At 50.0% G+C, this 57671-nt stretch carries 55 protein-coding genes and 1 riboswitch (2 of these 56 running past the window's edge); of the genes, 34 read left to right on the top strand and 21 right to left on the bottom strand.

Translation table 11 applies throughout. From position 1 onward, the window contains the following. From Q0577_RS09185 to Q0577_RS09175, 3 genes are all read left to right on the top strand, one after another. Window positions 1–1722: the 3' portion of a xanthine dehydrogenase family protein molybdopterin-binding subunit gene (locus Q0577_RS09185; RefSeq protein WP_298735169.1), read on the top strand. 459 nt of this gene lie to the left of the window's left edge; 1722 of the gene's 2181 nt are visible here — the last part of the coding sequence; the start codon falls outside the window, past its left edge; its stop codon occupies window positions 1720–1722. 6 nt (window positions 1723–1728) lie between these two features. Further along, on the top strand, window positions 1729–2352 hold the full coding sequence (locus Q0577_RS09180; RefSeq protein WP_298735166.1) for a hypothetical protein: 624 nt from the start codon (window positions 1729–1731) through the stop codon (window positions 2350–2352). 121 nt (window positions 2353–2473) lie between these two features. Next, on the top strand, window positions 2474–2839 hold the full coding sequence (locus Q0577_RS09175) for a winged helix-turn-helix domain-containing protein (RefSeq protein ID WP_298735164.1): 366 nt from the start codon (window positions 2474–2476) through the stop codon (window positions 2837–2839). 332 nt (window positions 2840–3171) lie between these two features. Here Q0577_RS09175 and Q0577_RS09170 read toward each other — a convergent pair whose 3' ends face one another. Beyond that, window positions 3172–3945, bottom strand: coding sequence for a hypothetical protein (locus tag Q0577_RS09170; RefSeq protein WP_298735161.1), 774 nt, complete (start codon window positions 3943–3945; stop codon window positions 3172–3174). Between the two features lie 289 nt (window positions 3946–4234). Here Q0577_RS09170 and Q0577_RS09165 point away from each other — a divergent pair, with 289 nt between their 5' ends. Further along, window positions 4235–4735 (top strand): SRPBCC domain-containing protein, encoded by a 501-nt coding sequence (locus Q0577_RS09165; RefSeq protein WP_298735158.1) that lies wholly within the window; start codon window positions 4235–4237, stop codon window positions 4733–4735. Here the strand turns inward: Q0577_RS09165 and Q0577_RS09160 are convergent. After that, window positions 4725–5348 carry a DNA-3-methyladenine glycosylase gene (locus tag Q0577_RS09160; RefSeq protein WP_298735156.1) on the bottom strand — a complete coding sequence of 208 codons (624 nt, stop codon included), beginning with the start codon at window positions 5346–5348 and terminating at the stop codon, window positions 4725–4727. The genes Q0577_RS09165 and Q0577_RS09160 overlap by 11 nt on opposite strands. A gap of 153 nt (window positions 5349–5501) precedes the next feature. On the opposite strand from Q0577_RS09160, the gene Q0577_RS09155 reads away from it, so the two are divergent. The 8 genes from Q0577_RS09155 to Q0577_RS09120 all read left to right on the top strand — a co-directional run bounded on the left by Q0577_RS09155 (window position 5502) and on the right by Q0577_RS09120 (window position 13025). Next, entirely contained in the window at window positions 5502–5744 is a 243-nt protein-coding gene (locus tag Q0577_RS09155) for a hypothetical protein (protein ID WP_298735154.1), read from the top strand. A gap of 76 nt (window positions 5745–5820) precedes the next feature. Beyond that, on the top strand, window positions 5821–6174 hold the full coding sequence (locus Q0577_RS09150) for a DUF6152 family protein (protein ID WP_298735151.1): 354 nt from the start codon (window positions 5821–5823) through the stop codon (window positions 6172–6174). Continuing rightward, on the top strand, window positions 6171–6629 hold the full coding sequence (locus tag Q0577_RS09145) for a DUF6644 family protein (protein WP_298735148.1): 459 nt from the start codon (window positions 6171–6173) through the stop codon (window positions 6627–6629). Before Q0577_RS09150 ends, Q0577_RS09145 begins: the two co-directional genes overlap by 4 nt. Window positions 6630–6666: 37 nt before the next feature. Further along, on the top strand, window positions 6667–7800 hold the full coding sequence (locus tag Q0577_RS09140) for a P1 family peptidase (protein WP_298735145.1): 1134 nt from the start codon (window positions 6667–6669) through the stop codon (window positions 7798–7800). Between the two features lie 163 nt (window positions 7801–7963). Then, on the top strand, window positions 7964–10123 hold the full coding sequence (locus Q0577_RS09135) for a xanthine dehydrogenase family protein molybdopterin-binding subunit (RefSeq protein WP_298735143.1): 2160 nt from the start codon (window positions 7964–7966) through the stop codon (window positions 10121–10123). Between the two features lie 21 nt (window positions 10124–10144). Continuing rightward, on the top strand, window positions 10145–10630 hold the full coding sequence (locus Q0577_RS09130) for a (2Fe-2S)-binding protein (RefSeq protein WP_298735141.1): 486 nt from the start codon (window positions 10145–10147) through the stop codon (window positions 10628–10630). A 219-nt stretch (window positions 10631–10849) separates the two neighbouring features. Further along, window positions 10850–12124 (top strand): nodulation protein NfeD, encoded by a 1275-nt coding sequence (locus tag Q0577_RS09125; RefSeq protein WP_298735138.1) that lies wholly within the window; start codon window positions 10850–10852, stop codon window positions 12122–12124. 127 nt (window positions 12125–12251) lie between these two features. Further along, window positions 12252–13025: a slipin family protein gene (locus Q0577_RS09120; RefSeq protein WP_298735135.1), complete on the top strand. Its 774-nt coding sequence runs from the start codon at window positions 12252–12254 to the stop codon at window positions 13023–13025. Window positions 13026–13028: 3 nt separating this feature from the next. On the opposite strand, the gene Q0577_RS09115 is transcribed toward Q0577_RS09120, so the two are convergent. Continuing rightward, on the bottom strand, window positions 13029–14042 hold the full coding sequence (locus Q0577_RS09115) for a hypothetical protein (RefSeq protein WP_298735133.1): 1014 nt from the start codon (window positions 14040–14042) through the stop codon (window positions 13029–13031). Between the two features lie 117 nt (window positions 14043–14159). On the opposite strand from Q0577_RS09115, the gene Q0577_RS09110 reads away from it, so the two are divergent. After that, window positions 14160–15587 carry an arylsulfatase gene (locus Q0577_RS09110; protein ID WP_298735131.1) on the top strand — a complete coding sequence of 476 codons (1428 nt, stop codon included), beginning with the start codon at window positions 14160–14162 and terminating at the stop codon, window positions 15585–15587. Between the two features lie 80 nt (window positions 15588–15667). On the opposite strand, the gene Q0577_RS09105 is transcribed toward Q0577_RS09110, so the two are convergent. Genes Q0577_RS09105 through Q0577_RS09095 form a run of 3 tightly spaced genes read right to left on the bottom strand, consistent with a single transcriptional unit; the run spans window position 15668 to window position 18373 of the window. Continuing rightward, complete coding sequence (locus tag Q0577_RS09105; RefSeq protein ID WP_298735128.1) at window positions 15668–16837, bottom strand: hypothetical protein; 1170 nt, start codon at window positions 16835–16837, stop codon at window positions 15668–15670. A 9-nt stretch (window positions 16838–16846) separates the two neighbouring features. Further along, window positions 16847–17125, bottom strand: coding sequence for a SelT/SelW/SelH family protein (locus Q0577_RS09100; RefSeq protein ID WP_298735125.1), 279 nt, complete (start codon window positions 17123–17125; stop codon window positions 16847–16849). A 24-nt stretch (window positions 17126–17149) separates the two neighbouring features. Next, a complete protein-coding gene (locus tag Q0577_RS09095; RefSeq protein WP_298735122.1) occupies window positions 17150–18373 on the bottom strand; it encodes a TCR/Tet family MFS transporter in 1224 nt (407 codons plus the stop codon). A gap of 135 nt (window positions 18374–18508) precedes the next feature. On the opposite strand from Q0577_RS09095, the gene Q0577_RS09090 reads away from it, so the two are divergent. Both Q0577_RS09090 and Q0577_RS09085 read left to right on the top strand, forming a co-directional pair. Next, complete coding sequence (locus Q0577_RS09090) at window positions 18509–18946, top strand: VOC family protein (protein ID WP_298735120.1); 438 nt, start codon at window positions 18509–18511, stop codon at window positions 18944–18946. A gap of 184 nt (window positions 18947–19130) precedes the next feature. Beyond that, window positions 19131–21053, top strand: a complete 1923-nt coding sequence (locus Q0577_RS09085; RefSeq protein WP_298735117.1) for a tetratricopeptide repeat-containing sensor histidine kinase — start codon at window positions 19131–19133, stop codon at window positions 21051–21053. Here Q0577_RS09085 and Q0577_RS09080 read toward each other — a convergent pair. Then, the gene (locus tag Q0577_RS09080; RefSeq protein ID WP_298735114.1) at window positions 21050–21901 is read right to left on the bottom strand and encodes a neutral zinc metallopeptidase; all 852 of its coding nucleotides are present in this window, start codon (window positions 21899–21901) and stop codon (window positions 21050–21052) included. The two genes, Q0577_RS09085 and Q0577_RS09080, sit on opposite strands and share 4 nt — an antisense overlap. 124 nt (window positions 21902–22025) lie before the next feature. Here Q0577_RS09080 and fdhD point away from each other — a divergent pair, with 124 nt between their 5' ends. Together fdhD and Q0577_RS09070 are read left to right on the top strand one after the other, a co-directional pair. Continuing rightward, the gene (fdhD, locus tag Q0577_RS09075; RefSeq protein WP_298735113.1) at window positions 22026–22862 is read left to right on the top strand and encodes a formate dehydrogenase accessory sulfurtransferase FdhD; all 837 of its coding nucleotides are present in this window, start codon (window positions 22026–22028) and stop codon (window positions 22860–22862) included. Window positions 22863–22919: 57 nt separating this feature from the next. Continuing rightward, complete coding sequence (locus Q0577_RS09070) at window positions 22920–25214, top strand: FdhF/YdeP family oxidoreductase (protein WP_298735111.1); 2295 nt, start codon at window positions 22920–22922, stop codon at window positions 25212–25214. A 4-nt stretch (window positions 25215–25218) separates the two neighbouring features. Here Q0577_RS09070 and Q0577_RS09065 read toward each other — a convergent pair whose 3' ends face one another. From Q0577_RS09065 to Q0577_RS09055, 3 genes are all read right to left on the bottom strand, one after another. After that, window positions 25219–27063, bottom strand: coding sequence for a hypothetical protein (locus Q0577_RS09065; RefSeq protein ID WP_298735109.1), 1845 nt, complete (start codon window positions 27061–27063; stop codon window positions 25219–25221). Between the two features lie 256 nt (window positions 27064–27319). Further along, entirely contained in the window at window positions 27320–27481 is a 162-nt protein-coding gene (locus Q0577_RS09060) for a DUF1328 family protein (protein ID WP_298735107.1), read from the bottom strand. A gap of 59 nt (window positions 27482–27540) precedes the next feature. Next, on the bottom strand, window positions 27541–28302 hold the full coding sequence (locus tag Q0577_RS09055; protein WP_298735106.1) for a DUF695 domain-containing protein: 762 nt from the start codon (window positions 28300–28302) through the stop codon (window positions 27541–27543). A gap of 158 nt (window positions 28303–28460) precedes the next feature. On the opposite strand from Q0577_RS09055, the gene Q0577_RS09050 reads away from it, so the two are divergent. Both Q0577_RS09050 and Q0577_RS09045 read left to right on the top strand, forming a co-directional pair. Then, a complete protein-coding gene (locus tag Q0577_RS09050) occupies window positions 28461–30938 on the top strand; it encodes an outer membrane beta-barrel family protein (RefSeq protein WP_298735103.1) in 2478 nt (825 codons plus the stop codon). Between the two features lie 120 nt (window positions 30939–31058). Beyond that, window positions 31059–31538 carry an acyl-CoA thioesterase gene (locus Q0577_RS09045; RefSeq protein ID WP_298735101.1) on the top strand — a complete coding sequence of 160 codons (480 nt, stop codon included), beginning with the start codon at window positions 31059–31061 and terminating at the stop codon, window positions 31536–31538. Between the two features lie 90 nt (window positions 31539–31628). Here Q0577_RS09045 and Q0577_RS09040 read toward each other — a convergent pair whose 3' ends face one another. Both Q0577_RS09040 and Q0577_RS09035 read right to left on the bottom strand, forming a co-directional pair. Beyond that, window positions 31629–33419, bottom strand: coding sequence for an ABC transporter transmembrane domain-containing protein (locus tag Q0577_RS09040; RefSeq protein WP_298735099.1), 1791 nt, complete (start codon window positions 33417–33419; stop codon window positions 31629–31631). Between the two features lie 270 nt (window positions 33420–33689). Further along, the gene (locus Q0577_RS09035; protein ID WP_298735096.1) at window positions 33690–33953 is read right to left on the bottom strand and encodes a hypothetical protein; all 264 of its coding nucleotides are present in this window, start codon (window positions 33951–33953) and stop codon (window positions 33690–33692) included. Window positions 33954–34315: 362 nt separating this feature from the next. Here Q0577_RS09035 and Q0577_RS09030 point away from each other — a divergent pair, with 362 nt between their 5' ends. From Q0577_RS09030 to Q0577_RS09015, 4 genes are all read left to right on the top strand, one after another. Further along, on the top strand, window positions 34316–35527 hold the full coding sequence (locus Q0577_RS09030) for a DUF763 domain-containing protein (protein WP_298735094.1): 1212 nt from the start codon (window positions 34316–34318) through the stop codon (window positions 35525–35527). Between the two features lie 108 nt (window positions 35528–35635). Further along, window positions 35636–35733, bottom strand: a riboswitch (TPP riboswitch). Between the two features lie 89 nt (window positions 35734–35822). Continuing rightward, a complete protein-coding gene (locus tag Q0577_RS09025) occupies window positions 35823–36224 on the top strand; it encodes a DUF6496 domain-containing protein (protein ID WP_298735091.1) in 402 nt (133 codons plus the stop codon). 156 nt (window positions 36225–36380) lie between these two features. Then, window positions 36381–37451 (top strand): ParM/StbA family protein, encoded by a 1071-nt coding sequence (locus Q0577_RS09020; protein ID WP_298735088.1) that lies wholly within the window; start codon window positions 36381–36383, stop codon window positions 37449–37451. After that, window positions 37451–37903 (top strand): polymer-forming cytoskeletal protein, encoded by a 453-nt coding sequence (locus tag Q0577_RS09015; protein WP_298735087.1) that lies wholly within the window; start codon window positions 37451–37453, stop codon window positions 37901–37903. The genes Q0577_RS09020 and Q0577_RS09015 overlap by 1 nt, the downstream gene beginning before the upstream one ends. Here Q0577_RS09015 and Q0577_RS09010 read toward each other — a convergent pair whose 3' ends face one another. Both Q0577_RS09010 and Q0577_RS09005 read right to left on the bottom strand, forming a co-directional pair. Continuing rightward, window positions 37904–38977, bottom strand: coding sequence for a glycosyl hydrolase (locus Q0577_RS09010; protein ID WP_298735086.1), 1074 nt, complete (start codon window positions 38975–38977; stop codon window positions 37904–37906). Window positions 38978–39045: 68 nt separating this feature from the next. Continuing rightward, complete coding sequence (locus tag Q0577_RS09005) at window positions 39046–39999, bottom strand: hypothetical protein (RefSeq protein WP_298735084.1); 954 nt, start codon at window positions 39997–39999, stop codon at window positions 39046–39048. Window positions 40000–40144: 145 nt separating this feature from the next. Between Q0577_RS09005 and Q0577_RS09000 the strand changes: the two genes are divergently transcribed. The 7 genes from Q0577_RS09000 (at window position 40145) to Q0577_RS08970 (ending at window position 47481) form a co-directional block, all read left to right on the top strand. Continuing rightward, a complete protein-coding gene (locus Q0577_RS09000) occupies window positions 40145–40669 on the top strand; it encodes a hypothetical protein (protein ID WP_298735082.1) in 525 nt (174 codons plus the stop codon). Window positions 40670–40906: 237 nt separating this feature from the next. Then, window positions 40907–41881 carry a histidine kinase gene (locus Q0577_RS08995; RefSeq protein WP_298735079.1) on the top strand — a complete coding sequence of 325 codons (975 nt, stop codon included), beginning with the start codon at window positions 40907–40909 and terminating at the stop codon, window positions 41879–41881. Beyond that, the gene (locus Q0577_RS08990) at window positions 41878–42603 is read left to right on the top strand and encodes a LytTR family DNA-binding domain-containing protein (RefSeq protein ID WP_298735076.1); all 726 of its coding nucleotides are present in this window, start codon (window positions 41878–41880) and stop codon (window positions 42601–42603) included. Before Q0577_RS08995 ends, Q0577_RS08990 begins: the two co-directional genes overlap by 4 nt. Before the next feature lie 204 nt (window positions 42604–42807). Further along, window positions 42808–43317, top strand: a complete 510-nt coding sequence (locus Q0577_RS08985; RefSeq protein ID WP_298735073.1) for a YdcF family protein — start codon at window positions 42808–42810, stop codon at window positions 43315–43317. A 149-nt stretch (window positions 43318–43466) separates the two neighbouring features. Next, a complete protein-coding gene (locus Q0577_RS08980) occupies window positions 43467–44048 on the top strand; it encodes a carboxypeptidase-like regulatory domain-containing protein (RefSeq protein WP_366884152.1) in 582 nt (193 codons plus the stop codon). Between the two features lie 43 nt (window positions 44049–44091). Continuing rightward, window positions 44092–44790 carry a hypothetical protein gene (locus Q0577_RS08975; RefSeq protein ID WP_298735070.1) on the top strand — a complete coding sequence of 233 codons (699 nt, stop codon included), beginning with the start codon at window positions 44092–44094 and terminating at the stop codon, window positions 44788–44790. Window positions 44791–44814: 24 nt separating this feature from the next. Beyond that, a complete protein-coding gene (locus Q0577_RS08970; RefSeq protein ID WP_298735068.1) occupies window positions 44815–47481 on the top strand; it encodes a cation-transporting P-type ATPase in 2667 nt (888 codons plus the stop codon). Between the two features lie 69 nt (window positions 47482–47550). On the opposite strand, the gene Q0577_RS08965 is transcribed toward Q0577_RS08970, so the two are convergent. Both Q0577_RS08965 and Q0577_RS08960 read right to left on the bottom strand, forming a co-directional pair. After that, window positions 47551–47754 carry a cold-shock protein gene (locus tag Q0577_RS08965; protein ID WP_145716217.1) on the bottom strand — a complete coding sequence of 68 codons (204 nt, stop codon included), beginning with the start codon at window positions 47752–47754 and terminating at the stop codon, window positions 47551–47553. Window positions 47755–47816: 62 nt separating this feature from the next. Next, on the bottom strand, window positions 47817–48365 hold the full coding sequence (locus tag Q0577_RS08960; protein WP_298735054.1) for a hypothetical protein: 549 nt from the start codon (window positions 48363–48365) through the stop codon (window positions 47817–47819). A gap of 63 nt (window positions 48366–48428) precedes the next feature. On the opposite strand from Q0577_RS08960, the gene Q0577_RS08955 reads away from it, so the two are divergent. Next, on the top strand, window positions 48429–49127 hold the full coding sequence (locus Q0577_RS08955) for a uracil-DNA glycosylase family protein (RefSeq protein WP_298735051.1): 699 nt from the start codon (window positions 48429–48431) through the stop codon (window positions 49125–49127). Here Q0577_RS08955 and Q0577_RS08950 read toward each other — a convergent pair whose 3' ends face one another. Continuing rightward, a complete protein-coding gene (locus Q0577_RS08950) occupies window positions 49128–49385 on the bottom strand; it encodes a hypothetical protein (protein ID WP_298735048.1) in 258 nt (85 codons plus the stop codon). Window positions 49386–49506: 121 nt separating this feature from the next. On the opposite strand from Q0577_RS08950, the gene Q0577_RS08945 reads away from it, so the two are divergent. The 3 genes from Q0577_RS08945 to Q0577_RS08935 are packed head-to-tail and all read left to right on the top strand — an operon-like array spanning window position 49507 to window position 51491. Further along, complete coding sequence (locus Q0577_RS08945; RefSeq protein ID WP_298735045.1) at window positions 49507–50457, top strand: ABC transporter ATP-binding protein; 951 nt, start codon at window positions 49507–49509, stop codon at window positions 50455–50457. Window positions 50458–50517: 60 nt separating this feature from the next. Further along, window positions 50518–51231: a 2OG-Fe(II) oxygenase gene (locus Q0577_RS08940; protein ID WP_298735042.1), complete on the top strand. Its 714-nt coding sequence runs from the start codon at window positions 50518–50520 to the stop codon at window positions 51229–51231. After that, complete coding sequence (locus tag Q0577_RS08935) at window positions 51231–51491, top strand: Ada metal-binding domain-containing protein (protein WP_298735041.1); 261 nt, start codon at window positions 51231–51233, stop codon at window positions 51489–51491. Before Q0577_RS08940 ends, Q0577_RS08935 begins: the two co-directional genes overlap by 1 nt. A gap of 71 nt (window positions 51492–51562) precedes the next feature. On the opposite strand, the gene Q0577_RS08930 is transcribed toward Q0577_RS08935, so the two are convergent. The 4 genes in view from Q0577_RS08930 to Q0577_RS08915 are tightly spaced (at most 18 nt apart) and all read right to left on the bottom strand, a layout consistent with a single transcriptional unit that may run on beyond the window. Further along, a complete protein-coding gene (locus Q0577_RS08930; RefSeq protein WP_298735038.1) occupies window positions 51563–53305 on the bottom strand; it encodes an alpha-L-arabinofuranosidase in 1743 nt (580 codons plus the stop codon). A 16-nt stretch (window positions 53306–53321) separates the two neighbouring features. Further along, a complete protein-coding gene (locus Q0577_RS08925; RefSeq protein ID WP_298735036.1) occupies window positions 53322–54539 on the bottom strand; it encodes a glycan-binding surface protein in 1218 nt (405 codons plus the stop codon). Between the two features lie 18 nt (window positions 54540–54557). Beyond that, entirely contained in the window at window positions 54558–56207 is a 1650-nt protein-coding gene (locus Q0577_RS08920; protein WP_298735034.1) for a RagB/SusD family nutrient uptake outer membrane protein, read from the bottom strand. A gap of 18 nt (window positions 56208–56225) precedes the next feature. Next, window positions 56226–57671, bottom strand: the 3' end of a protein-coding gene (locus Q0577_RS08915) for a TonB-dependent receptor (RefSeq protein WP_298735032.1). It continues 1761 nt past the right edge of the window; the window shows 1446 of its 3207 coding nt (coding positions 1762–3207); its start codon lies off the right edge, out of view; the stop codon is at window positions 56226–56228.

Here is a 57671-nt window from a genome sequence, read left to right as displayed (position 1 = left end):
TCTGAATGCCGTACCGAAAACGGGGTGGTGATTGCCGGCGATAAACGCATCAGTTACGGACAGGTAGCTGCCCTGGCTGCCACTTTGCCGCCGCGTACCGAACCGGTACCCTTACGCCCACCGGGTGAATGGAGGTATATCGGCAAAGGGGTAAAGCGACTGGACGCGCCGGGGAAAGTGAATGGCGGCGCAAAATTCGGAATGGATGTACATTTCCCGGACATGCTTACGGCAGTGGTAGCGCATCCGCCCGTGTATGGCAGCAAGGTAAAATCCTTTGACGACAGCCGGACCCGCAAGGTACCCGGCGTACGCAATGTTGTGAAGATACCTACCGGCGTTGCGGTGATTGCGGATAATTTCTGGGCCGCCAAAAAAGGGAGGGCGGCATTAAAAGTGGAATGGGACCAGGAAGGCAATGAAGGCGTTGATACCCCCACCCAGCTGGAAGCGTACAGGAAGCTGGTTGCCAGTAAGGGCCTGCCCGCTGCGGAAAAGGGTAATGCAGCCGATGCCCTTTCCAAAGCAGCGAAGGTGCTGGAAGCAGAATATACGTTCCCTTACCTGGCGCATACGCCTATGGAGCCGGAGAACGCTACGGTACGGCTGACGAAAGACCATTGCGAGATATGGACCGGTACCCAGATGCCGATGGCGGAACAAGCGGCCGCCGCAAAGATATTAGGCTTTAAGCCTGAACAGGTTAGTGTGCATACGGTGTTCCTGGGTGGTGGTTTTGGCAGAAGGGGAACCCCTGCCTGTGATTTTGTTTCGGAGGCGGTACATATTGCAAAGGCCAGCGGACAATTCATCAAAATGGTATGGACCCGCGAAGATGATATACATGGCGCTTACTTCCGTCCCGCTTTTGTGCATAAAGTACGTGTAGGCCTGGGTGATAATGGTTACCCGGTGGCCTGGGAGCATAACATGGCCGGGCAATCCATCATGGCTGGCTCTCCTTTTGAAGCAACGATGAAGAACGGGATAGACCCTTCATCGGTGGAAGGGGTGGCAGACTCGCCTTACCTCAGCGAGGTACCTGACCATTATGTAGGCCTGCATTCTCCCAAATACCAGCTGCCGGTGCTGTGGTATCGTTCGGTAGGCCATACCCATACCGCTACCGTAATGGAATGTATGATAGACGAGCTGGCAACAGCGGCCGGCAAGGATCCGCTGGAGTATCGCCGGGCTTTGCTGAAGAACCATCCGCGTCACCTGGCGGCGCTTAACCTGGCTGCAGAAAAAGCCGGCTGGGGAAGCCCGCTTCCGGCAGGAAGGTTCCGGGGTATTGCCGTGCATGAATCTTTTCTCAGCTATGTAGCCCAGGTAGCCGAAATATCGGTGAGTGATGATGGCCAGATCAAGGTACACAAAGTGGTCTGCGCCGTTGATTGCGGCCTGGCGGTGAACCCGGATGGTGTACGTGCACAGATGGAAAGTGGTATTAACTTCGGGGTATCTTCCTGCCTGTACGGTGAGATCACGCTGGCAAAAGGGAAAGTGCAGCAAAGTAATTTCCACAATTATCGAATTGCCAGGATGAATGATACTCCGCCAGACATTGAAGTGCACATTGTGAACAGTACTGAAAAAATGGGCGGGGCAGGAGAGCCGGGCGTACCGCCGGTGGCCCCCGCTATTGCTAACGCCGTTTTCGCAGCTACGGGTAAACGTCTCCGGAATTTGCCCTACTGTAATATTAACCTCAAAGCTTAAATTATTATGGCCAACATCAGAAATTACAGACCAGGAAAGATTGTCTACCTGCTGTTTATGGTCAGCGCCGTATCAGCGATAGCATTGTCTTTCAATACAACAGGCAGCGGCCTGTTGAACGACGGACCACCGAAGAAAGACAGCGTGGCGTCCAAAAAGGCGTTCCTTGCCGCGTACAGTGTGCTGATGCACCCGCGTTGCATGAACTGTCATCCGGCCGGCGATGCGCCCTTACAGGGGGAAGACAGCCACATCCATACCATGAACGTACAGCGTGGCCCTGATGGTAAGGGACTATACGCTATGAAATGCTCCAATTGCCACCAGCCGGAAAATACGCCCGGACTGCATATGCCGCCCGGCAATCCCAACTGGCACCTGCCGCCTGCAGATATGAAAATGGTGTTTGAAGGTAAATCTCCCAGGGAACTGGCCGCGCAGCTGCTGGATCCTTCCCTGAACGGCCATAAAACAAAAGAGCAGCTCATAGAACACGTTTCCTTTGACAAGCTGGTGGTGGGATGCTGGAACCCCGGTGAAGGCCGTGCGCTGCCCCCCATGGCGCATGAAGAGTTTGCCAGGCAGTTCAGGACCTGGATAGAAACCGGCGCCTACCTGCCTGATAAATAATTAAAATTTGTACTTTCATTCTGCGACAAGCTAATACTTGACGGTTGCCGGTTTTGCGTGACGGGCGCGAAGATACTGACTGCTGTTACTGATAACCGGCAATTTTATCGCAGCATGATTTATGGAAAAAATGATCAGGGAAATACTGAAGCAGGGTGACTTCAGGGTGAACGGAAGCCTCTGGATCGAAAACAAGGGCACCCGTTTTTTTGGGCCAGGTCCGGTAGAGTTACTGGAGCATATTGCCGAGACAGGGTCTATCAAACAGGCGGCCCATCGGATGGGTATGTCTTACAAAAAAGCCTGGGACCTGGTCAATAATATGAACACCATGGCCGCCCGGCCCTTTGTACTTACCAGCACGGGAGGAGAAAAGGGAGGTGGTTCCGTTATTTCAGAAGAAGCCAGGCAAATGATCCAATACCACCGCCAGCTGCGCGAAAGATTCCGCCAGTTCCTGGAACAGGAAACCGCCCGTTTGAAATAGTTCCGTTTTTTAACGAGTAAAATTTAAAAGGGTATTAGCGTTTCGTTGTAAAGCTACACGCAGTACTGTTACTTATTTAGAAGATTGCATCGTCGCCCCACGCGCAGGACTGTGAGCTTCTCGCAATGACGCGCGAATGAAGACCTGTTTGCCGTTTGAAAGGATTGCTTCGTCGCCCCACGCGCAGGGCTGCGCTGCGTGTCGCAATGACGTGCGAATGAAGACCGGGTCTGCAATCCCGTGATTGCGAAGCCCGGAGGGCATTAGCGGGGAGCCGGCCGAAGCAATCCTATAAAAAACAAACGTTGTTAACCTGAGCATAACGCCCCAGTCTAGCGGCAACTATAGCTGACTTCCAGCTGGTGATAAGCGATGCCAAGAAAATATTTATCGAATTTTGTAGGATCGCTTTCGACCTTCAGCGGTAATCCCCGTTTATTATAAGTTATTGCCTGGAAAGGATTATTAACGCTGAAATCCCGGTCAATAAACTGCCAAACGGGATGCGTGCGGTGGAGGTTGACCTTGTTGTCGTAGGTATAGGTAAAAATAACGCTGTTGCCATTGTATACCTTTTCAAGATTGCCTTCCTCGTTATAGACATAGCGCATTATATATCTGCCGCCGGTGCGTGGATGCTGATCATCCTGGCGGATAATCCTGTTCCGGGCATCATAGGTGTAGGTTGTAATAAGCTCCACGTACCACTGCTGCGGCGGGTCTGTTAATGCGCCAAAGGTGAAGAGGGTATCCTGCACGATCCTGTTCTTGCTGTCGTAGCCGTAACGGCGCCTGAACTCAAAATGCACACCGTCGCTATACACGCCTATGTAGTCTGTTAACCTGCGATGAGCATCATAATAAAACAGGTAATTAGGATGTCCGGTGGTAGGAATAGTCCTTGTAATGCTCACAGGGTCTCCTTTGGCATTATAGACAAAAACAGCGCTGTCACTTAATGCAAATCCAAGATCTCCTTTTAGCTGCTGGATACTGCATTGTGGGTGCCCATCCGGATGGTGGTCTTCTTTCTTACAGGCGGGTGATAGCAGCGAACTGATAGTAATCAGAACAAGCGGTACTGAGGGAATTAAAGTGCGTTTCATGTAAAATGATTTAGGGGTGAAAAAGGGGCGGGGTGTATTGGGTTAAAGAAGGAGATATAAATGTAAGGGAAATTGAAATACACTTCATTTTCGTCAACTGGTGTTTTTTATATACTAATAACGAATAATCTTATCCGAATGGTAATATTTTATTGAAAAATAATTTTTCGGTATAACTTAGTTGTGTGACGGCTAAAACGCAAGCATCTTACAACCTTGTTCAGGACGCGGAGGCAGCAGCGGCCCTGTTCAGCCCCATGCGTAGTTCAATCCCTGAAAAACATATGTTATGCAAAAGAAAGACTGGAGTCAGTTTACATTAAGGATCCCTGTCAATGCGTCCATACAGGAGATCTACGACCGCTGGACCAGCTCCGGGGGACTTGAAAGTTTCTTCCTCCGGCAGGCATTGTTCACCAGCCGGGAAGGGGCGGTAAAGGAAAAAGAGCAAAGGATTGCACCGGGCGATACTTATGAGTGGCGATGGTTTGGCTTCCCGGACAGTGTAACGGAAACCGGGAATGTACTGGCTGCCAACGGGAAGGATTTCCTTCAATTTATCTTTGGAAAAGCAGGCACGGTAAGCGTTCGTATCAAAACAATGGAAGGCGTTACTGTTGTTGAATTAACGCAGGAAAACATTCCAACTGATGAAGACGCAAAATTCAACTACCACATTGGCTGCCAGGGCGGCTGGCTCTTTTACCTGGTGAACCTCAAATCACTCATGGAAGGCGGTATAGATCTGCGGAACCGCAACGAAAAACTTACCGCCGTAATCAACTCATAAGCCTGTTATTGATCCGCTTACCGCTTACATATGGGTTATCCTTCAGGATGAACCGGTAGGGCAGCAATGCATCTGCTCCGGCATAATCTACACCTATGCGTGGCGTAGCTATTATGGCGTCTGCGGGAGGGGTAAAACCATCTGCAGCAATGTAGATGTCATTGCCAGTGAGGTCCCAGCCTGTATAAGCGGTAGTGATGCCCAGGGCTTTTGACACATTGCCGGGGCCTTTACCCAGGGTATAATCCCAGCGGTCCTTACCAGCACGTTTTAGCATGTGCTCAATGCCCGAAAGCGGCTCTATAGCCCTTATCAGCACGGCATGCGGCACATCTTTCCTGTTGGTCACCACATTGAGCAGATGGTGGATGCCGTAGATCAGGTATACGTAAGCGGCACCGCCTTTGCCGAACATTACTTCCGTACGGGCGGTACGCCTTCCGCCATAGGCGTGAGAGGCGCGGTCAGTTACACCTGCATAGGCCTCTGTTTCAACGATGCGCCCGGTGGTGGTGAAACCATTGAGCCTTGTTACCAGCACCTTGCCCAGCAATTCCCTGGCAATAAGCAGTACATCTGGACGGTTGTAAAAGGAGTACCTCAGTTTTTCCATTGCAGCAGCCAATTTAGCGATTCTTTATTTATACAGAATTCGCCGTTTTGTATCTACATTTCCTGCCCTGATCTATTCTGCACCGGGAGGCCTGTAGCAGTGCCGTAGCTTTGTTTCAGCAATTGATTTTAAGAACTTTAAAAACTAATGGTTATGATCTTCGCATTCATTTTCTTCAGGATACTGTTCATTGCCTGCATGGTGTTTATCATCGGGTATGTTTTCGGACCATTTGCCAGGAACCGCACGCTGACCGTCATTTCACGAGTTGCGGCCATACTGGCTATCGTGCTTTTCCTGTCTGCCAATATGCTGTTCTTCCGCTTTGGCGGCTGGCGGACCGCCCATCACCCCGGCTGGGGCAGGGAGTGTGTGCATGAGGCGCCGCAACAATAAGCAGGGCAGGAGCGTAAGGGTAAATGGCGTATCTTTAAAATGTTTTTTATTAGTAAACCGCTAAATAATACCCGCTATGGTCTTACTAAAGAACACCTTCGCCCTGCTCCTCATTTTCTTATGCATGTCTTTCTCCCCGCTGCATCACGGCTGGGCTAACTATGACCAGAAAAAGGTGCTTGATTACACCGGCGTTATCCAGGAGTCTGCTTACGAGAACCCGCACGCCACTATAAAGGTCACGGATAATAAGAAAGAATGGACGGTGGTATTGGCGCCCGTCAGCCGCATGCAAACCCGTGGAGTTACCGCCGATATGGTTAAGAAAGGCGCCTCCCTGCGCGTAGTGGGGTACCCGCACAAGAAGATCAAGAACGAAATGCGTGCGGAAAGGATCTTTATCAATAACCAGAAATATGAACTGCGTTGATTGCGGCCTACCTGGAAAACAGCCCGCTGGCGGGTGCTATCCGCGATTCAACCTGGGCATATCCTATCCTTGAGATCATCCATATTACAGGCATTGTTATGCTGGCAGGCGCAGCCTTCATGTTCGATCTGCGCCTGCTGGGCTTTTCAAAAGAGCTTCCGGTAGCAGGTCTGGCCCGTCATTTATTGCCCTGGTCAAAAAGAGGGCTCTTACTGATCGTTCCTTCGGGCCTCCTGCTTTTCATTACCAATGCGATAACGCTTACCAGCAACCCGGTGTTCTGGCTGAAAATGCTGTTGCTGGTTACCGCCGGACTAAACGCCTTGCTATTCCATCGCCTCATTGATCGCATACCGGAAAAGCAGCGAACCCCTACCAGGGCTAAGCTCATGGCCCTGCTGTCCATAGTTCTCTGGATTGCTGTGATAACCTGCGGCCGCCTGTTGGCTTACTGATACCAGCCAGTCATTATTTTTTATTATTTTCATTCCTATGCGCATCACCCTCATTGTTTTCGTTTTACTTGCTTTATTACAGACAACGAATGGCCAGACAACCCAGCGCGCCCGCGATCTGGGTCTGCGTATCGGCGTAATGCCCACCGGGCAGTGGAACGCTATAACTGACGTACCTGGTGTGAAAGTTGGACATACTACCATTATAAAAGGCGGTGATGTTCGTACGGGCGTTACCGCAATACTGCCCTATGAAGGCAATATCTTTCAGCAGAAAGTGCCGGCTGCCGTCTTTGCCGGCAATGGTTTCGGTAAACTGGCCGGCAGCACGCAGGTGGCTGAGCTGGGTAACCTTGAAACACCGGTTGTGCTCACCAATACGTTGAACGTGCCCACCGCCATGGATGCGCTGATTGAATATACGCTGCAGCAAAAAGGCAATGAGAACGTGCGCTCTGTAAATGCTGTGGTGGGAGAAACGAACGACAGCTGGCTGAATGATATCCGCAGCCGACCGGTAACCAGGCAGGATGTGCTGCAGGCGTTGCAGCATGCCCAGACAGGCCCTGTGCAGGAAGGCAGCGTGGGCGCGGGCACCGGCACCATCTGTTTCGGTTTCAAGGGTGGCATCGGTACTGCATCCCGTAAATTGCCGCAACAGCTGGGTGGATACACTGTTGGGGTGCTGGTGCAAACCAATTTCGGCGGTATGCTGCAGATCGATGGTGTGCCGGTGGGCGAGGAGCTGGGAAAGTTCGAATTCAGCGAACAGCTGAACAATAAGGTAGACGGCTCCTGTATGATCGTTGTCGCCACCGATGCACCGGTAGACAGCCGTAACCTGGAACGGCTGGCCAAAAGAGCTTTTATGGGCCTTGCAAAAACAGGCGGAATTGCCTCCAATGGCAGTGGCGACTATGTGATCGCTTTTTCCACTGCGGATGCTGTTCGTATACCTTACGCGCCGACGGGCCCGGTACAATCCGTTCCAGTGCTGCATAATGAATACGTTACACCTTTGTTCATGGCGGCAATAGAGGCAACGGAAGAAGCGATCATTAACTCGCTCTTTGCCGCCACCGGTATGCAAGGAAGAGATGGTCATATGGTAGAAGCGCTTCCCATGGAAAAGGTAATGAACATGCTCAGGAAATATAACCGGATCAGATAACCCCAGTTACAGCTACCCGTACTAACAGTTTTAAGCGGTATCAAAAAACCATAAAAAGTTTTGCAGGAATTTTTTTAAATTTATTGAGTGCTTGCAGATCAGTGTAGTCTCACAATCCCCCTGTTACTATCCTTACTTTATTGAGCCGTTTAAAACCAAAATTATGTCAACACCCCAATTGCTCGATCGCCGGCAGTTCATCAGAACAGCTGCACTGGCCACAGGAGGGCTGGTTATTGCATTCAATGTTCCCGCACGCCTTGTGAAAAAATTACAGGCAGCCGGAGAAACGGTATTTACGCCCAATGCATACCTCCGTATCGGATCGGATGACACGGTTACCGTTATTCTCTCACACTGTGAAATGGGCCAGGGCATCTGGACATCCCTCAGCATGCTGATAGCAGAAGAGCTGGATGCCAGCTGGCAAACCATCCAGGCGGAACACGCTCCCGCCGCTGCCGCCTTTTACCACACTATATATGCTACACAGCGTACCGGCGGCTCTACCAGTCTCTTATCTGAATATGACCGTTACCGCAAGGCCGGCGCCACCGCCCGCCAATTACTGGTGCAGGCGGCGGCCAGCCGTTATCATGTGGCTGTAAAGGATTGCCGCACAGCAGATGGCCACGTGATCATCGGCGATAAAAAAATACGTTACGGTGAGCTGGTAGAAGATGCTGCCGCACTGCCACTTCCTGCCGATGTTCCGTTAAAGGACCCGGCGGAGTGGAAATTTATAGGCAAGAAAGTAAAACGGCTTGACACCCCCGTCAAGATCAACGGGAAGGCGATCTTCGGAATGGATGTGCAGTTTCCCGGGTTACTTACCGCGCTGATCGCACGGGCGCCTTTTCCCGGCGCCAAAGTAAAGGAGTATGATGCCGCTGCATCCATGGCTGTTCCCGGCGTTCGCCAGGTAGTGCCCATCCCTGGTGGTGTGGCTGTATTAGGCGATGATTTCTGGGCGGCAAAAAAAGGCCGCGATGCGCTCAGGGTGGAATGGGACTTTGGTGAAGCGGCAGGTATAAACAGCGATGCCTTGCTGGCAGAGCTGAAAGAACGTGCCGTTAAAGGCGGATTGCCAGCCACCAGCTCCGGTAACCCGGACGAAGCGCTCAGCCGGGCAGCGCATGTTGTGGAAGCAGAATACTATCAGCCTTTTCTGGCACATGCGCCAATGGAGCCGCTGAACTGTACGGTGAAGTTAAGTGCAGATAAATGTGAGATCTGGACAGGCACACAAACACACACGAACGACCAGCAGGCGGCGGCTGAGATCACAGGTCTGCCAATAGACAAGGTGTTCATCAACACCGTTTTCCTGGGCGGTTCTTTTGGAAGAAGGAACATCACCCGTTCCGACTTTGTACGGGAAGCAGTTGAAGTGGCCAAAGCTTCAGGCAAACTGATAAAAACAGTATGGACGCGTGAAGACGATATACAGGGTGGTATGTACCGCCCGGCTTTCCTTCACCGCTTTAAAGTTGGTCTTGATGAAAACGGAACACCAGTTGCCTGGAAACAGATAAGTGTGGGTCAGTCTGTGATGACAGGCGGACCTTTTGAAAAAGTGGCCGTTATCAATGGCGTGGATATGTTCTCTATTGAAGGCATGCAAACGGCACCGCATGTCAAAAGCATACCTGATCAACGTATAGAGCTGAATACTCCTGTATGGCCGGTATCTGTGGATAACTGGCGCGCTGTAGGCCTTAGCCATACCATTTTTGCTATGGAAAGTCTGTCAGACGAATTGGCACACGCCGCAGGAAAAGATCCTGTAGCATACCGCCGTATGTTGTACAAAGATGAGCCCCGCCTTGTGAACGTACTGAACCTGGCGGCAGAAAAAAGCGGATGGGGATCGCCCTTGCCTCCAGGTTATGGGAGAGGAGTTGCCGTGTTTGAAGGAGTAGGCAGTTTTTCTGCGGTGGTGGCGGAAGTAGCCGTTTCAAAAGGAATGCCTCCAAGAGTAACGAAAGTTACCTGTGCCATAGACTGCGGCCTTGCCATCAACCCCGATGGCGTGGCAGCACAGATGGAAAGTAACCTGGCATTTGGCCTGTCTGCAGCCCTGTACAGTGAGATCACTTTTAAAGACAGCAAGGTGCAGCAGCGAAATTTCTATGACTACAAAACCTTACGGATCAATGAGATGCCGGAGATTTCCACTTTTATTGTGCCAAGCAATGAAAAGCCCGGCGGTGTGGGAGAAGCCACCGTCGGCCATATGATGCCGGCGCTCACAAATGCAATTTTTGCTGCAACGGGTAAGCGTATACGGCATTTGCCGGTGATGAACCAGGACTTAAGTTAATAACCGCCACAATCATCCCTTATGATAAAGTTGACTGTAAACGGAAAAACACACCAGCTGGATGTGCCTGCTGATATGCCGCTGCTTTGGGTTATTCGTGACCGCCTGGGACTTACAGGTACAAAATTCGGCTGTGGAGCCGCGCAATGCGGCGCTTGCACCGTACACCTGGACGGGGAGGCGATCCGTTCCTGTGTGGTGCCGGCATCCCTGGCCGATGGCCGGCAGGTGGTGACTATTGAAGGCCTGGACGCTGATTTAGCCGTGCCGCTGCAACAGGCGTGGACAGAATTTGACGTTCCCCAGTGCGGTTATTGCCAGTCCGGCCAGATCATGAGCGCTGCCGTACTGCTTAAGCACAACACAAAGCCCACTGATAAAGATATTGATGAAGCGATGACCGGGAATGTTTGCCGCTGCGGAACCTACCAGCGCATCAGGAGTGCCATTCACCTGGCAGCAGAACTCAAAAGGTCCGGCGCGATGAAGCTGACTTTGCCTTCATGAAGGAAGCCTGGATTTCAGCAGTTGGTGGTCAGCCAGTTATGGGGGAGAAATCCCCTTTATCCTATTTAACATAACGTAAATTATCAGAGGAGTAGAGTGGTTGAGTTGGGGAGAGTGCTTGGTTGTTGGAGATTTGTAGGGTGAGGTCAGTACGGGGAATTATTACAGCAAATTTACGTAACTTAATAGACATACATCGCTTCATAAACCATTCTTTCCATGAAGCAATTTTTTCTTTTGGGATGGCTCGTTTTATTGATCCCGGTTGTACTATCTGCACAAAAAGTGATCGTCATAAAGATCGACGGCAGCATTAACCCGGTATCCGCCGATCACATACGGGACGGCATTAAAAAAGCGTCCAATGAAAAGGCTGAGTGCCTCGTGATCCTGCTTAACACGCCTGGCGGCCTGCTAAAGTCTACGCGGGTTATTGTCAGCAATATCCTGGCATCCCCGGTGCCCGTAGTCGTATACGTAGCGCCAGGCGGTGCTCACGCCGGTTCTGCGGGGGTTTTTATCACCATGGCTGCCCATATAGCTGCTATGGCGCCAGGCACCAATATCGGTGCTGCCCACCCGGTGGATCTCCAGGGCAAAATGGACGCTGTAATGAGCGATAAGGCCACCAATGATGCCGCCGCATTTATCCGGTCTATCGCTGAAAAGCGCCAGCGTAATTTCCAGTGGGCTGAAGACGCTGTTCGCCGCAGCCTGGCCATCACTGAAAAAGAAGCGGTGGAAAAGCGGGTTGTAGACCTGGTGGCGGCTAATACCTCCGATCTGTTGCGCGATATTGACGGTAAAAATATTTCCGTTGAAGGAGGCGCTACTGTGCTGCGGACAGCCAATGCCCGGGTAGAAACCGTGGAAATGACGGCCCTGGAAAAGCTACTGGACCTGCTGGTGGATCCGAATGTGGCTTATCTCCTGTTGCTGCTTGGCATGTATGGTATCCTGTTTGAGCTGTATAACCCCGGCGCCATTTTGCCGGGCGTTGTTGGCGTGATCAGCCTGATACTGGCTTTTTATTCCATGCATACGCTGCCGATAAATTATGCCGGCCTTGCCCTGATCATTTTTGCCATCGTCCTGTTTCTCCTGGAGATTAAGATTGTCAGTCACGGCATCCTGGCAATTGGCGGCGTGGCCTCGCTCCTGTTAGGTTCGCTCATGCTGATCCGTTCAGATGCGGCCCTGGAAACCGTCAGGATCTCCCGTAGTGTGATCATTGCTGCAGTGGCTGTATCCGCGCTCTTTTTCCTGTTTGTGCTGGGCCTGGGCGTAAGGGCCCTGCGTGCGAAGCCGGCAACCGGCGTTGAAGCGATGGCCGGCGAGACCGGCGAAACCCTGGAGGCGCTGGAGCCTGGCGGTACTGTGCGTGTTCATGGCGAGATCTGGCGGGCCATATCCACCGGCAACAACATTGCCCGGGGAGAAAAAATACGGGTAGTTGGCATCCGTGACCTTACCCTGCTGGTAGAACCTTTTTAAGTTTGAGGTTTAAGGTTTGAAGTTTGAGGTGAAGAACAGGTGTGCGTACAGGTCCGGATCCTAAGCTTGCTACTTTTAACTTTTAATGAACCTCAAACCAGAAACATCAAACCTTAAACCTTCAAATATGGAAACAGTTTCTGTCTGGATGATTGTTATTATCGTTTTCGCCGTCATTATCCTGGCCAATGCGATCCGCATTTTACGGGAGTATGAACGTGCGGTGGTATTCCGGTTGGGCCGGTTGGTGGGTGGTGGTGTAAAAGGTCCCGGTTTAATCCTGCTGATTCCCATCATTGATAAAATGGTTAGGGTAAGTCTGCGTACAGTGGTGTTGGATGTGCCGCCCCAGGACGTCATTACACAGGATAATGTATCCATTAAAGTGAATGCTGTGGTGTATTTCCGGGTGATCCAGCCCAACAAGGCGGTGGTTGAAGTGGAAAATTATCTCATGGCTACCTCCCAGCTTTCGCAGACAACGCTGCGCAGTGTACTGGGGCAATCAGAGCTGGATGATCTCCTGTCCCAGCGGGAAAAGATCAACCAGAAGCTGCAGCAGATCATCGACGCTCATACGGAGCCCTGGGGTGTTAAAGTATCCAATGTAGAGGTAAAGCAGATCGATCTGCCCCAGGAAATGCAGCGTGCCATGGCCAAACAGGCTGAGGCGGAACGCGAGCGCCGCTCCAAGGTGATTGCCGCTGAAGGAGAATTCCAGGCTTCACAACGCCTGGCAGATGCTGCCAAGATCTTAGGGGAACAGCCCAGCGCCCTTACCCTGCGTTACCTGCAGACCCTGCGCGAAATCGCTACAGAGAACAATTCTACTACTATTTTCCCGGTGCCGGTTGACCTGCTAAAGCCTTTCCTGGCACAACAGCTGAAAGCCGCAGAATAAAGCTCAGAACCGGAACCGGATTCCGGCGTTGGCGCCCAGTCCGCCGATATTGATATAGGATTTCAGTTCATTGGCTGCCCTGTTATCGTCCTTGTAACGCGTTTGTGTTCCTTCGCGGCCAATGGCCGTATTAGAGCCGGCATCAAGCGTGGTTACATAGTCGGTATTCCGCTCAGCGGTTGACAGGTCATTCAGTCCACGCTGCTGAGTGCTGATCACTGCGCCATTGCTGGTGTTCACCACACGTGTGGTTTCTTCGTACCGGGTCACTTCCTTCTTTTTACTTTTAGCGGGTACGTTGCGGTATTCCGTTTCTACGAATACATCAAACCGCTGGCCTACCGGCATAGTCAGACCCAATGCGCCCTGAAAGCCCAATGTGATGTTGGGGTGCACTGCTTCTTCGCGGTGAATGGTTGTCTGGGCCACCACGGTGGCGGATACCGGTGTACTGGTAGTTGCGTCTGTTTCAATGTGCAGGCGGCCATAAAAAGGTATTACCATACCGAAGCGTACATATGGGTTGAGCTTTTCAAAGCCCGGGCTCATCACTATACCCGGCGCAAAATCAAAAGCCCTGGCATAGCCATTCGATTCGATGCTGCCCGCCACCTGGTCGCTGCCCTGTACGGTTGTCAGCTGCCGTGTCATCAGGTTCTCTTTGCTGCGATAGTAGTTCACGGTTCCCTCCAGTGCAATAAACCGGTTAATATTCCAGCCGAAGCTGAGACCTCCGCGGGCCCCTTCCCCGTAGGACCCGGTTAATACTTTGTCAGACACCGTTGTGGTCTGGCCATTGGCAGGATTGTAGGTGCTTCTGACATCGTGCGGCGGGTATGGCCCAACGTCCGGGAACTGCCCGGGGAAAACACTGAAGAAATAGCCGCCGCCTGCTTTCAGGTAGAACCTGGAAGCAGCTGCTTTAGTGCCTGGGGTCGCTGTCGGGTTTTGTGCTAGCAAGGGTTCTGAAACGGTCAGTAATAGCATGACCGCGATAAGCATGGTTGTGCGATTCATATAAGCATTGTTTTGGTTAACGGAAACGGTCGTACTGGAAGTTAACGATAAACTGTTGCAAAATCAAAAATTAAATAATATTTTGTCTACCAGAGTAGTAGACTAACTTCTGTAAGCATGAAAACTGGTACTAGGCATCTCCGCAGTTCTTTAGTGGCCCTGCTGATAACGTTCTCCTGTGTATGGCAGGCCGCCGGACAATCTTCTGGCAATAAGCAACGCATGAACATCATCTTCATCGTGGCAGACGATCTTGGCTATGGCAATCTCTCTTCTTATAATGCTGGCAGCCGTATACGCACGCCTTTTATTGATAAGCTGGCCAAGGAAGGCACAAGGTTCACACGTTTTTATGCCGGCAGCCCGGTGTGTGCTCCCTCCCGCTGTGCACTGATGACAGGCTATCATATGGGACATGCCTATATAAGAGGTAATGCAGACCAGCACCTGCGGCCGGAAGATACCACCCTGGCCCAGCGTTTACAGTCCAGGGGTTACGTTACCGGCATGTTTGGCAAATGGGGACTGGGAGAAGAGAACGATAGCGGGGCGCCACAGTACAAAGGCTTTGATGAGTTTTTCGGTTACCTGAACCAGCGGCATGCACATCATTACTTTACTGATCATCTGTTTGAACTGAAGGATAAACAGCTCAGCCAGGTGCAGACAGATTCACAATACAGCCACGACCTGATCATGGATCATGCACTTGCTTTTGTAAGGGAGCATAAAGAAAACCCTTTTTTCTTATACCTGCCGGTTACCATCCCTCATGCTGAGCTGCTGCTGCCACAGAAATACCTGCAGCCTTTCCTGAATGCAGATGGCAGTAGTAAGTTAGGGCCTGAAACACCCTTTGTGCAGAAAAATCCCAAAAGCTACCACAGCCAGGCGCAGCCGCATGCCGCTTTTGCAGCCATGATCACCAAGCTGGATGCAGACATTGGACGGCTGATGCAATTGCTGAAAGAGCTGGGCCTGGATAATAATACATACGTTTTCTTTACAAGCGACAACGGGCCGCATAAAGAAGGCGGTGCTGATCCGGACTTCTTTGACAGCAATGGACCGCTCCGTGGAATTAAACGTGATTTGTACGAGGGTGGCATTCGTGTGCCCATGATCGTAAGAGCGCCCGGTAAAGTACCTGCAGGCCGTACCAGCAACCAGGTCTGGACTTTCTGGGATGTGCTGCCTACCATTTGTGGTCTTACCGGCACACCTGCTCCTGACAACATCGATGGCTTGTCTTTTGTACCCGCCATATTGGGTAAAAAACAGGAACAGCAGCACGACCACCTGTTCTGGCAATTCAATGAAGGCCAGCTTAAGCAGGCCGTTATACAGGGCGACTGGAAACTGGTACGCTTTAAAAAGAAGGGAACACCGGAAATACTGGAACTGTACAATATCGCTAAAGATATCGGCGAACAAAAGGACCTTGCCGCCCAATATCCTGACAAGGTAAAGGCATTAAAACCTCTATTGCAACAGTCCGTGTCTCCAGCAGCCAATGCCGCTTTCGACTGGTCTGATCTGCAATAAACGGTTCGCCTCATCCTATCGTGCCTTTGTTCAATATCTTCACCCGCTTAGCGCTAAAAGCTAACAGCCAGCAGCTACTCTCAAAATGCTTCTGCCAGTGATAAGTAAAGTCCTGACTGACGTTTTTCTCCCGGCCGTTTTTCTCCCCAGCCGTAATCTATACGGATGGTCAGTTTGGCGTTTTCATCATAGAACCAGCGTGCGCCTACGCCATAATTTGGCTTGAACCCGTTGCCGCCGAAATCACCATTGCGAAATACGGATCCGGTGCCGCCAAAGGCGGCCAGCGCAAACTTGGGTTGCATATGTACAAACCAGATATTGACGGGGATCTTTGGATCCAGGAAATAGCGGTATTCTGCCTGGAAGGCCAGGTAATTCTGATCGCGGTAACGCCCGGTGTAGTATCCTCTCATCAGCAGATCGTTCCCCATTTCCGGTAAGAGATAAAAAGGCAGGGTGTTGCCCTGGAGTGAACTGAAATTGGCATTTACCCCGATCGTGCTTTTACGCGATAAGGGGAAGAAATGTTTGCTTTGCGCTTCAATTTTCCAAAGCGCCTGGCTGCTGAGAAAACTAGGTGCATAAGCTACATTAAGCCGTACCCAGCTGCCACGTGTGGTATAATTCTGGTTATCGCGGTTATCGAATATACCGGTAGCCCCGAAAAAAGTAACATGTCCGCCGTCCTTGTTTACCAGCGGCATATGCGGATAAACGCCTTTGCTATCACCTGCGCTGTAGTCATCATGCTGGTAAAGGAAGCTGAGTCCCGCATAGAAGTGACCGCCTATGCGCTTCTCCCCTTCCAGCTGCACTTTGTAGCGCTGATTGTTCAGCAGTGACTGATTTGCTTTGCGGGTGGTATCCCCTATTCCGTAAAAATACAGTGGAAAATCATGATAGCGCAGATTGCTTTTGAAGTGCCAGGTATTACCCCGGGTCCAGAAATCCGTTTTCAGATCTATCTTCCATTGTTTCTCTGTTGTTACGGCGGGTATCAGGTTGATGGTAGAATTCCTGGTACGTGGATCCGGGTTTCGCTTGTCCAGGTAAAAGGAATATAATATAGCGGCTCCTACTTCAAGGCCTTTCTCCTGGGAGTAGGCCATTGCAGGCAGCACAAAAAAGCTCGGTCGGTGTATGGTGGTATCGCTGCGTACGGTGGTGGTATCTGTTTGCGTATGCTGCGCCTTCAGCATGCCGGTGCAGAGCAGCAGTAAGATGGTGGCGTATGTCCTGTTTTGCATTCAATGTGTTTACTTCCGGTCAGCATGGCCCAGGCTTTTACCCGGGTTTACTTTATCTCTTACCATTTGCTTTAGTTCCTTAATCTCCGGGAAATGCCCAAATTCCTTGCGATCCAGCAGCTTCTCATCATCAATATAGATAATAAAGCTGCCCGCCACTTCGCTGGGCCGGAGGGTAACTCCCCCCAGATCATCGGCGAAGGTGGTTAGCAATTCCTGTGCCATCCAGGCAGAGCGGAGCAGCCACCCGCATTTTGGACAATATTCTATAGTAATGATCGGCTTCATGGCTCAAAAGTAGCTAATAATGAACTATTTTTTGTTTTCCCCGAAGGCCTCCAGTACCTGCCGGGATAAAAGTATACTGGTGAACGTCAGTACTGCTCCTGCCAGGAAAGGGGCGCCTGGAAAATGCACCGGAGCGCCGGGTTTTGTAAACCAGGCAAACAGGTTGGTCATCACCGGCGGACCTATAATGGATGTAACACTGATCAGGCTTGTCAGCGCCCCCTGCAGCTCTCCCTGTTCCGTAGGAGGTACCTGGCTGGATATAACGCCCTGCAATGCAGGCCCGCAGATCCCCCCCATGCAGTAGGGCACCAGGAAAATAAACATCATCCATCCTTTATCCGCAAAGGCAAACAGTATCAGCCCGAAGGTGTACAATAACAGGCCGGTGTAAATTGACCACTTCTGTCCCAGCTTAGGAATTGTGATCCTGATCAGCAGTCCCTGTACCAGGGCAATCAGCAATCCCACAAATCCCAGCGAGTATCCCACCCAGGTTTCGTTCCAGTTAAATTTCAGCATGGTGAAGTAACTCCAGGTGGATTGTACGGAATGGGCCGCAATGTAAATCAGCACCAGCGATGCGATCAGGCCCGTTACCACCGGGTAGCGCCACAGGTGCATCAGTGATCCCAGCGGATTTGCCCTTTTCCAGTCAAAGGCACGGCGATTTTCCGGCAGCAGTGATTCCGGCAGTATAAAATAGCCATACAATACATTGATAAAAGTAAGGGCGGCTGCAGCCAGGAAAGGCGCCCTCGGACCCCAGTGGCTGAACAGTCCACCTATTACCGGTCCAATGATAAAACCCAGCCCAAATGCAGCACCTACCAGCCCGAAATTCTGCGCTCTTTTTTCAGGTTCGCTTACATCGGCTATATAGGCCGTGGCAGTGGTCATACTGGCGCCGGTGGCGCCTGCAATTATGCGGCCTACGAACAGCCATGTTATGGTGGGCGCAAAAGCCAGGAAGAGGTAGTCTATCCCAAAACCCAGCAGCGCCAGGAGCAGCACCGGTCTGCGGCCATAACGGTCGCTCAGCCCTCCTACTATTGGTGAACAAAAGAATTGCGTAACTGCAAAAGCAAACAATAGCCAGCCTCCATACTGGGAAGCTTCGCTCAATCCTCCCCCTGTGAGATGCTCAATCAGTTTGGGCATTACCGGGATGATGATACCAAAACCAATGACATCGATCAGTATCGTAACAAAAATGAAACTCAGCGCGGCACTCCGCTTAACAGTCATGATGCGGTAAATTTGGCCGCAAGTTATTTAATTAATAATGAATAAATAACAATAAATAATCCTGGGACTTGTGTTGAAGTGGGGTGCAAATGCTATGATTATTAGTCATTAATTGTCAATTATTAATTAACTTAAATGAAATGTTTTTGTATGTTCCGCAACCCCTTCCCCATCATATATGTAAAAGATGTAGCCGCCTGTATGGAGTTTTATTGCCGGGTGCTGGGTTTTGAACATATCCGTCAGTGGCCGGCTGCACCTGAAAGCCCGTCTTATGTATACCTGAAGCTGGGAGAAGCCGCGCTGGGCCTCACCCAATATGAAGTAGCAGAAGAACATGTGGAAAAGAACATCCTCCTTAATGCCAATAAGCAATTTGAACTATGCCTGTATACCGATAATGTAGACCTCATGTCTGAGCGGCTGGAGCTGCAGGGCGCCCATATGCTGGTGCCCCCGGCCACCAAACCCTGGGGGCAGCGTGTGGCCTATTTTGAAGATCCTGAAGGTAATGTTATCCATCTTACAGGTAAAGTGCCGGAAACACAGGCTTCTGTTGCTGCAAATGATTAATTGTCAGCCCCTTCTTTGATTACTGGTTATTTAGCATTAATTTTATCCCGGATCGTGTAATTATCCCCGTTAAAATACGCAGTGAACACCGGATAATCTATGCCATCGTATTAACATGAGCAAGAGTCGTTTCCTATACCTACCGGTTACCTGGATATTATTTTCTATGGTACATACGCCGCTAATGGCGCAGACATCAGCGACCGACAGCGTGCGGCTAAGCCTGCAGGCGCATCCCCACCATGACACCGTACGGGTAAAGTTGCTTAACCAGTTGAGCAGGCTTTATTTTACCAGGGATGCTGAGGAAGCGGCTAAATATGCTGCGGAGGCTTTAAAACTGTCAGACAGCCTGCAGTATACAGCAGGTATTGTATGGGCTATCCGTAACCAGGCCCTCGTAGAGAATACCCGTGGCAACCTGGATAAACAGATGGACCTTACCATGGAGGCGCTGAAGATGGCTGAAAAGTATGGCTATGTGCATACAACCGGTGTTCTGTACAACGACATTGGCAATATACTGATAGAACAAAATAACCCCGCCCAGGCACTGGTGTACCAGAAGAAATCCCTGCTTATTAAACGCCGGTTCAACGAGCAGGTGGAGATTGCCAAAACGTTGAATAATATCGGCTCATCCTGCATGCAGCTCAAACAGTTCAATGCCGCGCTGCACTACCTCCGGGAATCAGAAATGCTTAAACTGGCCTTGCATGACAAACGGGGACTTGGATTTACCTACGAGAATATAGGACTGATCTATGAGGAACAGGGGAGGTACGATAGTGCCCTTATTTACCTGGAACGATCCCTGCAATATTATACTGCAACAGATAACAAACCGGGTATCGGCAAGGCCCGGCTGAACCTTGGCCGGGTAAATACCCTCCTCAGGCGTTATGCCAGGGCTGCCGAACAGTTGCAGCACGCAGCCCGGATCAATGCTACCCTGCGGAATGCAAAGAACGAGATGATCTACTATCAATACCTTGCGCAACTCGACTCTTCCCGGCAGGATTATATTGCCGCCCTGCAGCATTATCATGAATACTCCCTGCTGAAGGAAAAGTTCTTCGCGGCCGAAAAACAGCGGATCATCGCCAACACGAAAGAGAAGTATGAATCGGAGAAAAAGCAGGCAGAAAACCTGCTACTGAAAGAAGAACAGCGCGCCCACCTGGCCACCATCCGGAAACAGCGGACACTGGTTGCCGTGTGCTCCTTCCTGTTAGCCATTCTGGTTCCGGTGGCTGTATTGCTGTACCGCCTTTACCGGCGCCAGCAGGAGCTTTCACGCCAGCTCAACAGCCGCAACGCCGAAGTATCCCAGCAAAACATGATCATTCTTGATCAGAATGCTGCGTTGGGTAACCTGAACCAGGTAAAAGACAAGATCTTTTCAGTGATTTCCCATGACCTTCGCTCACCGCTCGCCATACTGGAAGGCATGTTGTTCCTGCTGCGCGATAATAAACTGGAGCGTGATCAGTTCCAGGAATTTACCGACGAACTTTGGCGCGACATGAAGAATACCGCCTACATGATGGATAACCTCCTTAACTGGGCCAGCAGCCAGATGAAAGGCATCCGCGTGAAAGCAGATGACTTTGAGATCACCAGTATTTTTAACCGGGAATTTGAATTACTGCAGACATTGTCCCGACAGAAAGAAATACGCCTGAGTCACCAGCTACTGAAGCCCGTAATGGTATTTGCGGATCCGGATATGATTAAAGTGGTACTGCGCAACCTGATCAGCAATGCGATCAAATTTACGCCTGCCGGTAACAACATTCATATTTCAGGACAGGTAAAAGGGGCTTTCCTGGAGATCTGCGTGCAGGACACCGGTATCGGCATCCCCGAAAAGGATCAGCATAAGATCTTTTCCAATATATACTATTCTACCTCCGGTACGCAGAACGAAAGAGGCTGCGGACTTGGGCTTTCCCTCTCTAAGGATTTTGTAGAGCTTAACCGGGGATGCATCTGGTTTGACAGCCAGCCGGGCACCGGTACCCGCTTTTTCTTTACCGTCCCGTTATCAGAAGAGGATACTAACCTGCAGGGCTATACTATTGTGGTACAGGAGCAGATAAACTAGTTATTGATCGCAGCGAAAGTGTCTCCCTGCTTAAGGTCTCCTGTTGTAAACCCTTTTTTGAACCAGTACATCCGCTGTTCAGATGTTCCGTGGGTGAATGCATCCGGCACTACCCTACCCTGTGTTGCCTGCTGCAGCTTATCATCCCCCACCGCACTGGCAGCATTCAGCGCTTCTTCTATGTCGCCGCTTTCCAGGATGGCGTCCATTTTATCTGCGTGATGTGCCCACAAGCCCGCCAGGAAATCCGCCTGCAGTTCAAGTTTTACAGACAACTTATTATACTCTGTTTCACTCATCCGCTGGCGCATAGCCTGCACCTTACTGCTGATGCCCAGCAGGTTCTGTACATGGTGCCCTACTTCATGTGCAATCACATATGCCTGGGCAAAATCGCCTACTACATTGAAACGCTGCCGCATTTCATCAAAGAAAGTAAGGTCCAGGTATACCTTGTCATCTGCCGGACAGTAGAAAGGTCCCATCGCAGACTGGGCAAAACCACAACCGCTTTCCGTAGCATTGCTGAACAATACCATTTTAGGCGGAGTATAGGTTTTATTAAGCGCACTGAATTGTTGGGCCCATACATCTTCTGTAGATGCGAGTACGGTGGATGCCATACGGGCTGATTCATCGCTGCCGGCAGTAACCGTTTCGGATGTTTCCGTACTGGCGCCGCCTGATTGCACCTGTTGCAATACCGTCTGCGGGTCTTTATTGAACAATAAAGCCAGCACGATAATAATGATGCCGCCAATGCCGCCGCCTATGCCAATACTACGCATACCGCCGCCGCGCCTGCGGTCTTCTACATTATCACTTAAACGTTTATTTTGCCAACGCATGTTACAGATTTTTTACAAGTTACAATTTTAGACAATGATAAATATCAAATGGGGATATTTTGGCAGCGCCCGCATCTGCCAGGACCCTGAACCAACTGATGACTAACTTTCGTACCTTTATTTTATGCCTAACCCAGCAATCGCATATACCAGGATTAAAAAGGTGCACAACACCCGCATCACGGAAGAGGAAGATGCGCTGGCAGCCGAAGAGCCACTGGAGATCAGGCTGTTATACGGCCCTGCGCATAACCGGAAACAGCAAAGTATTACTGTTACCATGCGCACACCCGGAGAGGATACAGCACTGGTTACGGGGTTTCTGTTCACAGAAGGAATCATTACATCTGCGTCTGACATTTCAACTATACATTTTCCGGAAGTTGAGCAGCATGCCATAGCGGTAAGCCTGCATGAACATGTACAGCCCGTACTGCAATCTACCCAGCGTAACTTCTATTCCAATTCCGGCTGCGGCGTTTGTGGTAAAACGGAACTCGCATCCATCTATACCAGCGTTGACAATGCCGCCCGTAATAATATACCGCCGGTACTTACCTTCCCGGCTACACGTTTGCTGGCTTTGCCCGACGCACTCCGGCGGCAGCAACTGCTTTTTAATGATACCGGGGGACTGCATGCCGCTGCTCTCTTTAATGAAGCCGCAGAACTGCTGCTGTTGCGGGAAGATATTGGCCGCCACAATGCGGTGGACAAACTGGTAGGCGCCGCTCTCTCTGCCGGTATCCCGTTGCATCATTCGCTCATGTTGCTGAGCGGACGTGCGGGTTTTGAGCTTATTCAGAAAGCTGCCATGGCAAACATTCCTATTGTGGCTGCAGTGGGTGCGCCATCCAGCCTGGCCGTCAGAATGGCGCAGCAGTGGAATATTACCCTGGTAGGATTTTTAAGGCAACAACGATGTAATATCTACACCAACGAACATAGAATAATAATGTAGGTTGCTCATTGCTGGCAATTTGCAGCTGGCTAACCTGCTGCTTTAAAACACATAATAATGAATCACCAACCTGCTGCTGAAAATCCCACCGGTTTTACAGGATTAAAACTGGGTAAAGCGAAGACTACGGCTGCCGGTGTGCCTGCGGTACTCATCAGCGCCCAACATATTCTAAAGGAAGCAGGCGCTTTTCGCGGACTGAAAGCACTGCTTAAACTCAACCAGAAAGACGGATTTGATTGTCCCAGCTGCGCCTGGGCCGATCCGGATGACGACCGCTCTGCTATTGCCGAATATTGTGAGAACGGCGCTAAGGCAGTAGCCGAAGAAGCCACACAGAAAAAACTGACGCCTGCGTTTTTTGCGACGCATTCTGTGGCAGACCTTGCAGCACTCAGCGATTATGAGATAGGCCGCAAGGGACGCATTGCTCAGCCCATGTACCTGCCGGAAGGCGCTACTCACTATCAGCCTGTCAGCTGGGAAGATGCTTTTGCAAAAGTAGCCCGGCATCTCAATGCGCTGGCTTCACCTGATGAAGCGATATTCTACACCTCGGGGCGTACCAGCAATGAAGCTGCCTTTCTTTACCAGCTCTTTGTGCGGGAGTATGGCACCAATAACCTGCCGGATTGCTCTAATATGTGCCATGAATCCAGTGGCGTTGCCCTGGGGGAATCACTGGGAATTGGCAAAGGCTCTGTAACGCTGGACGATATTCACCAGGCAGAAGTGATCATCATACTCGGACAAAACCCCGGCACCAATCATCCCCGCATGCTGAGCGCCTTACAACGCGCTAAGAAGAACGGGGCAAAGATCGTTGCGGTGAACCCTCTGCCGGAAGCGGGACTGATGAACTTTCTGAATCCGCAAACAGTAAACGGCGTTCTGAGTATCAAAACCCATATATCGGACCTCTTTTTGCAGGTAAGACTTAATGGCGACATGGCCCTGCTCAAAGCCCTGGGCCTGCTGCTCCTGGAGGCAGAAGCTGTCCGGCCAGGTACCGTTCTGGATCAGGACTTTATTGCTGCGCAAACCATAGGTTATGACGACTATGTTCAGCATCTGAAACAATATACGCTTCAGCAGCTGGCAGATGACTGCTGCGTACCATTGGAAAAGATCAGGGAGGCGGCACAACTTATTCAACACAAAAAGAAAATTGTTGCCTGCTGGGCCATGGGATTGACCCAGCATAAAAATGCAGTTGATACCATTAAAGAGGTGGTGAACCTCCTGCTGCTCAAAGGCAGTATTGGCAAACCGGGTGCCGGCACCTGCCCTGTACGCGGCCATAGCAACGTACAGGGAGATCGTACCATGGGTATTTACGAGCAACCCTCCCCTGCCCTGCTGGATCGCCTGCAATCTGTATTTGGATTTGTACCACCGCGGAAACATGGCTACGATACAGTGGCTTCCATCCGCGCTATGCTGGAAGGAAAGGCTAAAGTGTTTATGGCTATGGGTGGTAACTTCCTTTCTGCAACGCCCGATACAGCCCTTACTGCCCAAGCCCTGCGGAACTGTGCACTAACGGTACATGTGTCCACAAAGCTGAACCGTAGTCATCTTGTTCACGGCAGGGAAGCGCTGATACTGCCCTGCCTGGGACGCAGCGACCGTGACATGCTGAATGGCCAGCAACAGTTTGTAAGCTGTGAGAATTCCATGGGGGTGATACAGCTGTCAAAGGGCCCCCTTCAACCTGTGTCTGATCAGCTGTTAAGCGAACCAGTGATTGTCTGCCGCCTGGCAAAGGCAACGCTTGGTCCCCGCTCCAAAGCGAACTGGCTGCTGTATGAACAACACTATGATTACATCCGTGAAGATATTGAAAGGGTCATACCTGGTTTCGAATCTTACAATCAAAGGGTGCGTCATCCCGGCGGCTTTTATCTGCCCAATACTGCCCGTGAAGGACGCTTTAATACCGGCAGCGGTAAAGCGCATTTTAATGTAGCGGAGCTGAACACGCCCATACTGGCAGATGATGAATACATGATGATGACCATTCGCAGTCATGATCAGTTCAATACTACCATCTACGGACTGGACGACCGATACCGTGGCATTTACCATGAACGCCGTGTCATCTTCATGAATGCTGCAGACATTACCCGCTCCGGCCTTCAACCCGGTGATGTAGTAGATCTCTACAACGATCATGATGGCCTTCGCCGTACTGCACACCGCTTTATCGTGGTAGCCTACAACATACCTGAAAGATGCACCGCTACTTATTTTCCGGAAACCAATGTGCTGGTGCCGCTCAGCAGCGTAGCAGACAAAAGCAACACGCCAGTGTCCAAGCTGGTGATCATAAAGATCGCGCGCAGTAGTTAGTATTTTATCTGAACAACAGGAACTGAGGTGATCGCAGGGCGGATATGTCAAACCTGAAATCGCTTATCGTGGTGATCTCAAAGAAGACCGGCTTCACCGGCGCGGGTGCGCCTGGCATATATAAAGCGGCTATCCGGAAGGTGTTCAGCGACATGTTCTCATTACGGATCCTCACACCGGCGCCCATCGCCGTTCTCAAGGGGTTTTTAAATATGCTGTTGCTGTTTTCCGTTACTTGTGTCAGCTGCAGGTAAGTGGAGAAGTTGAATTTAAAGCCCAGCACTTTCAATGGACTGTAGTAAACGGTTTCCGAACGCATATTAATACGTTGGTATCCCGTCACTTTTGTGCCGCGGTATCCCCATATCCCATTATCAATATTGATTTCCAGCGGCTTGTAAAAATATGGATTGGGATTACTCAGATAGTCTACGAAAAAGAATTCCCGGAACCTGCCCCAGGAGGGATTTAACAGGCGGCTATAGTATTCCAGCCTGCCGTGTAATACCGCATCTTCCGAGGCACTCCTGCTCCAGAAAGTGCCTATGCCGAAACTGGCATTGAACAACCCCTGGTGCTTTGTGGTAAAGAACTTCTGCCCTTCCAGCCCGGTATACAGGCGTCTCCGCTCTTTCCAGCTCTCCCAGCCCGAGGTGGCTGCCACGTTGTAGCCCAGCGGAATATCCTCTGTTCTCCCAAATCCAAAGAAGTAATGTGATTTGAAGAAGTCCTGCCGGAAAGCTCTCAGCTGCGCCAGGTAGTATCGCCGGTTATTATATACAGGGTCTGCCTTGAACACCGGCTGGTTCGGGTTGCGCTGAAAAAAGAGGTTGTAGTGACGCAGCAGTATGGCCAGGTTGGGCTTTGCCCCTACATCTATGAAGCTGGAGCTGGGCCGGATAAAGTTATATCCTACCCAGGCATCTATCACTTTATAGCGGTAATTGCGGTAGAGGCTGTCGGGACGCCCGGCATGGTTGATAGACCAGTTACTGGCCAGGAACAAACCGCCTACCAGGGTGGCGTTATCGCGATATAGGGGTCTTTCCAGCTGGATAAAATAGGAACCTTCCAGTACGCCGGTATCCAGTGCCTGGGGTTGATTTCCGTTGAGGGTGGTATAACCCAGGCTGGCGTCTACAAAAGAGCCGGCCACATTGTATTTGGTATACCTGATAGAAGTACCCCAGGGCGGTGACCAGCTGTTCTGCCAGGAGAAGCGGACATCGAGGCTTTGTCCTGCGCCAAAAAGGTTATTGTTGGAAATACCGCCCCTGAAATTAGTAGATGTGAAAGACGACAGGTCTGCGCCGTATTCAAATACGTCTTTGGTTACCACGAGCAGGTCCACAGAATCCGGGGAGGCGCCTGTGTTGATAATATAAAGCCGGGCATCCTGCAGGAATGCCCTGTTACGCAGATAACGCTCATTATCTGCCATGGTGTATGGATTGATGGTGTCTCCTTCACGGAAAAAGAGTGCCTGCCGGATCACCCACTCATTAGTGTTATAGTGAAGACGGTTGGCCAGGTTCAGCAACTTCATTGTGGATGAAAAGGTGGTATCGTTGATATTGCGGGGACCGAACACCTTTACCCGCCGGTAGTAGATATCCCGGACGGTCCGTCCTGCATAAGGTGTAAAATAGCGTTCACTCTTAATAATGGAGCTGTCCTCAGGCGGCTCCGGCACATCCTGCCGGGTGATACGTTTGATAAAGGACTGGCGGGCTTCTTTATTCCTGATGGAATCCCGAAGGCGGTTAAAAAATCCGTTACGTGCGGGCCTCGGTGTGGTGTCGGATTTTACCTGCAGGTAATTTCCTTCACGCACAATCTCCCCCTGCACTAGACGTGGCTGCAGTATAAAGACAATGAAACAGCAGCAGATGAGCCGGCATATTTTATTAAGTCTTCCCAATCGTTTCAATCACTTGGACTCGTGTAACAGTACCTGTAATGTATTAAAAAAATGAGAAACGAAAAAAAGGAATACTTACTAAAAAATCCAGCATCCAGGCCCAAAATTCCAGGTTCAAATGGTCCTGGATATAATCATCTCCTGACCTTTCGAACCTGGAACCGGGGAGCTGGAATGCTACCGGCTATCTTCGCAACAGACCGGATAGTAAAGAGATCAGGAATAACACAATGAAAATAAAGAATAATATTTTCGCAATAGAGGCGGCACCTGCCGCAATTCCCCCAAATCCGAATATAGCCGCAATGATGGCTACAACAAAGAAAATAACTGCCCAACGTAACATAAGTAAACAGTTTTTGGTGATGTGGGTATGGGTACAAACATCATTCCAGAGCAGCAGGATCAGGCGCTCACTATCGTCGTCTCCCAGCCGTCATAACGCGCATTCATCTGCCTGGCAAGATCCCAGAGGGACATTACCAGCTGGTCTATACTGTGTTCATCGGCAGGATCGGTGCGTGAAATATGTAAGATAAATGGGTATTCCAGCTCTGTGCTGCGACCGTTCTCTTCCAGCAGGAAACCGTCCTTTTGTACCAGTTCCCAGTACAATTCCCGGTCTTCTTCCCGGCCAAAGTAGATCCAATGGTCAATTTGTCTTTCCTTTTCCCCAATATCACCATGTTTTTTCAGTGTCCGCAACACTTTACGGTTCTGGATGCGTTGAAATTCCTGCACATCCGGGAACAGGTAATCAAAGTATAGTTCCCAGGTCTTGTCTTCCTTTAGTCCGAAATCATAGCGGTAATTGGGGAAATTGATCATCACATCTGCAATTGCCTTGTCGTACAGCAAGGTATTGCCGGTATAAAAGTAAAAGTCGCGTACGCCGTTTGATATTGTGCGGCCAACGAAATAGGCGTTTAGTTTTGCTTCGAGCTGTTCCACCAGTAAATCTTCTATTTCACCCAGCATGGCAAATTCATCTCCATGCGGGAATCCGTCTGCCCGCGGGCGATTCAGGTACACCGTAATAAATATGGCGTTGGGTTTATCTTTCAGCGGTGCAAAACGGCGAAGGTCCAGATCTAATCCTATAATTGCGGGATTATCCTCAATAGAGCAGGTGTAAATGTCCCAGTCAGGTTGGTAATCGCGGTGCATATGGTTTAAATTGGAAAGTGGACGGTAAAGGTACGAAGTTTGAGAATTGAAGAACGGGTTATTTCGGGTTGCCATTCATCATAAAACACTTTCAACGCGTTGAATTCCTATTACTTTTACGGCAACAGATGAAGCAAGTATTGAAGAAAAAAATTTATATGCGGACAATCGCCTTTCTTTGGCTGATACTGATAGCAGGGACAGGGGTGGCAATGGCACAGCAACAAAACAATGCCCCCTCAGGGATAATATATGGCAAATTAATAGATGCAGAGGGTGGCAAGCCGGTAGAGTATGCTTCCGTAGCGCTTTTACGGCCGGATTCCAGTGTAGTGACGGGCATGCTCTCAAAAGCGAATGGCGATTTCAGCCTGGAGCATGTCTCCCCCGGACATTACATCATGAGGATAAATTTCATTGGCTATACCACCGTTTATAAAAATGTGACCATTGCACCCAAACAGCAACAGGTTGATGTGGGAAACATAAAACTCAGCGCCAATATTAAATCACTGGCCGCCGTGGAAGTGATTGGTGAAAAACCTACTTACACCATGGCTATTGATAAAAAGGTATTCAATGTAGACAAGAACCTCTCTTCTGCCGGTGGCACCGCTGCCGACGTGCTGAAGCAGGTTCCCTCTGTGAACGTTGATATTGATGGCAATGTTACGGTGCGCAGGGGCAGTCCTACGATTTTTGTAGATGGCCGGCCCTCTACCCTCACGCTTGACCAGATACCGGCAGACGCTATTGCCAGCATAGAAGTGGTTACCAATCCTTCTGCGAAATATGATGCAGAAGGTGTAAGCGGTATTCTCAATATCGTCCTGAAAAAGAACCGTAAAGCGGGGATCAATGGCAATGTCAATGCGGGCGTTTCTTCACTGGGTGGCGCTAATGCGGGCGTGAATGTGAACCTGCGCCAGGATAAATTCAATTTCTTCCTTACCTATAATTTACGTACGCGTAAAGCCTGGATGAATTCCCATCTTTTCAGGAAGAACATTGCAGCAGATACTACCACTTTCCTGGATCAATACCAGGATGGCGACCAGTTCCGTCGCTTTCAGTTTGCCCGTGCAGGATTTGACTATTTCCTGGACAACCGCAATACGATCACCATTTCACAAGGCGTAGTAGCAGGCCGGTTTGAGAACAACAACGATCAGACCTTATATGACCTGGACGCCATGCAGCGCCGTGTACGCTATGGTACCGGTATTGACAACAGTAATCGTGGTTTCCACAACTACACCACCCAGCTGGGTTACAAACATACTTTTGCTGAAGAGGGAAAGGAGCTTACGGCTGATTTCACTTATAACCGTGCTAACGGTGACGATGGTACGGACTATTCCATCCAGTATTATAACCTGGATCATGCTCCGATCACATCGCCACGGCAACCAGAGTTGCGCCATGGCCGTGGAGGAGGCAATACAACCTATTTCACCGGGCAAATAGATTATGTTGATCCCATCACCGCCACTTCAAAACTGGAAGCGGGCCTCAGAACCACCGCACGTACCTTTAATAATGAGATCAACACCCTTGGACTGGATTACAATACCGGGGAATTTGTGCTGGACAGCGCTCTTTCCAATAAATATCATTACCAGGAACATGTGAATGCCGCTTACGTGAATTACAGCGGTACCATCAACAACTTTGGTTACCAGGGAGGTTTACGGGCAGAGCAATCTTTCTACAGCGGTAATATGCAAAGCGCAAAAGCCAGCTCCTACGAGATCAACTACCCGGTCAGCTTTTTCCCCAGCGTGTACCTTTCACAGAAGCTGAAAGGCGAGCATGAGCTGCAGCTGAACTATAGCCGCCGTATACGCCGTCCGTGGTTCCGCGACCTGCTGCCTAACCTGGATTATAACGCGCAGAGTGCCAGCCGTGGTAACCCCGGGCTAAGGCCCGAATTTACCAACTCATTTGAGCTGTCTTATCTTAAAACATTTGCCCAGAAACATAACGTCATGGTATCGCTCTACTATCGCAATACCAATAACGCTATAACCGACTTTTATACTGATACCACGCTGAACCTTAATGGACAGGACCAGAAAGTAGTACTCTCCTACCCGGTTAATGCTGCCACCCGCAGAGCATGGGGGGCCGAGTTCACTGTGCGTAACCAGATCACTTCCTGGTGGGATGTTACCACCAACCTGAACCTGGCGCAGACAAAAGTAAATGCTCAAAACCTGGGTGGTGATCTTAATAACAGTGGTTTTACCTGGTTCGGGAAGATCAACAGCAATACCAAACTTCCCTGGAACCTGCTGCTGCAGGTAACGGGCAATTACGAATCAAAAGAAATACTTCCCCAGGGCGAGGCTGCCGCAGAATACCAGGTGGATATGGCGCTGAAAAAAGATTTCCTGAAAAGCAAAGCGCTGTCTGTAACGCTCGCCTTAAATGACATCTTTAACCAGGACAGGGACCTGAATTTTACCCGCACCGCTTTTTCCGAACAGGAACGGTTCCGTAAACGCGCCAGCCGCGAACTTCGTCTGAATGTAGCCTGGCGGTTCGGTAAAATGGACATGAATCTCTTTAAAAGAAAGAATAACAATCGCAATGCACAGGAACAGGAACAAAACCGTGAAGAGGGAGGTTTATAATAGAGCTTGCACGGGATACTTCTGATATGGGAATTGCTATTCCTTATTAACAAATTTGGCAGCCTCTTCTTGGAATTTGGGATCAGCACCATTAGCTTTGGCTCAAAATTATAATTGAGCATGGCAGAAAGCTTCACCAGCAACACCATTACCCTTCGTTTTCTGGCCCAACCCTCCGACGTTAACTTTGGCGGTAAAGTACACGGCGGCGCAGTAATGAAGTGGATAGATCAGGCGGGCTATACCTGTGCGGCACATTGGAGCGGACAGTATTGTGTAACCGTTTATGTAGGCGGCATTCGGTTCTATCATCCCATTGCCATCGGCAACCTTGTGGAGATCACGGCCAGTGTGATCTATACCGGCAAAACCAGCATGCATATCGCCATTAATGTTTTTGCCTCCAATCCAAGGAATTCCGATCGTATTAAAACCACCCACTGTATTATGGTGTTCGCCGCTGTTGATGATAGCGGTAACACCGTGCCGGTGCCTAAATGGACTCCCCGGACAGAGGAGGAACACCATATGTGCAACTATGCACAGCGTTTGATGGATCTGAGGAAGAATATCGAAGAGGAAATGAAACCATATTTGTAAACAGTAAATTCCAGGATACAAATTCCAAACGATCGCAGCGGGTGCATCTTGGTATTTGTGTCCCGGAATTCAGCATTGGGGCGCTGTGCCTTAATGCGTGAACTGCATTTCACTTAAATTTTTATATAACCCGCCGTCTACCCCTATCAGTTCTTTGTGCGTGCCTTCTTCTACAATGCTACCTTTATCCAGCACAATAATCTTATCCGCTTTTCGTACGGTAGACAGCCTGTGGGCAATTACAATGGAGGTACGTCCCTGCATCAGCTTCTCCAGTGCGTCCTGCACCAGTCTTTCTGATTCTGAGTCCAGCGCTGACGTGGCCTCATCCAGTATCAGTATCCTGGGATCTTTTAATACGGCGCGGGCAATGGCGATACGTTGGCGCTGTCCGCCGGAAAGCTGTATACCGCGCTCGCCAACGATCGTGTCCAGCCCCTGCGGAAAGCGCTGGATGAACTCCCATGCATTGGCTTTTTTGGCTGCCTCAAGGATCTCTTCATCGCTGGCGCCCGGCTTCCCGTAGCCAATATTCTCCCGGATGTTACCGCCAAAGAGGAACACATCCTGCGGTACTACCGCCATCTGCGCCCGTAATGCGGTAAGCGGTATACCTGTGGCCTGCTTGCCATCGAAAGAGATATGCCCGTCTGTCGGATCGTACAGGCGCAGCAGTAATGACACGATCGTGCTTTTACCTGCGCCGCTCGGACCCACCAGTGCTACCTGCTGATCGGCGGCCACGGTAAAGGAAACATCTTTTAATACGTGCATATCCGCCCGTGAAGGATAATGGAAGGAAACGTGGCGAAAAGACAACTCACCGCTCAGGTAATGCTCAGGAAGTATGTGAGCGCTGTCTGTAATTGGCTCTGCCGGTTCGTCCAGTATCTCCAGCAGGTTCTCAGTGGCGCCCATACTTTTTTGGATGCTGGTGTACACTTCGGCCAGCCCGGTAATGGAGCCCCCTATGAAGCCCGAGTAGATAATAAAAGAGAACAGGTCGCCGGTAGATTTCATTTCACCGGTGGAGATGAGGAGCGCGCCGCGCCAGATCACCGCCACCATGGCGCCAAAGATGCCGAGGATAAGGAAGGACGAGAAAGCGCCCCGGAATTTACCACTTTTAATACCGGTACCGGCGGCTTCCAGTGTCTTCTGCCTGTAGCGCCTCATTTCAAAGAATTCATTGGCGAAGGCCTTTACGGCCAGGATGCCCTGCAATGTCTCTTCTACAATGGTATTGGCCTCTGCTACCTGGTTCTGTACCTGCTTGGAAAAACGGCGGATAAACCGGCCAAACACATAGGCGATGATCATCACCAGTGGAAAGATGGCCAGCATAAAGACGGTCAGCTTGAAAGAGGTATGCAACAGCAGCGCTATACCGCCTATGATCACAATGATCTGTCGGATGAACTCTGCGATGGTAGTAGTGAAGGTTTCCTGTAGCAGCGAAATGTCAGAGGAGATGCGGCTGCCCAGCTCTCCTACCCGCCTGCTGAGGAAGAATTTCATGGGCAGCTTAATAAGATGATTGTAAATAGTTTGTCGCAGGGCAGCTAATGTTTTCTCTGTAACGTTAACAAACAGTACAATCCGGAAGTAAGAGAAGAAAGCCTGTCCTGCCAGTACGCCGGCAAGCATCAATCCTAACTTATTAATGTCCTGTGCCAGGTGGCCCTTAGCACTGGAATCCACCAGGTCTCCCAGCAGTTTCGGAAACGCCAGACCGGCCAGGCTGGAAATAAAAAGGAAAAGCATGCCGAGGCTGAACTGCGGCCAGTAAGGCCTTACATATTTATATAATCGGAAGGTTTTCCTCAGGGTTGCCAGGCTCAGGCCTTTTCGAAAGTTCTTAAAATCAAAAAAGTTTTGCATCAGTCCGGGTACTTAAATACTGTTTCATACAGCAGCCAGGGGTATATTATCTGCTGTCTGCCCTGACAAGGACGAATCAGAAGGGCAATTTATTTTAAATCCCGGACATAAAAAAGGAAGGTTACAAGGCCCTTGCAGCCTGCACAACCTTCCATCTCACAATTGACTATTTAATCGCTTGGTGGAATGCCGCAAGTCGCTGGTCATCAGTCAAACCATGGCAAATGGCTAAAGAGCCAGTAACCAGCGACTTACAGCTTCCAATTTTTACTAGTTTCCCCTGCGGTTCCTGGATGAGTCATCTACTCCTGTACCATAACGGGAGGAGTCTTCACCGGCATTAATTGCGCCGGGTGGCTGTTCTGCCGCAGGTGCTGTGTCTCGCATTGTTGCTGTGTCGGACAGAATTACGCCACTATCCGTCTGCATCATACCGGTAGAATCGGTAGCAGTATTATTGCCGCTACCGCACGATGTCGCCAACAAGCCGGTAAACCCGGCTACCAGTAGCAGATATAAGCATTTCCCTTTCATAAGAATGAGTTTTATGGTCAAATATTTACATTACCGTTTTTAACGCATAGAATCGGACGGCATCCTGCTGGAAGTATCCTGCATCTGCATAGAAGATGTGTCACGCATTGCGCCGGATGTGTCCTGAATTACATTGCTTGCAGAGTCTGTACTGGTTCCGGAGCCCGCATCCCGGGAACTGCCGCACGCAAAAATGAAGAGGCTGAGGATCATTGCCAGACAAACGGTGATGCACAGTTTGTAAATTGAAGGCTTCTCGATCTTTATATTCGTCATGACTAATGGGTTTAGCTGTTTTACAATTAAAAATATGGTTCGGTAGAAAGTACGGAAAGAATTATGCCAAGCCCTAACTTTGCGAAATGAGCCATTCTTATGCTGATCTTCCTCTACATTATGGGCATGTACCGCCCTGGCTGGCACGCAGAATGAGTCTGTTGGGTGGGGCAATTGTGGAGGCGATCGCCACAGATTATGGAAAAGGAGAGGTATTGCGGCGTCTCAGCGATCCCTGCTGGTTCCAGGCATTGGGGTGTGTGCTGGGGATGGACTGGCATTCTTCCGGCATTACCACCAGCGTAATGGGGGCATTGAAGAAAGCAGTAAACCCGCTTTCCAAAGAACTGGGTATCTATATATGTGGTGGTAAAGGCCGCTATTCCCGCGAAACACCTGCCGAATTGCGTAGTATTGCCGAGATCACCGGTCTTCCCGGCGAAGCGCTGGTGCGCAGCAGTAAGCTTTCCGCCAAGGTAGATAACACAGCAGTACAGGATGGATATCAGCTTTATCTTCACTCGTTCATCGTTTCCAGCGAGGGCGATTGGGCGGTGATCCAGCAAGGCATGAACGATGCCAATGGTATGGCCCGGCGCTATCATTGGCACTCCGCCACCATGCGTTCTTATACGGAAACGCCGCACACCTTTATCTATGGCCACAACCAGGGTGAGATACTGAACCTTACCGATAAAGCGGCAGCCAGTACCAAGAATGGTCTGCTCCAGTTGGTAAAAGAAGACCCGGCCCGCATGCTTCCTGAGATCCGTCAATTGGTAATGCCTTCCCATCATGATGTCCGGGCGGCAGATGTTGACCTTAAGAGGTTAGGTAGTGTACTGGCGGCGGCTCATGAACGAAGCCTGCATGATTTTGATTCCCTGCTCCTGCTCGAAGGTGTTGGACCCCGCACGCTTCAATCGCTTACCCTGGTTAGTGAAGTGATCTACGGCACCCCTTCCCGTTTTACCGATCCTGCCCGTTTTTCCTTTGCTCACGGCGGTAAAGACGGGCATCCTTTCCCCGTTGCTACCAATGTATATGACGAAACTATTCGTGTATTGAAAAATGCGGTGGATAAAGCAAAGGTGGGACAGTCTGAAAAGCAGGACGCTATCCGCAAACTATCTGTAATATCGCAGCAACTGGAGAAAGACTTTGAACCCAATGAGAACTTTAGCGAGGTGATAGCCCGTGAAAGGGCTGATTCCTGGAAATATGGCGGCCGAACTGTAGTGGGGAAAGCGCTTCCGCCGAAGAAAGATAAACCGGGTAACCAGTTGTCGTTATTCTAAATCTGCGTGCGGGAATTAAGTACGCGGAATGTGGTGTTCAATACACACCATTTCCCAAAGAAATGATATAAAAAAAGGATCCCGATAATTTTACTTATCAGGACCCTTGAGTCTCTTTTGCTTATTTCCTACGCTGGCATTGTCCAGTTCAGGTTCATTGGGTTTGTTCTCAGACTGTCTTTCAACAGCCACCCCTTTAAGTAAAAGAAACGTTCAATAATATACCCGCCAAGTTCGTGCCAGAACAAATGTATTTGGTCCCTTTTTTGGAACTTCCTTCATAAAACATTGACATATGGCACGTTATTCAAAAAAGTCACAGGACACAGTAGAAGAAGCTATGCACAAGCAGAAAAAAGGCAAATTACGCAGTGGTCGCAGCGGTAAGAAAGTAACCAGCCGCAAGCAGGCCATTGCCATCGGACTATCAGAAGCAAGGGAGAAAGGCGCCAAGGTACCACCGCCCTCTAAAGACTCCGCGGGTTCCAGGAAGACCACCCGGAAGAAAGCGGCTCCCAGGAAGAAGGCAGCAGCTAAAAAAGCAGGTACGAAGAAGAAAACCGGCAGCACCCGGAAGAAAGCGGCAACTACAAGAAAAAGCGCCACCACTAAAAAGGCTGCATCCAGGAAAGGCGCTACCAGCAATGCGTCCAGCCGTAAGCGTACTACGCGCAAGAAAGCAGCAGCGCATGCGTGAGTTTATCCTGATAGGGGTTTTACCATTCAGCAAATACAGCACTTTATAAAATTTTAATAGGGGAAGTTATTAATAATCAAGATATTTAATATCTTGTATGCCCAAAGGGTACATTATTCTATACATTTAATATTTTTATTTTATAAAGGACTTCCAATGAAACCGTCGACTATTAACTTCCCTAGTGTTTTTGAAACTGCATTCGGCAATACGGAAAATTCTTCCAAAGATCTGCTCAACGGTATAAAAGTTAAAAAGGATGAGAACTGGTATATAGTTGGTAACCTGGCCAAACGCGGCGGTATCAACCCTGGCCGTATCACCAACGCCGCGCCAATGGAAGATGATTATGATATCCTGTTTAAATCAGCCATGATCAATGTGGCGGACAAAGTACAGCAGCCAATGTCCATCACCATGGGATTTCCTTTTTCTACCTATAATATTTATAAACAGGCCGCAGAACAGTTCCTGGCAAAGCGGCATTTCCTGATAGAATATGATACCCAGACTTTCAATACCAAAGGTGCTGTCAAAAAGGCCATGCTTGATATTGAAAAGTTTGAGATCATCCCCGAGATCGTAGGTGGGATCATTGGTCTGAAGAAAACCATTGGCGACCCTAACCTGGATAATTTTATTGCGGTGAGCTTCGGCTTTGGCACTATTGAAGGCGGAATGGCTACAGGCGATGGCCTCATCAACCGTACCTGCTTCAGCTCCCACGGCATTAAATATGCCATTAACAACCTGGCCAGGGAGTTGAATAAGAAATACTACCTGGATATGAAAAATGAGCACCAGCTGGATGACGCATTTATGAAGGGCTCCATTTTTACCAACCGCAAAAGGATAGATCTTAAAGACGTACGCAAGGAAGTGCTCACCCAATATTACAAGGAGGTAGTATCTCCCCTGCTGCGCAACTATTTCACCGACCTGGATTTCGAGCAGTGCCAAAAGATCTACCTCATGGGTGGCGGTGCACATTACCGTGAATTAACGGATGCTTTTGTAGAGGAATTCCGGGATTTTATACCCGTGGAAGTAGCCCCCTCGCCTGAAAACCTTATCAGCATCGGTTACCTGTATAACTCTCTGCGTATTTCCGATGATAAGCCTCAGCGAAGTGTCGGCGTCGACCTTGGTAATGCTTCGTCTATCATTTCTATCTTTGATGAGGAAAAAGTAAATTTACCTGGCGCTACTGCCGCTGTTAATCAATAATGAATACAATAACGGATCTTTTTCGCAATGCCCTGGGAAAGGGCAGATTTCTATTACCCCGTCAGGTAGTGGTGCAAGGAAACATTGAGGCCACTATTCCAGGGCGTATTGATGGCAACGTAAAAGGAGATGTGAAAACGGAAGGCCTGCTGGTCATTGGCCCGCAGGCAAACATAAAGGGCAACGTATATGCAACGGACCTTGTAACCTATGGAAAGATTTACGGTGATATCTATATCACTAATAAAGCGGTGATCAGTAATGTAGCTTATATCAAAGGCGATGTAAACGCGCTTATACTGGAGGTAAAGGAAGGCGCAGTAATAGAAGGCGCCATCCGTAAGAGCCTTGCAGCACGTCGGGGGCCCGAGCCGGAAAAAACAGAAGAAGACGATGCCGCAATACCCGTGAAAGACGCACCTCCAGATGAAGAAGTAGCCAGCTGGTTCTAATCATTGGTTCAGATCCTGAAGGAAAAGCGTTCTTTCGTCCGCCCTGAATTTCTTAAAATCATTCCCGCTAACCTGCCCCGGATAAGGAGCATAATAATGATCAGGCCTCCCGTTACGCCATACCAGTACATAGGAAAGCCGGAAAGGCCGCAATGCGGGCAGCAGGATCTGCGTCCACCAGTCAGCTGCCGATACCCGTTCCTGTCCTGTTTCAGTGAGCGCCGGTATCTTATGGTTGATAGCCGCCACTGCTTCAAGTACCTCTAAACGTTGCCGCAGCAGCCGCAGGTATTGTTCGGCGCTGCCGGAATGAAAGAGATCAAAACCTATCACATCTACAAAGGCATCACCGGGGTAACGCTCCATATACCCGCCGTCATCATCAAAATCAGCCGCTGAGTAGGCATATAAAAGGTTGTGTACCTGCTTTACTGTTGTCAGGTAATTGACTGTAAATTGCCACAGTGTTCTGAACTCGGTGGTACTGCATTGGCGTTGCCCCCACCAGAACCAGCTGCCCGTATGCTCATGAAAGGGACGGAAGATAACAGGTATGCTGATCCCATCAGCTGTTTTCAGCGAATGCATAAAATCTGCGAGCCGGTCCAGCCAGGCGGTATAAACGGCATAACTACTGCCTCCGGGCAGGATGGCCGCTACCGCCAGCGATGTATCCCAGGCCGAACCGCCGCTTACGGGGTTGTTACCATGCCAGCTGATGCTGTTTACGCCACCTCTTTCATGTACTGCCCTGATGTATGACCGCAGGCTGTCAAACGGCACGCTGTCCAGGTTTACCGGCCTGCCCGTTTCCAGGTGGCCAAGGTCCCAGCCAAATACTGCCGGCCAGTCGCCACAAACATCCTTCACATCAGACCTGTCGTGCTCATACTTCCACCCGATACCGTAGGCCATATCGTCCTGGTGACCAAACATTATACCCCGTTGCATCAAAGCACGCAGGCGCTGGTAGAGCTGTTGGGTCTCCGCAGTAGCCTGCATATCAGCCGGTCCGCTATACTGGGCGGACAATGTTCCTGTAAGCAGAAGTAACGCAATAAACAATCGTATCATGACCGGTTTGATGTTTATGGTTTGAAGTTAAGTTAAACCTACAAGTTCCTGATCATGAATCTTCAGGCTCACCAGGTACGACCATACACAAAACTATGGCGCATGGAATCTTTCTCGCTCCAATCTATATTACCCCGGATATGTCTGCGCAGGGCATCCACATATCTTGCCACCGCCTGGTCTGTTGCTTCATCAAAGCCGGGTAATTGTGCGGACAGCATTATAAAGCGGCGCATATCTGTATTATAAATAGCAGCAGCGCACAGCAGGGCTTCATCCAGGGTAAGCATCCGCTCCTGCTGCAGCACGCTTACCAGGTTGTAATCATTGCCTTTAGCCCGCTCCTTACCAAAAGAAAATAAATCGTCAGACCAGCATAAGAGCTTGTGCGACAATTGTTCAAGTTCCTTCAACGCCGGGTGTTGCAGTACCTCGTCCGGCAGTCTGATATTTTCTATTACCGGGATTATACCCGTACTGACAGATGTACCCGCCAGGCAGGGACGTGTTTCCATATACCCCGCCAGGGTAGACAGCCGGCTTGTTTTACTAACGGATGCAGGTATGGCAGCCTGCAGCAATGCGCTGAGACGCGGTGTAAATTGTGCTGCCCAACCGGCAGGGCCCAGCTGTTTAAGCCTGGGCCACAAACTGGCCCACGCCGCCAGTAGCGGAGTGGTATCCATGTCTGGCGGCTTGCCGCGATCCTGTGTGACGGCAAGGAAATGTGCTATAAAGTCTGACTGGCATATCTCCGCCTGGCGGTCTGTGAGCAGATCACGCAGTGCAAATAAGAGTACAATGAAATCATTGGCGGTCATCAGCTGTTCCAGCTGCGCTTCGGGGTAAAAACGAGCGGTCAGCCAGGCAAAATTATCGTCCTGGTATTGCCGGTAGGCAGCGCCGCTATACAGGTTGAACGACGCGACCCATGCGTCTGTGTGGTTGGCAACCTCTTTTACCTGCGGGTGAATGGCTGGTGAAAATGGGCAATACAGTAAAGGGATAGTAACAGTTTGCATTTTTTCTTGTCCATTTTAGTAATGCCTAAATAACGACAAATACCATGCAACCGGATTTCAGTAGACAGCATTTTAAAACCTTTTAACACTTCATTTGTATAATTATTGCTGCTATTTTCGCATTTGTAATAAAAACCAGTAAGTTATGCGTATAGGCAATACCGGTGTATGGACACTGATCCTGCTGACCTTCTCCTGCCAGTCTGCCCCAAGTCCGCAGGAAAGCGGAAAAGTTATAGACTCTTTGATACCGGATACGGTAGCTGCCATTGGAACACCCCGATCTTCGGAAGATGACCTGCAGGCAGCGATCACGGCACAGGATACGCTTTTCGAGGACGGCAGCAGGCCTTCTGACTGGAAAGATGCCGGCTTTGACGATCCTGCGGGTTTTAAACGCTTTCTTATACTGTTCAAGGAATGGGTGAAAAGCGATAATGCAGACAGTATTGCCGCTTATATCCGGTTCCCGATCAAAGGATACAAAACGCCTGAACAGTTTAAGAACAATTATGAGAAGATCTTTGATAAAGAGCTGAAAACTATTGTGGAGCAGCAACGGCTAGACAGGATCTTCCGTAATTACCAGGGTGCGATGATCGGCAATGGCGCCATCTGGTTCAGTGTTACAGAAAATAAGGAATACCGTATCATCGCTATCAATAAATAACGCTGCTGCATAAAACAGAAGTGTCCTGATCCAATTGGAACAGGACACTTCTAATTATACAGGTTAGTAAGCTGTGTAGCATGCACAAAATACAGGCCATTATGTAAACTATCATGGGAAGTTGTCTATAAAAGCGGTCTGGTGGCCGCAACAATAGCCATTTTCGCCTTACTCACTGGTTTAAGGCATAGAAACCTTTAATTTTAGGTTATTATGCCGCCGAAGAAACTGAGTTACATGTTATGGCATCTGCTGGTGCTTATCTTAGCGCTGGGCATCCCCCTGGTGATATTGCCTGCTAAAAACGAAATGCAGCCTGACTATTTCAACCCTGCCCGGATCACTTTTACCCTGATACAGATAGGGGCTTTCTATCTCAATGTATATTATTTTTTTCCCCGTTTTTTACTCAAAGGGCAAGCCTGGGCATATCTCTGGAGGATACTGACAGTATGCGCCGGTATTTTGCTGCTCCAAGTACCACTGGAGCTTTGGTTTCCCGGGGAGACTCCCCGTGCATTGTCCAATGTCATCATCATTAAGTTCTTTGCAAGTCTGATGATCATTGGGGCGGGCACCGGTTATGCCTATATTGAGAAGATGATCCGCGATCAGCGCCTGCAGCAGGAAGAGCTTAAAACGGAGCTATCCTTTCTCCGCTCCCAGGTAAGCCCGCATTTTATGTTCAACACGCTTAACAGCATGGTTGCCCTGGCACGCAAACGTTCAGACAAACTGGAGCCGGCGCTCATAGAGCTTTCCAATCTCATGCATTACATGCTGTATGAATCAGACCAGGAGAAGGTGAGTCTCAGCAAAGAGATCACTTATCTGCAAAGCTATATTGACCTGCAGACATTGCGTTTCGGTCATCAGGTACAGATAGTAACCAGCATGCAATGTCCGCCGGAAGAGCGTTTTATTGAGCCGATGCTGCTGATACCATTGATAGAGAACGCATTCAAACACGGAATCGGGCTGATAGAGGACCCGGAGATCAATATTACATTGAACATAGATGGAAACTGCGTATCGCTGGAAGTGCGTAATAAATACAACCTGTATACCCGGGAGGTTAAGGATAAGGTGGCCGGTATCGGGCTTAACAACCTGGTACGCAGACTGAAATTGTTGTACCCGGGGCGACATGAAATACTGGCAGAAAAGAAAGGACATTGGTTTAATGCTTCTTTAAAAATCCAATTACAATGATCAGATGTCTTGCAGTGGATGATGAACTGCTCTCACTTGACCTGCTGGAAGATAATATCAGGCAGGTACCGTTCCTGCAGCTGGTAGGCCGCTGCAGCAATGCCTTTGAAGCCATCGCCACCATGCAGAAGGAACCGGTAGACCTCCTGTTCCTGGATATACAAATGCCGGGGCTTACAGGTACCCAGTTCCTGCAAAGCCTGCCTAACCGGCCCATGGTGATCTTCATTACCGCATATAAGAAATATGCGCTGGAAGGCTTTGAGCTGGATGTGCTGGACTATCTGATCAAGCCGGTTCCCTTTGAACGGTTTATGAGAGCTGTGAACAAAGCTGCAGAATACCTGGCGCTTAAGCAAACACCGGCGCCCGCTGCGGCTGCTGAAACCGTGCAGGCAGACTACTTTTTTGTGAATGTTGAATATAACCTGGTAAAAGTAGTGATTAGCGACATCAGTCACATTGAAGGCTGGCGAGATTATATCAAGATCTATTGCTGCAATGAAGAAAAACCACTGATAGCCAGGCTGGCCATCAAAGTATTGGCAGACCGGCTTCCGCCGGGCCGGTTTGTCAGGGTACATAAGTCATATATCGTAGCGGTAGATAAGATTGCCGCCATCCGGAAGAACCGCATTTTTATAGGCCGTCATATCATCCCTGTCAGTGATTCTCACCGGGATCAGCTGTTCACGATCATAGGTCCGCAAAATATTAAATGAGTTCATCTACAGATTGTGGCCATCCATCGCAACATAAAGGGTATACGCATACTTCATTTTCATTGCCCTCCTGTATGTTGCAATTTTGAGCCGCAACAGGACTTAAGACCAGTTGTAGGTTTATTAAGATGTAGAATCACTGAAAACCAGGGTCGACATTCGGCTGTTGACCCTCTGTTTTTATAACGTTAGATTTCTTTGATCATGTCCGGCAACAATACCAGCATCCTGATCGTCTTAGGAGCACCCAATTCGCCCGAAGGGCTTTTAAGTGACATTGCCATCAGCCGCCTGGAAACGTGCTTTTCCGTTTACCAGCGGGAAGCGTCTTATATCCTGCTCACCGGTGGCTATGGTCCACACTTCAATACCACCGATAAGCCTCATGCCTGGTATGCCCGGCAATACCTCACCGGCAAAGGCATTCCACCTCATAAAATACTCGACAGCGTAGTAAGCAGCAATACCCTTGAAGACGCCACCTTTTCCAGGCCCCTGGTTAACATACTACGTCCGGCCCGGGTTACGATCATTACTTCCGAATTTCATCTGCAACGGGCAGGCCTTATTTTCTGTGATGTTTACCAGAATATGGTGCCCTTACGCTTCATTGCAGCTCCCAGCTACACGCTGCGCCTGGAAGAATTGCAGGCATTAATAAAACATGAAACAACAGCCATCCAAAATTTGCTGACCAATGGAATAAAAGTGTAGCATCTCCAACTGCAGTGATCTATGAAACCGGCCCACACATCGCAATATTCGCCTCATACATATACTTCGTTTTTAATCCCCTTTGTGGCTTTGCAATTTTGAGGCAACCAATATCAACCTAGCCATGCAAAGAGTTTTTTTTTGTTTCTATTGCTCTCAGCATTGCCGCCAGCGCGTCCGGGCAACGCCATCTGCAAACCGTAAAAGGCACTGTTAAGGACAAAGCTTCTGAACGACCGCTTGTTCATGCCACTGTTATGGTACCCGGCACACAGGTGGCAGCTCTCACTGATTCCACCGGACATTATGTGCTGCACAATGTGCCGGTTGGCAGGCAACAGATCGGTTTTCAATACCTCGGTTACAAACCAATCCTTATACCGGAAGTATTGGTCAGTTTCGGTAAGGAAGTAGTGCTCGACGTCTCTATGGAAGAAAGTATCAGCGCACTGGAAGATGTAACAATCAGTGCGCAGAAGATCAACAAAGGTGCGGCCAGCAATGAATTTGCAAGTGTCAGCTCCCGCTCTTTCAGCATGGAGGAAGTAATGCGCTGCTCCGGCGGAAGGAACGATCCTTCCCGTTTGGTTAGCAATTTTGCCGGTGTTGCCACCACAGATGATTCCCGCAACGACATCGTAGTGCGGGGCAATGCGCCCACGGCCATACTTTGGCGAATGGAGGGTATCCCGATCCCTATGAAGAACCGCTGCGGATGGTCAGGGCATTGACCGATCCAACCGGGAGCTCGGTTTTACAAAAGCACAGCATTATGTGCTGGGCTACGACTGGCGCTTTGCTCCCAGCTGGCGACTGAAGGCAGAAGCCTATTATCAATACCTGTACGACGTACCGGTAGAGCGTACGCCCAGCGGCTTTTCCATGCTGAACGTGGGTGCAACCTTTGGTTTTCCCGAAAAAACAGATCTTGTGAACGAGGGAACCGGCAGCAACCGTGGCATAGAACTTACCCTGGAAAAGTTCTTCGGCAAAGGCACCTATCTGCTGACCACCGCCTCCATCTTTGATGCCCGCTATAAAGGCAGCGACGGCATAGAAAGGAACACTGCCTTTAATAACCGTGCGGTGTTTAATGTACTTGGCGGCCGGGAATGGAAGGTTGGCCGCAATGGCCGTAATGCCTTTACGGTGGATATAAAAGCGGCATTCTCCGGCGGGCGCTATTATACACCGGCAGACCTGGCGGCTTCTCTGGCCGCGGATGAGGAGAAACTGGATGAAAGCCGCTATAACAGTGAACGGCTTTCCAACTATTTCCGGCTGGATACCCGCTTTGGCCTGCGCCTGAACAGCGCACGGCGGAAATTGTCGCATACGCTGTACATAGATTTCCAGAATATCACCAACAATCAGAATGTGCTGATGCAACGGTACAATACTGCTAAAAATGCTGTGGGACAGGCATACCGGGTAGGTTTCTTTCCCGATCTGCTATACCGTGTTCAGTTCTAGCATGATGCTTGTATTTTTGATGGTATGGCAACCACAAAAACGCCCGGTTATCAACAGGATATCAGCGAAGTAGTCAGTGAGCTGAGATCAGATCCGGATAAGGGCCTTGCCTCCGAAGATGCGGCTAAAAGGCTGGAAGAGTATGGAAGGAATGAAATAGCAAGCACCCGCCGCATCTCTCCCTGGCTTATTTTTCTGCACCAGTTTAAAAGTGCGGTAGTATACCTGCTGCTGGCGGCAGCAGCCTTGTCTGCCTTCTTTAAAGAATGGGCCGATGCAATCGCCATCCTGCTGGTGATTATCGTCAATGCAGCTGTTGGCTTCTTCATGGAATACCAGGCAGAGAATTCCATGCAGGCCCTGCGGCAGATGACAAAGTTAAAAGCACGTGTGATCCGCAATGGAAAGGTTGCTGAAGTACCGGTGGAAGAGATTGTGCCCGGCGACCTGCTGTTTCTGGAAGCCGGTGATGTGGTGGCAGCAGACGCCCGCATTGTGAAGGCCACCCAGCTACAGGTAAACGAATCTGCCCTCACCGGTGAATCTGTGCCTGTAGAAAAAAGTGCACAGGTTATTAAAGAGGAAACGCCCCTGGCGGAACGGACCAATATGCTGTACAAAGGCACTTTTGTCAGCAATGGGAACGCACACGCCATCTGCACTGCCACCGGAATGGAAACAGAACTGGGAAATATCGCCTCCATGGTGCAAAGCGCTTCCACCAGTGCAACTCCCCTGGAGAAAAAGCTGGAAGGCTTCAGCCGTCGTCTTATGGGCATCACCGTTGTGATAGTGATCGTGATTTTCCTGGCTGGGGTGCTCAATAAGGTAGACATACTGCAAATGCTGTCAACCTCCATTGCACTGGCGGTAGCTGCCATTCCGGAAGGGCTGCCTATTGTGGCCACGCTGGCGCTGGCCCGCGGTATGCTGCGCATGGCCAGACAGCAAGTAATTGTTAAACGCCTGTCTGCAGTGGAAACCCTGGGCGCTACTACGGTGATCTGTACGGATAAGACCGGTACACTTACGGAGAACAGCCTGGAGGTGGCCGCTATCGTAATGCCGCCGGACCAGCTACTGGAAAAAGGCGGTAAAGGAGCGCAACTAACCGGCAACATGCCGCAGGAGGTGAAATCAGGTAAGAATTACCAGCTGCTGCTGGAAGTAGCCGTCTTATGCAATAATGCCTCCCTGGAAAAGAAAGATGACGGCTGGAAGGAAAGCGGTGACCCGCTGGAGGTAAGCCTGCTTAAATTTGCATGGGAAACTGACACCAATCCGGACGAATACCGCAACAAGTACCCAAAGGAAAAAGAAGCGCCCTTTAATTCGGAAACAAAGGTGATGGGCACGCTGCATAAAAAGGACAATACTTACTTCGCGACAGCCAAAGGTGCGGCAGAGGCCCTGCTGGATTATTGTACACACGTGCTGGACAGCGGAGAGATAAAAGCACTGGACGATAAAGAAAAAAAGCGCTGGCTGCAACGTACGGAAGAGCTGGCCGGGAAAGGGCTCAAGGCATTGTCTTTTGCCATGAAAGAACAGGACCAGGTAACAGACCAATTCATGCAGGACCTGGTGTTCCTGGGCCTCATTGGATTCCTGGATCCCCCCAGGGCAGATGTAAAACAGGTGATAGCGGAGTGCAGGAGCGCCCGCATCAAGATAACCATGCTTACCGGAGACCACCCTGCCACTGCCCGGAATATTGCAGCACAGCTGGGGATCAGCGAGGATGGTGACACAACGGTTATCAATGGCCGGGAAATGGAAAAGTACGAAGCTCTTACAAAAGAGCAAAAGGAACGCTGGATTGATGCAGCCGTTTTTGCCCGTGTAGATCCCCGCCAGAAACTGGACCTGGTCAGTGTACTGCAGGAAAAGGGTCATATCGTGGCTATGACAGGCGATGGCGTGAATGACGCCCCTGCACTTAAGAAGTCTGATATAGGCATCGCAATGGGTATTCGTGGCACACAGGTGTCCCAGGAAGTGGCCGACATGGTGCTGAAGGATGATGCCTTTTCCTCCATCGTCAACGCGGTAGAACAGGGACGTGTGATCTTTGAAAATATTCGCAATTTCATCACCTTTCTGCTCTCCTGCAATCTCAGTGAACTGCTGGTGATCGGTATTGCGGCGGCCTTCAATCTGCCCTTCCAGCTGATCGCGCTGCAGATCCTGTTCATCAACCTGATCACAGACGTATTGCCCGCCCTGGCATTAGGCGTAACAGAAGGCGATGCAGACGTGATGAAGAGACCGCCCAACGATCCCGCCCAGCCCATCATCAGCCGGAAGAGGTGGCTGGCCATCTGGAGCTATAGCGCCGTTATTGCGACGTCCGCTTTGGCCGCAGCCCTTACCGGGATGGATATTGAAAACCCTGAAGCGGCCAATAATATCCTCTTTTTCACACTGATCTTTTCCCAGCTGCTGCATGTACTGAACATGTCTTCTGCACATGAACCCCTGTTCAATAACGAGATCTTCCGGAATAAATTCGTGTGGATCGCTTTGGGTATCAGCGCCGGCATTACCGTGCTCGTGTTTTTTATCCCCCTATTCTCGGAGGTGCTGCATGTGCGTAATATGAGCGGGGAAGACTGGTACCTGGTAGCCGCTTTCAGCTTTGCCAGCATGGTGCTGATCCAGGTATTGAAGCGGCTTAAACTGATCCTCTGAGGTTAACAGCACGAAATAAAAAAAGGTCCCGGTAACACCGGGACCTCTAACTAGGTATTTAAAAGAAGCTTAATCTATGCGTCTAACATTAACAGCATTCATACCTTTTCTGCCTTCCTGCAGCTCAAATTCAACTCTGTCGTCAGCCTGGATCTCGTGAATGAGTCCGTTTACATGTACAAAAGTCTCTTTATTGGATTCATCATGCTTAATGAAGCCAAAGCCTTTTGTCTCGTTGAAGAACTTCACGGTTCCTTGAAATTTTGTGTTCATTTGTAAAAAATTAAATAAAGTAAGGTTGCAAGGTAAGCTTATCATACCAATAAACCAAATCTTTAATCTTCTTTACTGCCTTTCTCTCCTGTAAACCAGTGTTCCTTCTCCCTGAACAGCACGTTAAATGTGGTCAGCGATCCATAGATCCGGGTGATATATTGCTGTAAATTGATCTTTTCTTCATCATTCAGCACCTTGTGCGCATTGATCTGCTGCTCCAGTACACGCAGGCGGTCGCGCACCATCACGATCTTGTGAAAGAACACATCCAGCGGCACTTCCTTGGGTTTCAGGTTGGGATCAGAGGGTTTCAGGATCATGGTGCCCTTTATCCAACGCTCTCCCATGGGTACCACCTCCGTAATATTACCCCACAAACGCAGGATCTTCAGCAGGGAGGTTTCCACCTGTGATATGGTTTCGAGCTCTGCACTCTTATGCGCTGCATGCAGCACCTCGAACAGGGGATCATCCTTGTCAATCTCTGTAATTCCGCTGTTCATAAAGGTTACAAGGTACTGGGCATATTTAACGCCTATAATAACGCCGGGGCCATAGCGGGAATGTTGTACACGGGACCCCACGCCTGCAATTAATTCCTCTTCCATACGGTTTTCATTTTATTATGTGGCAAGATAATAGTTTATTTTTGGAACAAACCCATCAACAGTATGCGCACATTTGCCGACCATGTGATTCAATTCAATAAAAGCCTGCACTTTGAAGGAAAGCTGCCGCCTGGTATACGGATCATGAACCCTTTCAGGGAACAGGCCCATATTATGGACGTCATGCAACAGTTCTACAAAAAATTTTATGACGATACAGCAGGCCGCCAGCTGATCATGGGCATCAACCCCGGCCGTTTAGGTTCCGGCGCTACAGGCGTTCCGTTCAGTGACACCAAACGCCTTGCGGATGAATGCGGCATCCATATCGAAGGCTTCAAAACACACGAGCCTTCTTCCGTTTTCGTGTACGATGTGATCCATGCTTACGGAGGTGTGAAAGCCTTCTATGGAGATTTTTACATCTCTTCTGTTTGTCCGCTGGGATTCACGGCTGATACTGCCAATGGCAAGGTGGTAAACTATAATTATTATGACAGCAAAGAACTAACTGCAGCGGTATACGAACTGATCGTCAACAGTATCCGCCAACAGCTGGATTTCGGTATCAGCAGAAAGGTGTGTTATTGTATGGGAACCGGTAAGAACGTGGCATTTCTGCAGGGGCTCAATGAACGGGAACATTTTTTTGAACAGATCATTCCGCTGGAGCATCCCCGTTTTGTCATGCAGTATAAGCTTAAAACCAAGCAGGTGTATGTAGATAAGTACCTGGAGGCATTTGCAGCCAATAAACCATAATCATTCCTCAGCGGCTGTTTCCGGGATATTTTCCGGCTGATGGCCCAGCATCCGCCGTAGTTCATTCGCCATTTCATAGATACTGTCACCTTCAGGCAATTCGATGGCGCCGGACCTGATGAGAAAGTCCTGCATCTTTTTGCGCCCGTTCACACATACTACAGTAATGGTTCCATCATCCAATGCATAGATAAACCTGCACTTTCTTATTCCGTGCACCAATGGTGAGATCTGGTAATGGGTGATCATGAAGTCCATAGCAAATCAAGGTTTGGTGCAGGAAATTAACGGGATTCAGGCAGATAAATCGTTAACCCATTGTAAATAGTAAAAATTCTATAATTTTAGCCCCATTCAAAAACAGCCTGGGCACACGCATATGAGTTTATTAAAGGTATCAGCGATCAGCAAACAGCAGGATGGAGCTTTTATACTGAAGGATATCAGCTTCGAACAACAACGCTTTCAGCACATCGCCATTGCGGGAGAAACAGGTTCAGGTAAAAGTACGCTGCTGAAAATGATCAGCGGGCTGGCGCAGCCAGATAGCGGACAAGTGTTTTTTGAAGAACAGAAAGTAAAAGGTCCGCTCCAGGTGCTCATACCGGGGCATCCCGGTGTGGCGTATCTCTCCCAGTACTTTGAACTGCGGCATAATTACCGGGTGGATGAAATACTCTCCTATGCCAATATGCTTACCGATGAGGAAGCTCAGAATATTTACAGGATCTGCCAGATTGATCACTTACTTCAGCGACGGACCGATCAGCTTTCCGGTGGAGAGAAGCAGCGTATTGCGCTGGCACGCCTGCTTACCACTGCTCCCCGTCTTTTGTTGCTGGATGAACCCTACTCTAACCTTGACATGATCCACAAGCAAACACTGAAGACGGTGATCAACGACATCGGTGAAAAGCTGGAGATTACCTGTATGCTCGTCTCCCACGATCCGCAGGATATTCTCTCATGGGCAGATACCGTGTTCCTGATGAGGAACGGCGAGATCATTCAGCAGGGCGCTCCCGAAGAAGTGTACAATCACCCCGTAAATGAATATGCCGCCGGATTGCTGGGTAAATACAACCTTATTCCCTCTGCAGGTGATGGCAAATCCCTCTTCATCCGGCCGGAACATTTTATCATCAACGGTAATACACCCGGCGCCTTCAGCGGCCAGGTGCAATCTGTTTCTTTCTGGGGCGGCTACTACGATATTGAAATACAGCCTGCCAAAAAAAATAAGATCACTGTAAGACAGTTATCCACCAGCCTGAAGAAAGGCGATACCGTGAATGTTGCCGTACTTCCCGAGCACATCTGGTACCTATAGCAAGATCCGGGTTCCCCTGCAGACCGGCCCCCTGTAATTTTGTGGCGCTAAAGCGCACATATGAAAAGTATCATCGAACGCCTGCAGGAAAAAGACTGGGAACAGGTGGGGGAACATATGCACCGGCAGGGATACGCTGTTATCAGTAACATACTTACCACCACCGAATGCGCGGACCTGATCCGCTCCTATCATGACAAACAGCTATACCGCAAAACCATCTCCATGGAGCGCTACCGCTTCGGCGCCGGAGAATACAAGTATTTCAGCTATCCCCTGCCTTCATTGATCAATGATATCCGGCAGACCGTCTATCCCCACATTGCACCCATCGCCGGCAAATGGATGGAGGTGCTGAATACCGAACAGCGCTTTCCTGCCACACATGATGTATTGAAGCAACTTTGCCACGATCACGGCCAGGTACATCCCACCGTGCTGATCCTCCGGTATGGTGAAGGCGGCTTTAACACCCTGCACCAGGATCTTTACGGCGATATCTATTTCCCGATGCAGCTGGTATTGTTCCTGAGTGATCCCGGGGATGACTATACGGGGGGAGAATTTGTACTGACGGAGCAGATACCCCGCGCACAATCCAAAGCGATCGTGCTGCAGCCTCGCCGGGGCGATATGCTGTTGTTCACCACTAATTTCCGGCCCGCCAAAGGTGCAAAAGGTTATTACCGTGTAAATATGAAACACGGTGTAAGCCCTGTGCATACCGGGCACCGGTACACCCTGGGAATTATTTTTCACGATGCATTAAGCTGATGATACGCCATACTGAACTGAGCGGCCATCCTCTCCTCCGCCAGCGTATACTTCATTCGCTCATTCGTCAGCGGCGTATTACACTTGGCGGGCATAGAAAACTAAAAATCTATGGCCGCCTTTCCTGCAGCTCCGGTAAGCAGATGAAAGCGGAGAACCGCGTCTTCTTTGCAACAGCAACGGAAGCCATACATGCAGGTTACCGGCCCTGCGGCCATTGCATGCCGGCGGCTTATCAGGAGTGGAAAATGAATGCTTAACAGCGTCCGTTATAGACCAAAAAAAGGGGCGCCCGGAAGAGCACCCCATTTCGCTATCTACACAGGGCTCATCATTTATCTACAACCATAAACACTACAGACATCGGCGGCAAGGTGACCCGGATGCCCGCCTGGGTATCCGCCGTGTAAGCCTTTAACATAGTATAATCAGCGGGTCCGCCGGCTGTGCCGGATGGCCCGCTGCCATTCACGGATACTTTGCGCGAAAAGCCGGCGCCTCCGTCTCCTCCCGTTAATACATACCAATAGAACCTTTTACCGGGATGGAAGTTTTTAAACGCCAGCTGTACGTTACGGGCAGTAGTGCCTTTGTTCACCAGTGTAACAGATACCTCCCCTGAGCTGAACGTAGAGGCATACGCGTTAATGTTCAAATTACTGTCGGATACACTTGCATTTACATAACGGTCGCCCAGGAACCTGCTGAAGAAGTATAGGTAATAAAACGCAGGCCGCGGTGTCCACCTGACTTCCCCCGAAGCTGACTCTCCCTGGCTGAAGAGGCCGTGATCATTACCATTCTCCCAGGCATTGGCAAGATCCCAGCGGCTGGCCATCCCAAATTTGTTCTTCATTAGCTCTCCCAACACCATCACAGCATGCATGCCGGCCACCTGTGATACCATCTGCTGCGAACCTACCGCAAAGATGTTCCACTCTGTCAGTGCCACCGGTTTCATAGCAACGCCTGCAGCAGCAGCAGAAGCCGCCACATAATCGGCGATGTTCCTGGTCACTGTTGCCGCAGACGCCAGTATTTCCGGCGGATTGGAATTGGTATTGTAAGGCGTATAATAACTGTGTACTATGAAATAATCGGCTACACTGCCGGCCTGTTTTAATACGCCATTGTTCCATTCCTTATCCGTAGGCGTGGCCCAGGAAGCCGGTTCATGCTCCAGCAGCTGTGCGCCAATGTAGATGATCTTCCCGGTCTCACTGGCAGCTTTACGCATAGAATCAGCAAATACCCGGAAGTGACGTCCGTACAGGTCGCCGCTGATGATCATCGGCTGCCCGTCTTTATTCTGTGACACATCAATGCGATACCCCGCCTGCCAGGTACCGTTGCTTTCATTGCCGATCTCCCAGTAGCGGGTACGCCCCTTATCATAGCGTACCCAATCTGCAGCCAGATGTGCTGCAGCTGCCACCGGGTCTGTTCCTGTACCATACCTGGCGTAGCCATAGTTCACGATAATGATGCCTTCACTGCCGGTTTGCTGCAGCATGCTGTAATAGTTGTCCAGCGACAAAGTCCAGCCGGCCGTATTATTTCCCCACCAATAACCGGGATCGATATTGTTCCCGTTGGCGTCTTTGAGCTGTGCCGGCGCATCTGCCGGGGGATTGCCGGGAGCGGCATCCCAGAAGTACACGCTGCTCAGGTTCCCGCCCGGAAACCGGATGATGCCAGGGTGCAGGTTGGTGATATGCTGCAGCAATACGGGCTCCGTCACCATCTGGCTCATATACAGGTTGCTGTTGTTGCCGAACAGCGCCGGGGATATTTTTGTTACTACCGTGGACGCATCTATGGTAACGGTGTATGCGGCAGAAGTTGGCGCGGCTGCTTCAGTGGCAGCCGGCGCCGTAAACTTCTTCTCCTTCCACCCTTCCAGGAAAAAGCCAATACCGGGCGCCGTCTGCGGATCTGCAGGTTTGGTGACCACGACGCCTGTAGTATCTTTCCCGCTGTCATCACCCGAATATTTGTCGGGTTTTCTTTTGCTGCAAGCTGTTGCGAGTGCGAATACCATGCATGACAACCAGACTCCTGTTATTTTTTTCATTGACCACTGTTTTGTGCTATCTTATTTTAACTATCCTGAAATTATCGTAGGCAGTGTTATGCACGTCTACAGGAGCATCCTCGGTGATGTAACGGTAAGTGAAGGCCACAACGCCTCCTGCCTTTAACAGGTCGCCCATTACAGCGGCATTGGCGCCGGTGCCTTCTATACCGTTATCGGCTTTTTTGAAATCAGATAAGCGTACGGTCACGGTCTGCCATTTGCCCTCAGTGTCAAATACGCCGGTGGTAGCGCTGGCCCATGGCATGAAGCGGTACGCATACTCTTCGCCCATACGCAGTACGTTGATACCCGCCGTCCAGGGCTCTTTGGTATTGATCTCAAACTTCAGCGCGTAATCAGCCGCCTGTCTGGTCATGATACTGGCATCGAATATCGTGCTCACGTCCGTGAAATTGCCGGATCGGTTGCCGTCCCACCAGGCACCATTGTTAGCGCCAACGCCACCGAAGATGTTCTGCAGGTAGGCGCCCCTGGTGCCGGGGAAAAGGCTCTTATCATCTGTTCTGTTGGCGCCCCACCAGGCCCAGTTAAAGATGGCGGTCTCCCCGTCTTCCCAGTTGGTGAGATTACTGATCACGTCACCGCTCTGATGATCGTTCAGCGGACCGTCAGATTTGGCAATGCCGTATTTAGCCTGTATGATCAGCCTGCCCGTATCGCTGCCCAGGTCTGGCATGATCAGCCCCACCCGGGTGCCTGCGGCATCAGCATTGAAATCGGTCACTTCTCTCCCGCCCGGGAAAATGATCTTGTCTATCAGCCAAAGGCTGTTCCCCCAGATGACGAGCGAATCTCCGGGTAATGCGTTCTCATTGGAGATAGCGCTGATAGCGGGTGGTGGAATGGTCAGTACAAACGAATAAGACGTTTCACCATGCGTGGTCACAACACGGATGTTATTCGGCACATTGGGATCAGTAGCCTCCGTTGGTGCGTTGCCGGGTATCGTGACGATCAGGTGCGTGTTGGTGTTATATGTTGGATTAAAGTAGGCAGGCTGCCCGTTAAAATAAATATTGACGATCCCGCCCAGGTTACTACCTGTGATCAGTATCAGGGTGCCTGGCAGTGTTTCATTGAAGGCGCTGTCCTGCTTCGCAGGGTCCAGGAGGCTTACGCTGCTGATAAGCGGCGGTGCGGACACTTCGTCCTTTTTACAAAAGGCGAAGACCAGGCAGCACATAATGGCAATCAGAATATGTTTAGTCATAACGTTTTCATTTTTAGATTAGAACTGGTAAGGCACCGGCGGTTTACGGAGGTTAGGCGCTGCCGTTAGTTCCGCAGCTGGGTAAGGCAGGTAGAAATTACTTTCTGTTACCGGGTACGTGGCCGGCGTATCAGAAGTGATTGTCCAGGATGTGGCATTCGTTGCCGCATTGGGCACTATCCGGTAAGTACCCCTGTCCTGCTGGCTCAGAATCGTCAGCGCCCTGGTGGGATTGTAGTAATGCAAGCGTACAACATCATACCAGGCCTGCCCTTCCATTGCCAGCTCCAGTCTTCTTTCATAGAAAATATCATCTGCACTGATGCTGGTCTTCGCATCCAGCCCTGCCCGGGTACGCACCGCATTGAAGTATTTCAGCGCTTCTGCATTGGTAGTGGTAGCAGCGTTGCCCATCAGTGCTTCTGCATACAGCAGGTATACATCCGCCAGGCGCAGCATATAGGTGTTAATCTCGGTATGCTGTTGTGTAACTTTGCCGTCATTGTCTTCCGGGCGGCCTACTACATACTTTTTCACCCAGGCACGGGTATTGTATCTTTCTGTGCCCACATAATTCCAGGGCACCTGCAGTTCCTGTATGATCTTTTTACCGGGGTTATTGGGATCATCTACTGCCTGGTGAATATAGGCATAGTGATCGCCCGGGTACATGAATGTGGCCTTGCGGCGTTTGTCATTTGCTGAATATCGCCGCAGCATCTCCAGGGAACCTCCCAGGTCGCCGCCCCAGCCATCACCAAAACCGGTTATTTCAGAGCCGTATGCCAGGAAGGCCTGTACGCTGTTCTGTGTGCCCCAGTCGCCATCGTATTTCCATTGCAAAGCAAACAGGCTTTCCGGGTTATTGTTGTTCTTCATCAGGAACAGGTCTTCATAATTGCTCATCAGTGTGGCGCCGCTGTTGCTGATCACATCTTTTGCAAACCATGCAGCGCTGTCCAGGTCTGCCTGTTTACGGGTACCGCTGCCCCCTACACCGGCGCGTGTCAGGTACATTTTGGCCAGCATACCTTCTGCCGCCCATTTGGTCAGGCGTCCTTTCTGCAAAGGCGTAGCAGGCAGGTTGTTCGCAGCAAAGCGGAGATCGCGGATGATGAATTCCCATACAGATTCCACGGTATTCCTGGTAATGGAAGTATCTGTCAGCAGCACATTGTTATCCGTGATAATGGGCACTGGTCCCCAGTTCTGCACTAAGTAAGCGTACGCCAGTCCTCTCATAAAGCGTCCTTCGCCAATGGCTGCCTGCCTGATATTATCCGGAACGGAAGCCGCTGTATATTTGCTGATGTTGCTGATGGCCATGTTGGATTGTGCCACTACATTGAAGAACGCTGTCCAGGAGCTATACACTTCCGGCGTGACGTCTGTTGTCTGCATACGGATGTTTTCCAGCTGATAGGAACCAGACATCAGGATACCGGCCCTTCCATCGCCTATACCATGCGATGCCTTGTCGTTATAGGCAAACCATACAATGTTATACAGCGGCGCGGTACCTGCCAATACCTGGTCTGTAGTCTGGAAGAAATTAGCGTCTACGATCGCATCTTCCGGCGGCCTGTTGAGGAAATCCTTGCTGCAGCTGCTCAGCATTCCGCAGAATGCCAGTGCTGCCAGGTATATTTTAGAATGAAGCTTCTTCATGATGTGTACTTTTTTTGTTTAGAAATCAACTGCTGCGCTGGCGGTATACAACCTGGTTAAGGGATAACGGCCTGCATCTACGCCAATGAACTGGCTGTTGAGCTGCACCTCTTTACCCAGGTAAGCGCCCACTTCAGGGTCATATCCTTTGTATTTGGTGAAGGTGTGCAGGTTCTGCACCCCGATGCTGAGACGGATGGCTTTCACCACCTGCTGGCGGCTGATCAGCGAACGCGGGATATTATAACCCAGCTGCACATTCTTGATGCGGATGTAAGAACCATCTTCTACAAACAGGTTTGTAAAGCGGTTACCATTGCCATTTACATCCGTGCCCACTATCCGGGGAACGGTAGCGCCCGGGTTCTGCAATACAGCAGCGCCGCCGGCATCCGTAGTTACTCTTGCATAATTGAAGGTTTCCTGCAACAGGTTCCTGCCCAGGTTGATGTTATTGGGATTGGTATTCTCAAAACGCAGGTAGTTATAGATGTCATTACCCTGCGCACCCGTTACCAGTATGCTCAGATCAAAACCTTTATAAGAGAAAGTATTGGTAAATCCGAAAGTGAATTTGGGCCAGGGGTTACCAATAAAGGTCTGGTCTCTTGAATCAATAAGGCCATCGCCATTCAGGTCTTTGTATTTGATATCGCCTACCCACACGCCGCCGTCCTGTTGTACCGGGAGGCGGGTGCCGTCTGACTGTGTAGGGATAGCGCTTTTGTTGATCTCATCTTCAGACTGGAAAATGCCTTCTGCGATATATCCATAGAACTGCCACGGCGCTTCACCCACCACGGAACGTTCTGCAAAGTTGTTCATATACCAGGCTGTCTTAGACAGGAATGCCGCATCGGAATAGAACTTCGTGATCTTTGTTTTAAAAGAGGAGATATTGAAATTGGACTTCCAGGTGAATCCAGCCTTGCTGTTGATGTTTACCGTATTCAGCGTAAGGCCGAAACCTTTGTTCTGCAGGGCGCCGATGTTCACAACAGGCGGATTGATGCCGCCTTCGCCCTGTGTGCCCATGTAGGCGGGCAGCGGGTTAGGCATCAGCAGGTTATCGGTTTTCTTCACATAGAAATCGCCTTCCAGCTGGATCCTGTCGCCCAGCATACTCAGGTTGAAACCAATATTCCTGGTTTCGGTAGACTCCCATTTGATGCCCGCATTGCCATACTGACCGGTACGGAAGCCGGCGCCCCAGGGCGTTGTAACGGCATTCAGCGCGGCATACTGTGCGCCGCCGCTACCGGTATTACCGGTAGTACCATATTCAGCACGGATCTTCAGGTCATTGATAAAGCCGATGTCTTTCATGAAAGGCTCCTGCGAAATTCTCCAAGCGGCTGATATGGAAGGAAAGTATCCCCATTTGTTCTCCGGTCCGAAATTGCTGGAACCATCTGCCCTTCCTGCCAGCTGCAGGATGTATTTATTGTCATAGGTATAGTTGAT

Source organism: uncultured Chitinophaga sp. (assembly GCF_937898475.1).
In the GTDB taxonomy this organism is placed as follows: domain Bacteria; phylum Bacteroidota; class Bacteroidia; order Chitinophagales; family Chitinophagaceae; genus Chitinophaga.
Note: the sequence above shows the minus strand (reverse complement) of the source record. Positions and strands in the feature narration are given on the sequence as shown.

What these genes read in the sequence shown, in the direction of transcription:
- Q0577_RS09180 (WP_298735166.1), top strand. Translation starts at nt 1,729, where the DNA reads ATGGCCAACATCAGAAATTACAGACCAGGAAAGATTGTCTACCTGCTG.
- Q0577_RS09175 (WP_298735164.1), top strand. Translation starts at nt 2,474, where the DNA reads ATGGAAAAAATGATCAGGGAAATACTGAAGCAGGGTGACTTCAGGGTG.
- Q0577_RS09170 (WP_298735161.1), bottom strand. Translation starts at nt 3,945, where the DNA reads ATGAAACGCACTTTAATTCCCTCAGTACCGCTTGTTCTGATTACTATC.
- Q0577_RS09165 (WP_298735158.1), top strand. Translation starts at nt 4,235, where the DNA reads ATGCAAAAGAAAGACTGGAGTCAGTTTACATTAAGGATCCCTGTCAAT.
- Q0577_RS09160 (WP_298735156.1), bottom strand. Translation starts at nt 5,348, where the DNA reads ATGGAAAAACTGAGGTACTCCTTTTACAACCGTCCAGATGTACTGCTT.
- Q0577_RS09155 (WP_298735154.1), top strand. Translation starts at nt 5,502, where the DNA reads ATGATCTTCGCATTCATTTTCTTCAGGATACTGTTCATTGCCTGCATG.
- Q0577_RS09150 (WP_298735151.1), top strand. Translation starts at nt 5,821, where the DNA reads ATGGTCTTACTAAAGAACACCTTCGCCCTGCTCCTCATTTTCTTATGC.
- Q0577_RS09140 (WP_298735145.1), top strand. Translation starts at nt 6,667, where the DNA reads ATGCGCATCACCCTCATTGTTTTCGTTTTACTTGCTTTATTACAGACA.
- Q0577_RS09135 (WP_298735143.1), top strand. Translation starts at nt 7,964, where the DNA reads ATGTCAACACCCCAATTGCTCGATCGCCGGCAGTTCATCAGAACAGCT.
- Q0577_RS09130 (WP_298735141.1), top strand. Translation starts at nt 10,145, where the DNA reads ATGATAAAGTTGACTGTAAACGGAAAAACACACCAGCTGGATGTGCCT.
- Q0577_RS09125 (WP_298735138.1), top strand. Translation starts at nt 10,850, where the DNA reads ATGAAGCAATTTTTTCTTTTGGGATGGCTCGTTTTATTGATCCCGGTT.
- Q0577_RS09120 (WP_298735135.1), top strand. Translation starts at nt 12,252, where the DNA reads ATGGAAACAGTTTCTGTCTGGATGATTGTTATTATCGTTTTCGCCGTC.
- Q0577_RS09115 (WP_298735133.1), bottom strand. Translation starts at nt 14,042, where the DNA reads ATGAATCGCACAACCATGCTTATCGCGGTCATGCTATTACTGACCGTT.
- Q0577_RS09110 (WP_298735131.1), top strand. Translation starts at nt 14,160, where the DNA reads ATGAAAACTGGTACTAGGCATCTCCGCAGTTCTTTAGTGGCCCTGCTG.
- Q0577_RS09105 (WP_298735128.1), bottom strand. Translation starts at nt 16,837, where the DNA reads ATGCAAAACAGGACATACGCCACCATCTTACTGCTGCTCTGCACCGGC.
- Q0577_RS09100 (WP_298735125.1), bottom strand. Translation starts at nt 17,125, where the DNA reads ATGAAGCCGATCATTACTATAGAATATTGTCCAAAATGCGGGTGGCTG.
- Q0577_RS09095 (WP_298735122.1), bottom strand. Translation starts at nt 18,373, where the DNA reads ATGACTGTTAAGCGGAGTGCCGCGCTGAGTTTCATTTTTGTTACGATA.
- Q0577_RS09090 (WP_298735120.1), top strand. Translation starts at nt 18,509, where the DNA reads ATGAAATGTTTTTGTATGTTCCGCAACCCCTTCCCCATCATATATGTA.
- Q0577_RS09085 (WP_298735117.1), top strand. Translation starts at nt 19,131, where the DNA reads ATGGCGCAGACATCAGCGACCGACAGCGTGCGGCTAAGCCTGCAGGCG.
- Q0577_RS09080 (WP_298735114.1), bottom strand. Translation starts at nt 21,901, where the DNA reads ATGCGTTGGCAAAATAAACGTTTAAGTGATAATGTAGAAGACCGCAGG.
- fdhD (WP_298735113.1), top strand. Translation starts at nt 22,026, where the DNA reads ATGCCTAACCCAGCAATCGCATATACCAGGATTAAAAAGGTGCACAAC.
- Q0577_RS09070 (WP_298735111.1), top strand. Translation starts at nt 22,920, where the DNA reads ATGAATCACCAACCTGCTGCTGAAAATCCCACCGGTTTTACAGGATTA.
- Q0577_RS09060 (WP_298735107.1), bottom strand. Translation starts at nt 27,481, where the DNA reads ATGTTACGTTGGGCAGTTATTTTCTTTGTTGTAGCCATCATTGCGGCT.
- Q0577_RS09055 (WP_298735106.1), bottom strand. Translation starts at nt 28,302, where the DNA reads ATGCACCGCGATTACCAACCTGACTGGGACATTTACACCTGCTCTATT.
- Q0577_RS09050 (WP_298735103.1), top strand. Translation starts at nt 28,461, where the DNA reads ATGCGGACAATCGCCTTTCTTTGGCTGATACTGATAGCAGGGACAGGG.
- Q0577_RS09045 (WP_298735101.1), top strand. Translation starts at nt 31,059, where the DNA reads ATGGCAGAAAGCTTCACCAGCAACACCATTACCCTTCGTTTTCTGGCC.
- Q0577_RS09040 (WP_298735099.1), bottom strand. Translation starts at nt 33,419, where the DNA reads ATGCAAAACTTTTTTGATTTTAAGAACTTTCGAAAAGGCCTGAGCCTG.
- Q0577_RS09035 (WP_298735096.1), bottom strand. Translation starts at nt 33,953, where the DNA reads ATGAAAGGGAAATGCTTATATCTGCTACTGGTAGCCGGGTTTACCGGC.
- Q0577_RS09030 (WP_298735094.1), top strand. Translation starts at nt 34,316, where the DNA reads ATGAGCCATTCTTATGCTGATCTTCCTCTACATTATGGGCATGTACCG.
- Q0577_RS09025 (WP_298735091.1), top strand. Translation starts at nt 35,823, where the DNA reads ATGGCACGTTATTCAAAAAAGTCACAGGACACAGTAGAAGAAGCTATG.
- Q0577_RS09020 (WP_298735088.1), top strand. Translation starts at nt 36,381, where the DNA reads ATGAAACCGTCGACTATTAACTTCCCTAGTGTTTTTGAAACTGCATTC.
- Q0577_RS09015 (WP_298735087.1), top strand. Translation starts at nt 37,451, where the DNA reads ATGAATACAATAACGGATCTTTTTCGCAATGCCCTGGGAAAGGGCAGA.
- Q0577_RS09010 (WP_298735086.1), bottom strand. Translation starts at nt 38,977, where the DNA reads ATGATACGATTGTTTATTGCGTTACTTCTGCTTACAGGAACATTGTCC.
- Q0577_RS09005 (WP_298735084.1), bottom strand. Translation starts at nt 39,999, where the DNA reads ATGCAAACTGTTACTATCCCTTTACTGTATTGCCCATTTTCACCAGCC.
- Q0577_RS09000 (WP_298735082.1), top strand. Translation starts at nt 40,145, where the DNA reads ATGCGTATAGGCAATACCGGTGTATGGACACTGATCCTGCTGACCTTC.
- Q0577_RS08995 (WP_298735079.1), top strand. Translation starts at nt 40,907, where the DNA reads ATGTTATGGCATCTGCTGGTGCTTATCTTAGCGCTGGGCATCCCCCTG.
- Q0577_RS08990 (WP_298735076.1), top strand. Translation starts at nt 41,878, where the DNA reads ATGATCAGATGTCTTGCAGTGGATGATGAACTGCTCTCACTTGACCTG.
- Q0577_RS08985 (WP_298735073.1), top strand. Translation starts at nt 42,808, where the DNA reads ATGTCCGGCAACAATACCAGCATCCTGATCGTCTTAGGAGCACCCAAT.
- Q0577_RS08970 (WP_298735068.1), top strand. Translation starts at nt 44,815, where the DNA reads ATGGCAACCACAAAAACGCCCGGTTATCAACAGGATATCAGCGAAGTA.
- Q0577_RS08965 (WP_145716217.1), bottom strand. Translation starts at nt 47,754, where the DNA reads ATGAACACAAAATTTCAAGGAACCGTGAAGTTCTTCAACGAGACAAAA.
- Q0577_RS08960 (WP_298735054.1), bottom strand. Translation starts at nt 48,365, where the DNA reads ATGGAAGAGGAATTAATTGCAGGCGTGGGGTCCCGTGTACAACATTCC.
- Q0577_RS08955 (WP_298735051.1), top strand. Translation starts at nt 48,429, where the DNA reads ATGCGCACATTTGCCGACCATGTGATTCAATTCAATAAAAGCCTGCAC.
- Q0577_RS08950 (WP_298735048.1), bottom strand. Translation starts at nt 49,385, where the DNA reads ATGGACTTCATGATCACCCATTACCAGATCTCACCATTGGTGCACGGA.
- Q0577_RS08945 (WP_298735045.1), top strand. Translation starts at nt 49,507, where the DNA reads ATGAGTTTATTAAAGGTATCAGCGATCAGCAAACAGCAGGATGGAGCT.
- Q0577_RS08940 (WP_298735042.1), top strand. Translation starts at nt 50,518, where the DNA reads ATGAAAAGTATCATCGAACGCCTGCAGGAAAAAGACTGGGAACAGGTG.
- Q0577_RS08935 (WP_298735041.1), top strand. Translation starts at nt 51,231, where the DNA reads ATGATACGCCATACTGAACTGAGCGGCCATCCTCTCCTCCGCCAGCGT.
- Q0577_RS08930 (WP_298735038.1), bottom strand. Translation starts at nt 53,305, where the DNA reads ATGAAAAAAATAACAGGAGTCTGGTTGTCATGCATGGTATTCGCACTC.
- Q0577_RS08925 (WP_298735036.1), bottom strand. Translation starts at nt 54,539, where the DNA reads ATGACTAAACATATTCTGATTGCCATTATGTGCTGCCTGGTCTTCGCC.
- Q0577_RS08920 (WP_298735034.1), bottom strand. Translation starts at nt 56,207, where the DNA reads ATGAAGAAGCTTCATTCTAAAATATACCTGGCAGCACTGGCATTCTGC.